General features: G+C 44.1%; 51 protein-coding genes, 2 tRNA genes, 5 pseudogenes and 1 other annotated feature. Of the genes and pseudogenes, 29 read left to right on the top strand and 29 right to left on the bottom strand.

The features are described 5' to 3' along the window. Positions 1 to 44 precede the first annotated feature (44 nt). From DXB91_RS14790 to DXB91_RS13210, 13 genes and pseudogenes are all read right to left on the bottom strand, one after another. Positions 45 to 338: pseudogene (locus tag DXB91_RS14790) on the bottom strand (RNA polymerase sigma factor); the annotation flags it as partial. Between the two features lie 150 nt (positions 339 to 488). Then, positions 489 to 773 (bottom strand): topoisomerase C-terminal repeat-containing protein, encoded by a 285-nt coding sequence (locus tag DXB91_RS13275; protein ID WP_118018414.1) that lies wholly within the window; start codon positions 771 to 773, stop codon positions 489 to 491. Between the two features lie 145 nt (positions 774 to 918). Next, on the bottom strand, positions 919 to 1,656 hold the full coding sequence (gene erm(B), locus DXB91_RS13265) for a 23S rRNA (adenine(2058)-N(6))-methyltransferase Erm(B) (RefSeq protein ID WP_117479738.1): 738 nt from the start codon (positions 1,654 to 1,656) through the stop codon (positions 919 to 921). Positions 1,657 to 1,780: 124 nt separating this feature from the next. Next, entirely contained in the window at positions 1,781 to 1,864 is an 84-nt protein-coding gene (locus tag DXB91_RS13260; protein WP_001814874.1) for a 23S rRNA methyltransferase attenuation leader peptide, read from the bottom strand. A gap of 20 nt (positions 1,865 to 1,884) precedes the next feature. Next, the gene (locus tag DXB91_RS13255; protein ID WP_003060411.1) at positions 1,885 to 2,727 is read right to left on the bottom strand and encodes an FtsX-like permease family protein; all 843 of its coding nucleotides are present in this window, start codon (positions 2,725 to 2,727) and stop codon (positions 1,885 to 1,887) included. Next, positions 2,717 to 3,028, bottom strand: a pseudogene (locus DXB91_RS13250) (ABC transporter ATP-binding protein); the annotation flags it as partial. The pseudogene DXB91_RS13250 and the gene DXB91_RS13255, both read right to left, overlap by 11 nt. A 1-nt stretch (position 3,029) precedes the next feature. Beyond that, positions 3,030 to 3,392: pseudogene (locus DXB91_RS13245) on the bottom strand (CD3337/EF1877 family mobilome membrane protein); the annotation flags it as partial. A gap of 48 nt (positions 3,393 to 3,440) precedes the next feature. Next, positions 3,441 to 3,617: pseudogene (locus DXB91_RS13240) on the bottom strand (MobT family relaxase); the annotation flags it as partial. Further along, positions 3,613 to 4,407, bottom strand: a pseudogene (locus tag DXB91_RS13235) (ATP-binding protein); the annotation flags it as partial. The pseudogenes DXB91_RS13240 and DXB91_RS13235, both read right to left, overlap by 5 nt. A gap of 208 nt (positions 4,408 to 4,615) precedes the next feature. Then, positions 4,616 to 5,203: a helix-turn-helix domain-containing protein gene (locus DXB91_RS13230; protein WP_003061262.1), complete on the bottom strand. Its 588-nt coding sequence runs from the start codon at positions 5,201 to 5,203 to the stop codon at positions 4,616 to 4,618. A 168-nt stretch (positions 5,204 to 5,371) separates the two neighbouring features. After that, on the bottom strand, positions 5,372 to 5,755 hold the full coding sequence (locus DXB91_RS13225; RefSeq protein WP_003062614.1) for a YdcP family protein: 384 nt from the start codon (positions 5,753 to 5,755) through the stop codon (positions 5,372 to 5,374). A gap of 15 nt (positions 5,756 to 5,770) precedes the next feature. Beyond that, positions 5,771 to 6,097: a YdcP family protein gene (locus DXB91_RS13220; RefSeq protein ID WP_003059926.1), complete on the bottom strand. Its 327-nt coding sequence runs from the start codon at positions 6,095 to 6,097 to the stop codon at positions 5,771 to 5,773. 235 nt (positions 6,098 to 6,332) lie between these two features. Then, positions 6,333 to 9,383, bottom strand: a complete 3,051-nt coding sequence (locus tag DXB91_RS13210) for an SrtB-anchored collagen-binding adhesin (RefSeq protein ID WP_003060618.1) — start codon at positions 9,381 to 9,383, stop codon at positions 6,333 to 6,335. A gap of 681 nt (positions 9,384 to 10,064) precedes the next feature. Between DXB91_RS13210 and DXB91_RS13205 the strand changes: the two genes are divergently transcribed. From DXB91_RS13205 to sstT, 4 genes are all read left to right on the top strand, one after another. Beyond that, entirely contained in the window at positions 10,065 to 12,257 is a 2,193-nt protein-coding gene (locus tag DXB91_RS13205) for an ABC transporter ATP-binding protein (protein ID WP_118018412.1), read from the top strand. A gap of 3 nt (positions 12,258 to 12,260) precedes the next feature. After that, positions 12,261 to 14,105, top strand: a complete 1,845-nt coding sequence (locus DXB91_RS13200) for an ABC transporter ATP-binding protein (protein ID WP_118018410.1) — start codon at positions 12,261 to 12,263, stop codon at positions 14,103 to 14,105. Between the two features lie 131 nt (positions 14,106 to 14,236). Next, entirely contained in the window at positions 14,237 to 15,352 is a 1,116-nt protein-coding gene (locus tag DXB91_RS13195) for a 5-methyltetrahydropteroyltriglutamate--homocysteine S-methyltransferase (RefSeq protein WP_117875360.1), read from the top strand. Between the two features lie 246 nt (positions 15,353 to 15,598). After that, positions 15,599 to 16,849 (top strand): serine/threonine transporter SstT, encoded by a 1,251-nt coding sequence (sstT, locus tag DXB91_RS13190; protein ID WP_015533446.1) that lies wholly within the window; start codon positions 15,599 to 15,601, stop codon positions 16,847 to 16,849. A 64-nt stretch (positions 16,850 to 16,913) separates the two neighbouring features. Here sstT and DXB91_RS13185 read toward each other — a convergent pair whose 3' ends face one another. Then, the gene (locus DXB91_RS13185; RefSeq protein ID WP_117875359.1) at positions 16,914 to 17,144 is read right to left on the bottom strand and encodes a hypothetical protein; all 231 of its coding nucleotides are present in this window, start codon (positions 17,142 to 17,144) and stop codon (positions 16,914 to 16,916) included. Positions 17,145 to 17,374: 230 nt separating this feature from the next. Here DXB91_RS13185 and DXB91_RS13180 point away from each other — a divergent pair, with 230 nt between their 5' ends. The 3 genes from DXB91_RS13180 (at position 17,375) to DXB91_RS13170 (ending at position 19,729) form a co-directional block, all read left to right on the top strand. After that, complete coding sequence (locus tag DXB91_RS13180; protein WP_243002951.1) at positions 17,375 to 18,322, top strand: hypothetical protein; 948 nt, start codon at positions 17,375 to 17,377, stop codon at positions 18,320 to 18,322. A 139-nt stretch (positions 18,323 to 18,461) separates the two neighbouring features. After that, positions 18,462 to 19,229, top strand: coding sequence for a hypothetical protein (locus DXB91_RS13175; protein ID WP_055147939.1), 768 nt, complete (start codon positions 18,462 to 18,464; stop codon positions 19,227 to 19,229). Between the two features lie 71 nt (positions 19,230 to 19,300). Next, positions 19,301 to 19,729, top strand: a complete 429-nt coding sequence (locus DXB91_RS13170; protein WP_004853714.1) for a hypothetical protein — start codon at positions 19,301 to 19,303, stop codon at positions 19,727 to 19,729. A gap of 124 nt (positions 19,730 to 19,853) precedes the next feature. Here DXB91_RS13170 and DXB91_RS13165 read toward each other — a convergent pair. Together DXB91_RS13165 and DXB91_RS13160 are read right to left on the bottom strand one after the other, a co-directional pair. Further along, positions 19,854 to 19,927 (bottom strand) — tRNA-Arg (locus tag DXB91_RS13165). 124 nt (positions 19,928 to 20,051) lie between these two features. Further along, positions 20,052 to 20,771: a GTP pyrophosphokinase gene (locus DXB91_RS13160; RefSeq protein ID WP_015533441.1), complete on the bottom strand. Its 720-nt coding sequence runs from the start codon at positions 20,769 to 20,771 to the stop codon at positions 20,052 to 20,054. A gap of 181 nt (positions 20,772 to 20,952) precedes the next feature. Between DXB91_RS13160 and DXB91_RS13155 the strand changes: the two genes are divergently transcribed. The 7 genes from DXB91_RS13155 (at position 20,953) to DXB91_RS13125 (ending at position 28,886) form a co-directional block, all read left to right on the top strand. Next, the gene (locus DXB91_RS13155; RefSeq protein ID WP_117875358.1) at positions 20,953 to 21,894 is read left to right on the top strand and encodes a hypothetical protein; all 942 of its coding nucleotides are present in this window, start codon (positions 20,953 to 20,955) and stop codon (positions 21,892 to 21,894) included. 89 nt (positions 21,895 to 21,983) lie between these two features. Beyond that, complete coding sequence (locus tag DXB91_RS13150) at positions 21,984 to 22,502, top strand: RNA polymerase sigma factor (RefSeq protein WP_015533439.1); 519 nt, start codon at positions 21,984 to 21,986, stop codon at positions 22,500 to 22,502. Beyond that, positions 22,499 to 23,209, top strand: a complete 711-nt coding sequence (locus DXB91_RS13145) for a hypothetical protein (RefSeq protein ID WP_117875357.1) — start codon at positions 22,499 to 22,501, stop codon at positions 23,207 to 23,209. The genes DXB91_RS13150 and DXB91_RS13145 overlap by 4 nt, the downstream gene beginning before the upstream one ends. A gap of 118 nt (positions 23,210 to 23,327) precedes the next feature. Next, positions 23,328 to 25,166, top strand: coding sequence for a vWA domain-containing protein (locus tag DXB91_RS13140; RefSeq protein ID WP_117875356.1), 1,839 nt, complete (start codon positions 23,328 to 23,330; stop codon positions 25,164 to 25,166). Positions 25,167 to 25,341: 175 nt separating this feature from the next. After that, on the top strand, positions 25,342 to 27,084 hold the full coding sequence (iorA, locus tag DXB91_RS13135) for an indolepyruvate ferredoxin oxidoreductase subunit alpha (RefSeq protein WP_117875355.1): 1,743 nt from the start codon (positions 25,342 to 25,344) through the stop codon (positions 27,082 to 27,084). Between the two features lie 2 nt (positions 27,085 to 27,086). Next, entirely contained in the window at positions 27,087 to 27,659 is a 573-nt protein-coding gene (locus tag DXB91_RS13130) for an indolepyruvate oxidoreductase subunit beta (protein ID WP_055274042.1), read from the top strand. A 129-nt stretch (positions 27,660 to 27,788) separates the two neighbouring features. Next, complete coding sequence (locus DXB91_RS13125) at positions 27,789 to 28,886, top strand: GGDEF domain-containing protein (RefSeq protein WP_117875354.1); 1,098 nt, start codon at positions 27,789 to 27,791, stop codon at positions 28,884 to 28,886. A gap of 74 nt (positions 28,887 to 28,960) precedes the next feature. Here the strand turns inward: DXB91_RS13125 and DXB91_RS13120 are convergent, their stop codons facing one another. Then, on the bottom strand, positions 28,961 to 29,701 hold the full coding sequence (locus tag DXB91_RS13120; protein ID WP_117875353.1) for an N-acetylmuramoyl-L-alanine amidase family protein: 741 nt from the start codon (positions 29,699 to 29,701) through the stop codon (positions 28,961 to 28,963). 143 nt (positions 29,702 to 29,844) lie between these two features. On the opposite strand from DXB91_RS13120, the gene DXB91_RS13115 reads away from it, so the two are divergent. Next, a complete protein-coding gene (locus DXB91_RS13115; RefSeq protein ID WP_015533432.1) occupies positions 29,845 to 30,696 on the top strand; it encodes an amidohydrolase family protein in 852 nt (283 codons plus the stop codon). Positions 30,697 to 30,915: 219 nt separating this feature from the next. On the opposite strand, the gene DXB91_RS13110 is transcribed toward DXB91_RS13115, so the two are convergent. Next, positions 30,916 to 30,988: transfer RNA gene (locus DXB91_RS13110), tRNA-Gln, on the bottom strand. Positions 30,989 to 31,133: 145 nt separating this feature from the next. On the opposite strand from DXB91_RS13110, the gene DXB91_RS13105 reads away from it, so the two are divergent. The 4 genes from DXB91_RS13105 to DXB91_RS13090 are packed head-to-tail and all read left to right on the top strand — an operon-like array spanning position 31,134 to position 34,316. Further along, positions 31,134 to 31,853: an acyl-[acyl-carrier-protein] thioesterase gene (locus tag DXB91_RS13105; RefSeq protein WP_055280077.1), complete on the top strand. Its 720-nt coding sequence runs from the start codon at positions 31,134 to 31,136 to the stop codon at positions 31,851 to 31,853. 35 nt (positions 31,854 to 31,888) lie between these two features. Continuing rightward, positions 31,889 to 32,938 carry a CvfB family protein gene (locus tag DXB91_RS13100; RefSeq protein WP_308936789.1) on the top strand — a complete coding sequence of 350 codons (1,050 nt, stop codon included), beginning with the start codon at positions 31,889 to 31,891 and terminating at the stop codon, positions 32,936 to 32,938. 42 nt (positions 32,939 to 32,980) lie between these two features. Next, positions 32,981 to 33,361, top strand: a complete 381-nt coding sequence (locus DXB91_RS13095) for a RidA family protein (RefSeq protein ID WP_015533429.1) — start codon at positions 32,981 to 32,983, stop codon at positions 33,359 to 33,361. A gap of 4 nt (positions 33,362 to 33,365) precedes the next feature. Continuing rightward, positions 33,366 to 34,316 carry a CPBP family intramembrane glutamic endopeptidase gene (locus tag DXB91_RS13090; RefSeq protein ID WP_015533428.1) on the top strand — a complete coding sequence of 317 codons (951 nt, stop codon included), beginning with the start codon at positions 33,366 to 33,368 and terminating at the stop codon, positions 34,314 to 34,316. A gap of 55 nt (positions 34,317 to 34,371) precedes the next feature. Here DXB91_RS13090 and DXB91_RS13085 read toward each other — a convergent pair whose 3' ends face one another. After that, positions 34,372 to 34,569, bottom strand: a complete 198-nt coding sequence (locus tag DXB91_RS13085) for a DUF378 domain-containing protein (protein ID WP_015533427.1) — start codon at positions 34,567 to 34,569, stop codon at positions 34,372 to 34,374. A 191-nt stretch (positions 34,570 to 34,760) separates the two neighbouring features. Between DXB91_RS13085 and DXB91_RS13080 the strand changes: the two genes are divergently transcribed. Together DXB91_RS13080 and DXB91_RS13075 are read left to right on the top strand one after the other, a co-directional pair. Beyond that, complete coding sequence (locus DXB91_RS13080; RefSeq protein ID WP_022216728.1) at positions 34,761 to 35,081, top strand: ArsR/SmtB family transcription factor; 321 nt, start codon at positions 34,761 to 34,763, stop codon at positions 35,079 to 35,081. Between the two features lie 19 nt (positions 35,082 to 35,100). Next, positions 35,101 to 35,727, top strand: a complete 627-nt coding sequence (locus DXB91_RS13075) for an HAD family hydrolase (protein WP_055147963.1) — start codon at positions 35,101 to 35,103, stop codon at positions 35,725 to 35,727. A gap of 92 nt (positions 35,728 to 35,819) precedes the next feature. On the opposite strand, the gene DXB91_RS13070 is transcribed toward DXB91_RS13075, so the two are convergent. After that, positions 35,820 to 37,436 (bottom strand): CTP synthase, encoded by a 1,617-nt coding sequence (locus DXB91_RS13070; RefSeq protein ID WP_015533424.1) that lies wholly within the window; start codon positions 37,434 to 37,436, stop codon positions 35,820 to 35,822. Between the two features lie 353 nt (positions 37,437 to 37,789). Here DXB91_RS13070 and DXB91_RS13065 point away from each other — a divergent pair, with 353 nt between their 5' ends. Beyond that, positions 37,790 to 39,628, top strand: a complete 1,839-nt coding sequence (locus tag DXB91_RS13065) for a metallophosphoesterase family protein (protein WP_117875352.1) — start codon at positions 37,790 to 37,792, stop codon at positions 39,626 to 39,628. Here DXB91_RS13065 and DXB91_RS13060 read toward each other — a convergent pair. The 5 genes from DXB91_RS13060 to DXB91_RS13040 form a co-directional block, all read right to left on the bottom strand. Then, a complete protein-coding gene (locus tag DXB91_RS13060) occupies positions 39,623 to 40,570 on the bottom strand; it encodes a DMT family transporter (RefSeq protein WP_055224250.1) in 948 nt (315 codons plus the stop codon). The two genes, DXB91_RS13065 and DXB91_RS13060, sit on opposite strands and share 6 nt — an antisense overlap. A gap of 58 nt (positions 40,571 to 40,628) precedes the next feature. Continuing rightward, complete coding sequence (locus DXB91_RS13055) at positions 40,629 to 41,252, bottom strand: manganese catalase family protein (protein ID WP_015533421.1); 624 nt, start codon at positions 41,250 to 41,252, stop codon at positions 40,629 to 40,631. Continuing rightward, complete coding sequence (locus tag DXB91_RS13050; RefSeq protein ID WP_022216733.1) at positions 41,252 to 41,515, bottom strand: spore coat protein CotJB; 264 nt, start codon at positions 41,513 to 41,515, stop codon at positions 41,252 to 41,254. Before DXB91_RS13050 ends, DXB91_RS13055 begins: the two co-directional genes overlap by 1 nt. 2 nt (positions 41,516 to 41,517) lie before the next feature. Further along, a complete protein-coding gene (locus DXB91_RS13045) occupies positions 41,518 to 41,787 on the bottom strand; it encodes a spore coat associated protein CotJA (RefSeq protein WP_022216734.1) in 270 nt (89 codons plus the stop codon). A 79-nt stretch (positions 41,788 to 41,866) separates the two neighbouring features. Beyond that, the gene (locus tag DXB91_RS13040) at positions 41,867 to 44,011 is read right to left on the bottom strand and encodes a Tex family protein (protein WP_117875350.1); all 2,145 of its coding nucleotides are present in this window, start codon (positions 44,009 to 44,011) and stop codon (positions 41,867 to 41,869) included. Positions 44,012 to 44,178: 167 nt separating this feature from the next. On the opposite strand from DXB91_RS13040, the gene DXB91_RS13035 reads away from it, so the two are divergent. Then, positions 44,179 to 44,802, top strand: coding sequence for an HD domain-containing protein (locus DXB91_RS13035; protein WP_243002950.1), 624 nt, complete (start codon positions 44,179 to 44,181; stop codon positions 44,800 to 44,802). Between the two features lie 54 nt (positions 44,803 to 44,856). On the opposite strand, the gene DXB91_RS13030 is transcribed toward DXB91_RS13035, so the two are convergent. Both DXB91_RS13030 and DXB91_RS13025 read right to left on the bottom strand, forming a co-directional pair. Then, the gene (locus DXB91_RS13030; RefSeq protein WP_022216737.1) at positions 44,857 to 45,465 is read right to left on the bottom strand and encodes a histidine phosphatase family protein; all 609 of its coding nucleotides are present in this window, start codon (positions 45,463 to 45,465) and stop codon (positions 44,857 to 44,859) included. 18 nt (positions 45,466 to 45,483) lie between these two features. Then, complete coding sequence (locus tag DXB91_RS13025; RefSeq protein WP_015533416.1) at positions 45,484 to 46,158, bottom strand: uracil-DNA glycosylase; 675 nt, start codon at positions 46,156 to 46,158, stop codon at positions 45,484 to 45,486. A gap of 175 nt (positions 46,159 to 46,333) precedes the next feature. Between DXB91_RS13025 and DXB91_RS14285 the strand changes: the two genes are divergently transcribed. After that, positions 46,334 to 46,483: a hypothetical protein gene (locus DXB91_RS14285; protein WP_015533415.1), complete on the top strand. Its 150-nt coding sequence runs from the start codon at positions 46,334 to 46,336 to the stop codon at positions 46,481 to 46,483. A gap of 73 nt (positions 46,484 to 46,556) precedes the next feature. Then, positions 46,557 to 46,827, top strand: a binding site (T-box leader). 49 nt (positions 46,828 to 46,876) lie between these two features. Continuing rightward, positions 46,877 to 48,541, top strand: a complete 1,665-nt coding sequence (locus DXB91_RS13020; protein WP_117875349.1) for a 2-isopropylmalate synthase — start codon at positions 46,877 to 46,879, stop codon at positions 48,539 to 48,541. A gap of 84 nt (positions 48,542 to 48,625) precedes the next feature. On the opposite strand, the gene DXB91_RS13015 is transcribed toward DXB91_RS13020, so the two are convergent. Further along, positions 48,626 to 49,039: a CBS domain-containing protein gene (locus DXB91_RS13015; protein WP_117875348.1), complete on the bottom strand. Its 414-nt coding sequence runs from the start codon at positions 49,037 to 49,039 to the stop codon at positions 48,626 to 48,628. A 295-nt stretch (positions 49,040 to 49,334) separates the two neighbouring features. On the opposite strand from DXB91_RS13015, the gene DXB91_RS13010 reads away from it, so the two are divergent. Beyond that, complete coding sequence (locus DXB91_RS13010) at positions 49,335 to 50,447, top strand: hypothetical protein (protein ID WP_117551326.1); 1,113 nt, start codon at positions 49,335 to 49,337, stop codon at positions 50,445 to 50,447. Here DXB91_RS13010 and yyaC read toward each other — a convergent pair whose 3' ends face one another. Then, positions 50,448 to 50,999, bottom strand: a complete 552-nt coding sequence (gene yyaC / locus DXB91_RS13005) for a spore protease YyaC (protein ID WP_118018408.1) — start codon at positions 50,997 to 50,999, stop codon at positions 50,448 to 50,450. A 249-nt stretch (positions 51,000 to 51,248) separates the two neighbouring features. Here yyaC and DXB91_RS13000 point away from each other — a divergent pair, with 249 nt between their 5' ends. From DXB91_RS13000 to DXB91_RS12990, 3 genes are read left to right on the top strand one after another with little or no spacing between them, the layout of a single operon-like run. Next, positions 51,249 to 52,547 (top strand): LysM peptidoglycan-binding domain-containing protein, encoded by a 1,299-nt coding sequence (locus DXB91_RS13000; protein WP_118018406.1) that lies wholly within the window; start codon positions 51,249 to 51,251, stop codon positions 52,545 to 52,547. A 57-nt stretch (positions 52,548 to 52,604) separates the two neighbouring features. Then, the gene (locus DXB91_RS12995) at positions 52,605 to 53,894 is read left to right on the top strand and encodes a DUF5711 family protein (protein WP_117551332.1); all 1,290 of its coding nucleotides are present in this window, start codon (positions 52,605 to 52,607) and stop codon (positions 53,892 to 53,894) included. 18 nt (positions 53,895 to 53,912) lie between these two features. Further along, positions 53,913 to 54,608, top strand: coding sequence for a CvpA family protein (locus DXB91_RS12990; protein ID WP_015533408.1), 696 nt, complete (start codon positions 53,913 to 53,915; stop codon positions 54,606 to 54,608). Positions 54,609 to 54,873 lie beyond the last annotated feature (265 nt).

Below are 54,873 nucleotides of genomic sequence, written 5' to 3'. Positions count from 1 at the left end.
TCTCGGTTCCTTTGTTGGTCGTCCTTTTTTACTTTCTACCAATCCATTATATCTGGCAATTCGCTGAAAGATATTTCTTTATTCTTACGACGGTTTAATTCCTTGTAATAATCTTTCACGACACTACGGACAACTTTCTTTAAACAACTTTCAAAACGACATTGAACTGTTTTCTGGAAGTCAGACGGTTTCATCAATCTCACCTCCTTTCCTTTATGATTTGAAAAGTGTTTATCCCTCTTTCCGCACCATATAAGGACAGCTAGGTGTGATTTAATGACCTCTTTTGAAAAATTTTTTAAATTTTTTCGGGTATGAAAAAAGCCCGCACAAAACATATAGTCTGTACGAGCCTTTAAAGCTAAAACATAGTAATATTGTATCATTAAGAATCACAAATCACAAGTGATTTGTGATTAATCACTTGTGATTTGTGATAAGTGATTTGTGATTAATATATAAAAGCCCTCTTTAAAGGGCTTTTATGTTTATTTTGAAAAAGAGATAAAATCAATATATCCCTTTTCCCCAATTTTTACAACGGCATTGTAGGGCTTTTTCTCTTTGTTTTTGATTCCTTTTACCAGGGTTTCTTTTCCCTCCAGTAATTCTTTTACATTCGTTTTGGTTAGTTTTTTCTTTCTAAAATGTTCAGCTAAAGTAAACTTACATTCAGGATAATTTGAACAACCATAAAACGATTTTTTTAATACAATATTGTTGCCACACTTAGGACATTTTCCTGCAAGGGGTCCCGAGCGCTTAGTGGGAATTTGTACCCCTTATCGATACAAATTCCCCGTAGGCGCTAGGGACCTCTTTAGCTTCTTGGAAGCTGTCAGTAGTATATCTAATAATTTATCTCCATTCCCTTTAGTAACGTGTAACTTTCCAAATTTAAAAAAGCGACTCATAGAATTATTTCCTCCCGTTAAATAATAGATAACTATTAAAAATAGACAATACTTGCTCATAAGTAATGGTACTTAAATTGTTTACTTTGGCGTGTTTCATTGCTTGATGAAACTGATTTTCAGTAAACAGTTGACGATATTCTCGATTGACCCATTTTGAAACAAAGTACGTATATAGCTTCCAATATTTATCTGGAACATCTGTGGTATGGCGGGTAAGTTTTATTAAGACACTGTTTACTTTTGGTTTAGGATGAAAGCATTCCGCTGGCAGCTTAAGCAATTGCTGAATCGAGACTTGAGTGTGCAAGAGCAACCCTAGTGTTCGGTGAATATCCAAGGTACGCTTGTAGAATCCTTCTTCAACAATCAGATAGATGTCAGACGCACGGCTTTCAAAAACCACTTTTTTAATAATTTGTGTGCTTAAATGGTAAGGAATATTCCCAACAATTTTATACCTCTGTTTGTTAGGGAATTGAAACTGTAGAATATCTTGGTGAATTAAAGTGACACGAGTATTCAGTTTTAATTTTTCTGACGATAAGTTGAATAGATGACTGTCTAATTCAATAGACGTTACCTGTTTACTTATTTTAGCCAGTTTCGTCGTTAAATGCCCTTTACCTGTTCCAATTTCGTAAACGGTATCGGTTTCTTTTAAATTCAATTGTTTTATTATTTGGTTGAGTACTTTTTCACTCGTTAAAAAGTTTTGAGAATATTTTATATTTTTGTTCATGTAATCACTCCTGAAGTGATTACATCTGTAAATAAATACAGAAGTTAAACGATTTGTTTGTAATTTTAGTTATCTGTTTAAAAAGTCATAAGATTAGTCACTGGTAGGAATTAATCTAACGTATTTATTTATCTGCGTAATCACTGTTTTTAGTCTGTTTCAAAACAGTAGATGTTTTATCTACATTACGCATTTGGAATACCAACATGACGAATCCCTCCTTCTTAATTACAAATTTTTAGCATCTAATTTAACTTCAATTCCTATTATACAAAATTTTAAGATAACAGTCAAGAACATATCTGCACAAGTTGTAGATATACCATAAATGCTGATAATCAACATGATTACGCTTACCATCAAATAAGTAAGTGTTTCTTGCTTATTAAAATTATCCATAGTACAACGTGAATTCCAGAGAAAAAGAGAAATCGCACCAAGAATAATACTTAAAACAAAAATGACATTTCTTTTTTTACTGTCACGGAACATTTTCTTTTCATTTTGTTTGTCAAAATAAAGAAAATCACGTATCGTCATTTTACTTATTCTTCTTAATAGATTAAGCAAAACCAAAACATAAATAGTTAAAAAATAAATTATCAATAGTCCAATAGAAACGAAATTCAAAGAAATAAAGAGAGTTTTTGGAATACCCAGTAAGTTTACAATTACTAACGACACAAACTGGCTGAATAAAAAGCCAATAGGAATAGCTAATACAAATGCTAAAATTCCCAACAGTATATTTTCAATTACAACTAAGTGGGCAATTTCTTTTTTCTTAATGCCAAGAAGCATATATGTTCCTAATTCTTTACTTCTTTTTTCAAACATAAATTTCGTTGTATAGTTGATCAAAAAGCATATCACAAAAATAATAAGAATATTTACAGCGAACAATGAATTCTTAAATGCATCCATACTGGAACATAACTTTACAATTTCATCAGAATTTGCCACCAAATTAAAAGCAAATATAAGAGAAAAGGATGCAGTAACGGTTATCAGATAAATCAAATAATCTTTAATATTTCTTTTTGTATTTCTATACGCTAACTTACCTAACATTTCCCACTTCACCTCCGAGCAAGGTTAATATATCCAGTATTTCATTGAAGAAATCTTTTCTGCTTTTTTCCCCTCTGAAAATTTCATTGAATATTTTACCGTCTTTCAAGAACAAAATACGTTCACAGAAAGACGCACTAAACGGGTCATGTGTTACCATTAAAATAGTAGCCTGCATTTTCTTGTTGATTTCAGACATTGTTTCCAGTAATAATCTGGAAGCTTTTGAGTCCAAAGCTCCCGTCGGTTCATCAGCTAAAATCAGTTTCGGTTCATTGATTAAGGCTCTAGCACAAGCACAAGTCCAGCTTATAGGCTTCCTGCACCACATAGCCCGTTGCATTACTCAAATACAAACTGATAGTCCAGACAAAGTTGGTAATGCAGTACAGCCCGTATTGTACCGATTTTCCGATACCGTCGAGCCAGTTCCACGGAAGCCACGACCAGCTATTATCGACGAAAAAATCAAGCTGGTAGTTGGAAAGGGGATATTTTGAATAAAGATTTTCTGCGTTTATGGTATCGTCTACAAGCCCCGTCGCATGAGCCACCGTCCCCAAAAGTGAAAGCAGGATAAGGGAGAGTGCCACCACGAACAGAGCCATTTTGAGAAAGTGGAAAATCTTCTTTTTTGTGAACACACCTTTTATCCTTTCTTTCATCACTCCACCTCATTTCTCTGTACGGGCGGTCTGGTATCAAAGGCGTGTAAGGTCGATACGCTTCATCACGCCACCGTCTATGAGTGCGTCCATGAGAAAGTCATACCAACTTCTTTGTTGTGCCAGCAGGTAACTTTCAAACTGTCGGCAACCACGCCCCTTTAACTCTAAAAGGACACCTTTTTCTTCGTCAGCCGACGTATAGATAAAGATGTCCCCTAAGGTCGCTGTTCTTTGGGTCTAAGATATAAAGGACAGCGTTGGTATGCAGTAAGGCTTCAATGAGCGTCAGCAGAAAATAAGTTTTACCGCCACCAGTCCCACCAGCAATCAAAGCGTGAGGGAGTGCGTCATATTCCCACACAAGATTTTTCATCAGCCTAAGACAGCCGTTTTCTGCCCATACTTCATCAATGGTAATGCGGTTTGCTATCATGTCATAAAGCAGGGTGTATTCAATATAGCCGTCATGTAAGGTCTTGTCGGTCAGCTCGCAATACAAGCCACTTTCCAATTTATCCTCTAACCGTAAAAGCTGGTCTTGATATTTTCCTAACGTGATTTCACAGCGGATATGGAGCAATCCCTTTTCCATTTGATAATAAATCTTTGGAAACCAGACGATTTTTTCCCTTGATCTGCTTTGCAGGTCAGTAAAAAAACCGCTGTCTTGTACGGTATCGGCTTCATACCACTTATTTTCCAGTATCATTCGTGCCAGCTTTTGACGGTGCAATAGCTTCTTGAAACTGTCGTAACAGAAGCGGTAATACAGAAAAGCGACCAATGCACAAACACCAGTCGCTATCAGCACAGTTATGAAGTTGTAAGGGGAAAGCGTCAAGCCGTTTTCTAACAAGCTGAAATGTTCCCAGTCGGTACGCATGAGCTGTTTGATGTTCAGTAGCAGAAGAACCGCCATGAATACAAACAGAAGCGTCCCTATGGAAAAGTGGTAGACAAGGTGCTTGTCGCTGGCTCTGATACGGTGTCCTTTGTTCCAAATCATACGCATAAATCAATCCTTTCTAGGTATGAAAAAAGCAGTCAATCCTAAGACTAACTGCTTAATCAACAATAAAGTGTAAATTTTATTGTTTCTTTTCTTCTTTTTTATCTTTTTTATTTTTTCTATCCCACCAAGTACCTGCTAATGAACAACTTCCGCCCATAACTATAAAGCCAATCATAATAAGCCAAAATTCCATGATTTCTCCTCCCTTTTAATTTGTTAAATGCTGGCAAATAAAAATTACAACAAAACATATAATAAGTGCGATTACACCTGCAATGAATGCAAATATGATTTTTTGATAATTTCTTTTTCCTATTTCTTGTTGTGTTTCATCATGCGTTAATTGCTTTCCGTCAATAAATGCCAAAATTTCTTTATAGGTTTGAATGTCATGGCTCTTTTTGAATTTTTCAATCTTACTTGCCGTATAGAGCGTTATTGCAAACAAGCATAACCAAATAATAATTCCTATATTTCCCTTAATACTAAATAAAGGATAGGCACTTATGGCTACGACTATCAATTCAATTAGGAAAACTACACTTATCACATTAAACTTTTTAATAGTTGCTTTTTCTACAATCTCCCTCATCTCCTTTATATCTTCTTTTATAAAATTATCTAAAGACACATTGAAGATATTAGATAAAGTAATTAAACTTTTAACATCTGGACAACTTTTATTTGTTTCCCAGTTAGAAATTGTTTGTCTTGAAACAAATATTTTAAGAGCCAGTTCTTCTTGAGAAATTTTTTGTTGTTCCCTAAATTTTTTGATTTGTAATCCAATATCCATCTTGAATCTTCTCCTTTATTGTATATGAATATAGCTATTTTGTCTGTCAAAAGCCTTTGACATTGCCATTTTCCCTTGTCAAAATAGTTTTACATGGCTTAAAACAGAACTTTTCAACTAATTATATCGGTTCTATATATAAGTTACAAGAAAAATATGGGCTCACATTTATTTTTTCATCTGTCCTTGCGGTACATGGTTCTGTGGATTGCCTGCGTTCTGATTGCCTTTATTCTTCAACACAATATCCTCTGCCTTTACATACCAGTCCACATCTGCACCCGTATAGGTTTTTCGTGATACCGTATCGGCTACTGGATTGACAAGCTCCACAACTGCATTGTACGGAAATTCCCTTACTGGTACTTCTGGCGGTACAGACACGGGGATAATTCCACCATGCAGACTGCACTTCAAATCATAGATACGCTTTTTAAGCTGGGTACTCGGTGTCCCGTCCTCATTCTGCAAGAATACATCACGCACTGCTGTAAATTTTAATTCTCCAAATGTTTTCTCTTTGTCAATAACAAAACCGTTTGATAATCTCATAATATTTTCACTCCTTTACTTTTCTTCAACTGCTACAATATCATCAGCAAGTAACACATAATCGGTATGTCCCATATCCCCAATTGCGTAACCTCTGCCGTATAATTTCGGATTGACAAGTTTTACTTTCTGTTCATACTTGAAATGCTTTTCGCCAGCCTGCACGGGAATTTCCACGACAACATTTTCGCCTTTCTGCACATCAGAATAAAGGTTGTAGCTTCGTCTGGCTAAGACCCTGCGGTTATTTTTATCTCTTTCAAAGATAGGCTCGCTTTCGCCTGCAAATTCAAGTGTTCCAAAAGACTGTGCCATATCTGGCACGACATATTTCATTTCCATATTGTTTTACCTCGTTTCTTTCTATATTTGATAAGTTTTTGATAGTGATTTCTTATTCTGGCGGTTAGGGAAGTACCAGCAAGTCCCCAGATAGTAAAGGGTAAAATAAATGCTTACGCACCCTTGACTATCCGTGTTCTTGCAGGTAAGTAGCAGACAAGCCAGAATAAGCGGAAGTCTGCCGACACGGTATCGGCGGAGAACGTGATTTTTCTTTTCTCATATCGTTACCGCCTTATGATTTCTTCATTTTACGGCGTTTGCAGAAGAAGATACCTGCCAGTCCAGCACCAGAAGTTAGTAATAATGCAAGCAGTCCGTAAAGGTTCGTGTTATCGCCCGTTTTTGGACTGTCTGTTTTATGCGGTGTATCTGGTGTCTGTGGTGTTTTGGGTTTCTCTGGTTCTTCTGGGACTTCGGGTTTTTCCTTAAAGGTAATCGTCTGTCCCTCGTTGTCAATGTCTTTATGCTCGGTAACTTTCTTCGGCTCGTCTGGATTGCTTAAATCGTACAATTCTTCAAAAGTTACAAGCTGTTTGCCGTCAAGAGAAGTAGCGTCAAAGGTAAAGGCAACTTCCGCTTTCATAGTTTCGCTGTCTGCGGTAAAGGTGTAATCACTTTCCACACGTTTTCCATTGATAAGAAGCTCTGCATTTTCTTCTTTCAACATCTGCCAGCCTACAAGTTTGTACTGTGTGCCGACTTCTAAGCCCTCTAAGGTTATGGTATCAATGATTGTTACCTCTTTTCCAGCTTCAAGCTCTTTGTTGCCGTCCTTATCGGTAGCAGTCGTATGAATTTTGATGATACGCTCTGTGATAAGTACCGTCTGTCCGTCGTCCTCAATGTCTTTATGTTCCGCAACTTTTACGGGTTCTTCTGGATTGCTCAAATCGTATAATTCCTCGAATGTTACCAGATTTTTACCGCCAAGCTCGGACGCATTGAATGTATAAGTAATTTCCACTTTCATAGCTTCATCATCAGCGATAAAGGTATAGTCATTTTCTACACGCTTTCCATTGATAAGAAGCTCGGTGTTTTCTTCCTTTAACATCTGCCAGCCTTTGAGCTGATATTTTGTGCCTTTTGTAAGTCCGTCTAATTTGACGGTATCAACGATTGTTACCTCTTTTCCTGCAAGGATTGTCTTTTCGCCGTCCTTACTGGTCGCTGTGGTATGGATAGAGATTTCTTTTTCGTATTCATCAGTCAAAGTACCTAAATCAATCACAAGGTTATTTCTTGATACCACGATTTCAAAAGGTGGGATAAGCTCAAAGCCTTTGTTACTATCGCAACGCATTTCTTCAATGATGTAGGTATCATAAGGCAACGCCCCTTTGCTGTCGTCTGGTTTAGAAGTTCCAAACCATACACCGTCCTCGCTGGTCTTTCCTGCGTTGGTATTATGCTTATGAGAAGCCCAGTCAGAAGAAGTGGAGAATTGCCCGTTATCATCAGTTACCACAACATGACTTTCGCCCGTTGTCTTGCTTGTGATCCTAAAGGGAACATCAGCAAGACGCTTGTGTGTGCCTGCTCCGATTTTTACGCCCTCAATATCTCCACGCTTAATCTGATTGTAGATAGAATGGGCTTCGTCGGTTAAATCAACGATTTTTCCATTCTCTGTGATTGCAAAATCAATCGGTTTTGCACCGTCTGTCAAATATCCGTTTGGAGCTTCACTCTCAACGATACGGAATTTTCCATAAGGTAAAAGGTCAGCAGACGTAGAAGCGACACCCTCAATGTCTGTATGGATTGTCTTTACCACTTCATTTTTCTTGTATAGCTTGCCCTCAACCAGTACCGCATTATCATTTAAGGAAATGATGTCAAAGGCAGTATCTTTCAAAGTGGCACTTCCTTGTGGTTTTGTATCGCCCGTTTCTAAATCTCGTTTCTGAATTTTCACACCGCCACGGATAACCTTGTCTGATACAGAAAACTGGTTACTTCCAGTCAATACGGCAAGGTCGCCGTCCTCGGTAATCTGTGTTACATATAAGCCCTTAATCTGTTCGGACTTATCGCCAGCCTGCATATATGCACCGTCCAGCAAGTAACCGTTTGGAGCTTTTGTTTCTTCTACGGTTAGTGTTCCAAGTGGAAGAACGGCTTTGCCGTCCTGCATATAGAAACTGTCGCCAGATACCTTGTATGCGTCCGCTAATTTTGTAACATAGTGGATTGTACCGTCGCTGTCTGTTTCGGCGATTGTCTTTGTAACCCATGTTCTTGTAGCTTCGGCAGGGAGATTGTCTTTATTGTAGAAGCCAGTATAATACTTCCATGTAAATTCCGCACCTGCTAAAGAAGCGTTCCCCTGCGGATTGTCTTTCTGTGTTTCCATATCAATCTTGAAGAGTTCAATCAAAGTGTCTGTTACCTTTGGTGTATCTGATACGTTCAAGGTCGCTGTCTTTCCAGCTTCAACCTTTAAGGAATATATATTTGTATCAACCTTATATCCTGCTGGTGCGGATAATTCCTTGATATAGACTGTGTCAGCCGTTACCTCTACGACATCTGTATTTCCGTTTTCATCAGTCGTAAGGGTGGCAAGCTGTTTCGTGCAGTCCTTATCAGCAAAGACACCGTATGTCGCACCAGCGATAGAGTAATTCCCGTTACCGTCTGTAATGCTGGTATTACTGGAAGTCTTTTGAAGTTTCGCATTTCCAACATTGAGTTTCGCCCAGAATTGTCCCAATTCCTGCCCCTCGCCAGAGTAGATATAACCGCCACATTCATAGCGTCCTTTATTCTCTTTGACAAAGGCTTTTGCACCAGCGAAAACTTCGTCCTGCGTTGCCTTTGGAATTTCATCATAAGAAGCTCGCACGTTATCGCATTGCCAGCCAAGATGTACGCTTAATCTCTGCCAGACAACAAGCTGTCTTAAAAGGTAGGCGTGGTTTTTGCTTATTCCGTTGTGGCTGTCTGTGTACTGTTTTACATATTCGATAGATAAGGCAACGTCGCTTATCTGGTCGGCACTCATACGGGTGCTTGCGTCAGCTCTGGTCTTGTAGCCATTCTTAAAGTCTGTGTTAATGTCGATACAGTAAGCGTCCTCGCCCTCAACGGTCAAATGTCCCTCATTAAAGGTAGAACCAATCGAACCGTCATTCATTACTTTTTCAACGATACCGACACGCTCTTTTGACTCCGTCCAGTATTGCTTACTTTCTGCATGAACGGGTGTAGTCGGCAAAGCAGTAACGACAGTTGCAAGAGCTAAGAAGCCCGTACACAATCGTTTTAACATCTTTTTCATAAATCTAATGCTCCTTTCATTTTTGGTAATAAAATAACCGTCCATAATGAACGGCTGAAAATAGAAAAGGAACGTCATTTTAGGCGTTCCATAGTCTATGAGTTATTCAATTTTTCTTGTTTCAATACTGATGTGCTGTACCATATCTTTGCATATCTAGGAAAACTTGCGTATCAAGGCTCATTCAATGGTAGTAAATAAGTAGTAAATTGATGTGTTTGTTTCCTTGAAAATGCTGATAGATACTGTGTTTTAGCGGATAATCAGATTTTTATTGTGTTTTTGTCATAAAAATTATTAAATCTTTATAGATATTTAATTGACTGAGAATATATGCAATGATAAACTTTCAAAGATATTTAATTAAAGAAAGAATACGCTTGAAAATGTAAAGGGGAAAACAACGTCAGCTAAAGCATGGCATTTTCTCCGTCAGAAGAAAGCGTAGATATCAGATGAATGTATCCCTGCATAATGTATATTAACGTGTACAACATAACAGCACCTGTACAGGACATTTGAGGCCACCGGTCCTTAGGTGGCATGTAAGTGGCACCTTAGTACCGCTGTAGGCCGAAATGAGCGGGAGCGATCCGGTACAGGTGATGTTATGTTGTGCACATAGAAAGACTAGAGGGGGATACATTCATCTGATTAATAATTGTTCAAGGAGGAAATGACATGCAGATATTCAGAAATCTGAAGCCATATTGGAAGTCGGTCATTATCATAGCCCTTCTTCTTGTTCTGCAGGCATACTGTGATCTGTCACTTCCGGACTACACCTCAAAGCTCATAGATACCGGTATACAGAACTACGGTATAGAGAACTGCAGTCCGAAACAGATCCCAGAGAAAGCCTACAACGTGATAGGCGGATTTATGGATGACGATGAGAAAGCCGTATGGGAGAAATATTATAAAGATGGTTCGGATGGTTATTATTACCTGACAGAAGATGGCGAGGAACACATAGACGAAGTGGATAGTGCCTGTATGAAGGGGCTTATGATGTATTACTATCCATATCAGATGGTGAACTCTGACGAGGACAACGAGATCAAGGCAGGACTCGACAAGATGGGAATCACCCTTGACGAGATGCCGGAGGAGATGTGGGCGCAGATCGGTGAACAGATGAAGCCTGTGGTTGATGGCATGCTCGACAGCATGGGTGAGGATTATATGGAATCCACAGCCATAGCATGTACAAGAATATGCTACGACAGCTTTGGCTACGATTATAAGGCAGGACAGATGTCATATCTGAAGTGGGCAGCGGTGAAGATGCTTGGAATGTCACTTCTCATGGCAGCAGCTGCGGTTCTCATAGGACTTGTGGCGTCAAGGGTTGCGGCAAGCGTTGCCTGCGGACTCAGAGAGAAGGTGTTCAACAAGGTTATCGCATTTTCGGATGCTGAGATCAACAAGTTCTCAACTGCATCTCTTATAACGAGATCTACAAATGATGTCCAGCAGATACAGATGGTTACAGTTATGATGCTCAGAATGGTTCTATATGCACCGATACTTTCTATTGGAGGAATCGTCAAGGTTGTTGAGAACGGAGCCGGAATGGGCTGGGTAATATTCATCGGTATAGCAGCAGTTGTGATCCTCATGGGAACGCTTATGGTCATTGCCATGCCAAAGTTTAAAGTTATGCAGACACTGGTGGACAGAGTAAACCTTGTGTCAAGAGAGATACTTACAGGTATCCCGGTTATCAGGGCATTTGGCAGAGAGGAACGGGAGGAAGAGAGATTCGATGAGGCAAATAAAGACCTGACGAAGAACACCTTGTTCGTCAACAGAGTCATGACATTTGCAATGCCTATACTCATGTTCATCATGTATGCAATAAGCATACTTATAGAGTGGGTGGCAGCCCACAAGATTGATGCGGGTGTCCTTCAGGTAGGATCAATGACTGCATTTATTACATACACAATGCTTATTATCATGTCGTTCCTTATGCTCAGCATGATGTCAGTCATGCTCCCTCGTGCCAGCGTGGCAGCAGACAGAATACAGGAGATCATAAACACTGAAGTGACAGTTCAGGACGCAGCCGGGGCAAAGAAGCTTGAAGCACCAAGGGGTGTCGTAAAGTATGACAATGTCGCATTTGCATATCCGGGCGCAGATGAGAATGTACTTGAGAATATCTCATTTGAGGCCAAGCCTGGACAGACTACGGCGATCATAGGAAGTACCGGTTGTGGTAAGAGTACACTGGTTCAGCTCCTCCCGAGATTCTATGATGTTACGGAGGGTTCGATAACGATAGACGGACAGGATATAAGAGACCTCACTATGGAGAGCGTGAGACAGAATATCGGTTTTGTTCCGCAGAAGGGAATTCTGTTCTCGGGAACGATTGCGTCCAATATAAGATTCGGTGCACCGGATGCATCTGATGAAGATGTCAAGCTTGCAGCTGAGATTTCCCAGGCATCCGACTTCATAGAGGAGAAGGAGCATGGTTACGACAGTGCGGTTGCTCAGGGCGGTGGAAATGTGTCCGGTGGTCAGAAACAGCGTCTTGCTATAGCCAGAGCCATAGCAAGAAAGCCGAAGATCCTGATATTTGACGACAGCTTTTCGGCGCTTGATTTCAAGACGGATGTGGCAGTCAGAAAGGCACTTGGCGAGCACATAAATGACAGCACGGTATTTATCGTTGCACAGCGTGTAAGCACTATACTCTCAGCAGATCAGATACTTGTGCTTGACGAGGGTACGATAGTCGGCAAGGGAACTCACAAGGAACTCATGCAGACCTGTGAGGAGTACAGGCAGATAGCCGAGTCACAGCTTTCTCCATCGGAGATAGCGGCCAGTCTTGGAACTGACTCAGAAAGGCAGGTGTAGGACATGTCAGAACAGAATCAGACAAATAATCAGAGAAGTTTCAGAGGTCCTAGAAGAGGCCACGGTCCTATGATGGGCGGCGATAAAGCCAAGGACTTTAAGGGAACGATAGGAAAGTTATTCAGATATATAGGCAAGTACAAGGCCGCGGTTGTTGTCGTTGCTATATTTGCAATTGGAAGTACGGTATTCAACGTAGTATGTCCGAAGGTACTCGGCAAGGCGACAACAGTCCTGTCCGAGGGAATCATGAACAAGATAACAGGCAACGGCGGAATTGATTTCACGTATATCGGTAAGATATTGCTGTTCTGTCTTGGCCTGTATGTGCTGAGTGTGGCATTTAGCTTTGTACAGGGCTTCATCATGACCGGTATCACACAGAAGGTGTGCTACAGGATGAGACGTGAGGTGTCCGAGAAGATCAACAGGATGCCGATGAGTTACTTTGAGAGCAGAACCTATGGCGAGGTACTTTCAAGGATTACAAATGATATAGATACCATGGGAAATGGTCTGAACCAGAGTATCACACAGCTCATCACATCGGTTAGTACGGTCATCGGTGTAATTGTGATGATGCTCACGATCAGCCCGCTTATGACACTTATATCAGTGCTGATACTTCCGATAAGTATCATGCTCATGATGTTTGTCATCAAGAAATCCCAGAGATTCTTCAAGCAGCAGCAGGAATACGTGGGACACATAAACGGGCAGGTTGAAGAGGTGTATGGCGGACACAATGTCATAAAAGCGTTCAATAAGGAGAACGACGTTAGAAGAGAGTTCCATGAGACAAATGAGACTCTGTACAAGTCAGCATGGAAGTCACAGTTCTTCTCAGGATTGATGCAGCCTATTATGATGTTTGTCGGTAATCTGGGCTATGTGGCAGTTGCCATATCAGGTGCGGCTCTTGCGATCAGAGGAACTATCCAGATAGGTGATATCCAGGCATTTATACAGTACGTGAAGAACCTCACACAGCCAGTTCAGCAGGTTGCCCAGGTCACAAATATGATGCAGCAGATGGCAGCAGCCGCTGAGCGAGTATTTGAACTTCTTGAAGAGAAAGAAGAGGAGCAGATAGTAGAGAATCCTGTATCCACAGAGGGAATCAAGGGTGAGGTAACATTTGAGCATGTAAAGTTCGGATACAACCCGGATCAGATCATCATCAAGGATTTCTCAGCCCATGTAAAACCGGGACAGCAGGTAGCTATAGTCGGACCTACCGGAGCGGGTAAGACCACCATGGTCAAGCTGCTCATGAGATTCTACGACGTGAATGGCGGTGCTATACTACTGGACGGACACAATATTAAGAACTTCAACAGACGTGAGCTCAGGGATGTATTTGGCATGGTGCTTCAGGATACATGGCTGTTCAAGGGCACTATCATGGAGAATATCAGATACGGAAGACTGGATGCCACGGATGAGGAAGTCATCGCAGCGGCAAAGGCAGCTCATGCACATAGATTTATCTCGGCACTTCCGGGTGGATACAACATGGAGCTCAATGAGGAGATAACAAATATCTCCCAGGGACAGAAACAGCTCTTAACTATCGCAAGGGCAATTCTTGCTGACAATCCGGTCCTGATCCTCGATGAGGCTACATCGTCAGTCGATACGAGAACAGAACACAGGATTCAGAGAGCCATGGACAATCTGATGAAGGGCAGGACAAGCTTTGTCATAGCCCACAGACTGTCAACCATCAAGAATGCAGACATAATCCTTGTTATGAAGGACGGTGACATCATAGAGCAAGGTAACCATGACGAGCTCATGGCGCAGAATGGATTCTATGCGGATCTGTATAACTCGCAGTGGAGTTAAAGGATTTATAGATACCCATAGCTTAAAACTATGACGAGTCTCAAAATAATAGTATTTTCCATGGACAGCCTATCCTGCTAGAATATCCTCAAGTTAAGAAAACGAGAAAACACTACGGAGGATAAAGACATATGAGCAAATTACAGACACCTTTCAGATACGATTTTGTAGGAAGCTTTCTGAGACCACAGGCACTCAAGGATGCGAAGGCAGCATACAGGGACGGAAAGATCACCAAGGAGGAGTTCGACAAAGTTGTTAATGAGGAGATTACCAAGGTCGTTGCAAAGCAGAAGGAACTTGGATTCCATGCGATCACAGATGGCGAGTTCAGAAGAACATTCTGGCATCTTGACTTTATGTGGGGACTTGATGGAGTTGCCCATGAGAACACTGGAAATGGTGTGAAATTCGATGCAGAGCTTGCGGTTCTTGATGATACGTATCTTGTAGGTAAGATAAAGGCAAAGGCTCATCCATTTGTTGAATATTTCAAGTTCTTAAAGCAGTTCGAGGATGAGAATACAGTTGCAAAGTATACGATACCGGCTCCTGCACAGACATTCCAGCAGATGATAGTACCTGACAATATTGCAAACACAAGGAAGTTCTATCCTACAAATGAGGAGCTTATCCAGGATATCGGAAAGGCTTATCAGGATGTTATTAAGCAGTTCTATGATGCTGGATGCCGAAACCTGCAGCTTGACGATTGTACATGGGGAGCCATAGTGGGGGATGCAGCAAAGCAGAGATATAGGTCGCTTGGAATATCACTTGAGGATGTCAAGAAGGAGCTGCTTGCAGTGAACAATCTTGCCCTTGAAGGAAAGCCGGAGGATATGGTCATCACTTCACATATCTGCAGAGGAAATTACCACTCAACATTCTTCACAAGCGGTCCTTATGACACAGTTGCAGATTATGTATTTGCAAATGAGAATGTAGATGCGCTGTTCCTTGAGTATGACGATGAGAGATCGGGCGGATTTGCACCTCTTGCAAAGGTTTCAGAGAACAAGAAGGTCGTGCTCGGACTTATCACAACGAAATCTCCGGTTCTTGAGGATAAGGAGAAGGTCATTGCAAGGATCCATGAGGCTGCAAAGTATGTACCACTTGACAGATTATGCCTGAGCCCTCAGTGTGGATTTGCATCTTGTGAGATCGGAAACAAGCTGACAGAGGAAGAGCAGTGGGCAAAGCTCAAGCTCGTTAAGGAGATAGCAGAGGAAGTATGGTCATAAAATAGAGTATTATAAAAGTGAAGTGGCGGCGAACAGAAGCAAGAATCTGTTCGCCGCTTTTTGTGTTATGAAATCTGTTATATACAAGCCTGATCGATATATGATACTATTAAGAAACGCGGAATCCTTGCGGGAGTTATATTCCCAGTGCTTTTGCTCGTGAGGATACTTCTTCTGAGAAAGAAGAATGCTAAAGAAAATGTATGTTAAAAAGCAGAAATATAGATATAGTTAGGAGTTAGATTCATGAAAAAGATTGTAGAGATGTGGAATAGGGTGTCGCTGATCGCGAAGATATTGGTTGGAATAGTGATCGGTGCGGTGCTGGGACTTCTGGTGCCGGGGGCAACGGGAATAGGCCTGATCGGAACCATGTTCGTCAGGGCGCTCAAGGCAATTGCGCCGATACTGGTGTTTGCCCTTGTCATCAGCTCAATTGCAAATGCAGGAAAGGGAAATGGCCAGCAGTTCCGTATGGTGACGATCATGTATATGCTCAGCACGCTGTGCGCAGCGATAGTGGCGGTGAGCGCAAGTTTTATTTTTCCTGTAACCATGACACTGGACCTTGAATCATATCAGGCGGATGTCGTCCCATCGGGAATCATGGAGGTCCTCCAGAATCTTTTGCTCAACATCACCGATAATCCCGTAAATGCGATACTCAACGCAAATTATCTCTGCATACTTGCATGGGCACTTTTGTTTGGACTTGCCATGCGACGGACAAGCAAGTCTATAAAATCTGCACTTGTATCCATATCGGATGCGGTATCAACCGTCGTGAGGTGGATCATCGGGTGCGCACCATTTGGAATCATGGGACTTGTGTTCACGACAGTATCGGAGAGTGGATTGTCGATATTCAAGGAATATGGCAGATTGTTGCTTGTGCTTGTGGGCGCCATGCTTATGGTTGCATTGATCGTAGATCCGCTCCTTGCGACTATCGTCTTAAGGAGAAATGCATATCCACTTGCGTGGAGATGCCTCAGAGAGTCAGGTGTGACGGCGTTCTTCACCAGAAGTTCTGCGGCAAATATCCCAGTGAACATGTCACTTTGCAAAAGACTTGGACTTGACCCGGATGTGTATTCGGTATCCATACCGCTTGGCGCGACCATCAATATGGATGGTGCCGCCATCACTATAACTATAATGGCGCTTTCCGTTGCAAATACCATGGGAGTGTCGGTTGACGTTCCGACAGCACTCATGCTCAGTCTTATGGCAACCCTTGGCGCGTGCGGTGCCTCAGGTGTTGCGGGAGGTTCGCTGTTGCTTATTCCTATGGCGTGCTCGCTGTTTGGAATCCCACAGGATATATCCATGCAGGCTGTTGCTGTCGGAATGATCATCGGAGTGGTCCAGGATTCACTTGAGACGGCAATCAACTCATCGGGAGATGTACTCTTTGCCGCTACAGCGGAGTACAGACAGTGGCAAAAGGACGGCAGAGAGTTTAAGATAGGCGCCATCGTGAATCCAGATGAGTAGGATATTCCCATATAAAAAATAACCGGGCATGTTCAGGAAGAAACATACCCGGTTGTTTTTGTCTTTATATTCCCCGTATCCCTGATTCCACAATTCCATTTGAATCTTTAGAGATTCCCTCAAGAACATGCGGAATTACCAACATATCCGTTCCGCATTTAGGACATGCCGCAATTCCCAGCAGTTCGCTGGTGCTTTCCAGACGATATTCAGACTGATATTCTATACCATCTTTCTGCCACATAAAAATGTGTCCGCATTTGAAACACTTAACTTCCCTGAATGTATTCCCCATAATAAATAATAACCTCCGTTGCAGTTTGTTTGTATTGCCTACAGAAACTTATCCAGCTCCGCATCGACATTCTTCCTCTTTTTGATCTTTGGGTGGTCGATGACTCTTTCAAATATACAATATCCTAAACATGGTTTGCAACAGATGAAGAACTTTTATATAATTGTAGACAGTATGCGGAAATTAAGATAACATATGAGAACTGAAAGAAAAACAGGAAAATGAACACTATGGGGAATGAGCCATTGTCTGGCAGATCAAAGCCAGAGACAGGTAATAACAAAACAGAATACAAGGCACATTACCATCTGCCCGGACTTTTTGAATTCTACGAGCTGTACAAGGTATTCCTGCCACTATACCGTGAGCACAGGGAATATTTTTACGACTGGTGTGATATCGGCTCGGTGTATGGCGCACCGGGTGACTGCCTCTGGGGCGGTGGCAGAGTGGGATATGGTGACAGCGGTGCCAGAGATGTGCTGGAGCTTATGAGTGAGTATGGAATATCGGCGAGGCTGACCTTCAGCAACTCATTGTTAAGACCGGAAAATCTTGCGGATAAACGGTGTAATGATTTGTGCAGAGCGTTTGAGAAGGGGGATATTCAAAACGGTGTCATAGTCCATTCGGATCTGTTGCTCGACTATCTTCGGGAGAATTATCCGGGGCTGTATATGGTTTCATCTACAACAAAGGTCATTACGGACTTTGACCAGTTTTCGGCAGAGCTTGACCGGGATGAATTCCGATATGTTGTGCCGGATTTCCGGCTGAACAAATCATTTGACAGGCTGGGGGCGCTTACGCAAAAGCAGAAAGACAAGGTGGAATTCCTGTGCAACGAATGCTGTTGGTTCTCCTGTCAGGACAGGAAAGCCTGCTATGAGGATGTGAGCCGTATGGCTCTCGGTGAGAAATCAATTCACCGCTGTACATCGCCGAACGCAGCAGGTGGCTATCGTTTCTCAAAAGCGATGGAGAATCCGGGATTTATAGGTATAGATGATATAAGGAACATTTGCCTGCCGATGGGATTTTCCAATTTCAAGATAGAGGGAAGAGGTCTTGGAAGTGCCATAGTGCTGGAATTTCTGCTATACTATATGACAAAGCCAGAGTACCAGCTGAGGGTAAGAGAAGAGATATATCTTGACAATACGCTGGATCTGTTCTAGGCGCGCGCGGGCAGTAGTCAGGGGCTGCGGATAGCATGGGAGGATAATATAGGCAGTCGATATGTATTTGAAATCTGCAGAGTATGTTTCGTAGCTCGTGGAGATAACAGAAAATTCCTGATCGAAGGGGGAAATGTATATGGAGAGAATAAAGAATTTATCCAGGACGCAAAAGGTTCTGATGAGCATTATAGTGGCAATGATCATAGCATTTTCCATAATTTATCCGATTATAATGTCCATAAAGGGAATAGAATTCAGGGGTGACTTTCTGACCCGAAAAGAAGAACAGGGAAATGTGACATATACAGATGGACATACAAGTATCATAGTATATGATGACCAGAGCATAGAATTTAAGTGTTATCATCGATTTACAGGAGATGGGTATAGAGACGTAACATATGGACCATATAGCTGGATGGAGGATTATTCTGCCATACCGGCAGGGACGGAGAACGGCATGTTATCATCTGATGATTATATCGGAGTAAAGATCATGGCGGGTGATAAGGTGTTTTTTAGAGGCGCTGTCTCAAAAGATGGATACATGGTATACAATGCGGACGGCACGATGACCAACGAGTTTGATGTGGTTTTAGGAGATTATTATGCAAATCCGCCGGATATTTATGAAATAGTGAAGTTTATTACTGGTCCGCAGACTACAAACAGAGGAAATATAGTATTATATATATTCGGAATCATTATATGCATCATTGCGGTCGTAAGTATGCTGTTTCCAGATGAACTTTTCAGATTGGCCATGTGGCCCAGGGTGAGAAACCTGTATGATGTTGAGCCGTCTGACTGGGAACTTACAGTCCGTGTTATCGAGTGGTATGTGCTTACGATTGGTGCATTTGTGGTATTTGTGATCGGACTTACGATGGGCAGTGTGACGTGACGACTCCGGACGAGTGATAGACAAAAGCGCTTAGCATATAGACAAATAGATGAAAGGATAACTTGAACAATATGGCATACACACCGAATGATATATATGATTATATAATTGAGAATGACAGGGAATCAGAATTCCTGCAGGCGATAACACTCCATAAACAGAACTTTTCCATAGGAGAGATTACAGACAGGCGTTTTCTCGTAAAAGAAGACAAGACGGTAAAGTTTATATCAAAGATGTATAAGATAAATATACAGATCACGGATGACGACATCATAACAGCGGTCATGAATGGCCTCTATGTGAGTGCATTTATCTCAAGACAGGGCGATGCCTACAATGTGCATTTTCTCGTACATGCGTATCCGGAAAATATGAAGTCGCAGTTTGACGAAGAGATATTAAAGGAAGTCCTGCGATACATGATCATGATGACTATTGTACGGCTGAGACTGGATACGCCGGAGAAGGTGGAAGAATATCTGGGGAGCAGGGAGTAGCACTTTATGTAAATAAAGCTTATAGCCGCACCCCTGGCTTTTTTTATGAATAATATTTGGCTGTTATAAAGTAGTTTTGATGAAACAAAAAAGCTGTCTGAAATAATTCAGACAGCTTCTGTCACGTGCGCAAGAGGATTCGAACCCCCGACACCTTGGTCCGTAGCCAAGTGCTCTATCCAGCTGAGCTATGCACACATGTTGATTAACAACATCAGTTATATTACAACAGGTTTGAGCAAATGTCAAATAAAAAGTTGCAAATATTTCAATTTTTTCATTCAACCTGAGGTTGAAAAATATCAGTAATAAATAACTGTAGTTATTCTTCAGGTGATTCTCTCTTAAGTTCAGGAATATACCTCTGACCATATATGCTGTTCTTGATGGACTGCATCTCAAGGTCTGTTGCGGATATCACATCTGCGCATTTCTTAAGTCTTGCGGATATCATGTCTACGTTCGGGATATCCTTCTTATATCTGAGCTGGTGATCTAGGCTCGCCCAGAAGTCCATCGCGATTGTTCTGATCTGTACCTCCACACGCATATTCCTTGTGTGGTCTGCGAAGAACACAGGAATCTCGACTATGACATGCAGACTGCGGTAGCCATTTGGCTTTGGATGCGATATGTAGTCTTTTGCCTCGATCAGGGTGATGTCGTCCTGACTTATGAGCTTTTCTGCCACCATGTATATGTCATCGATGAATGGGCAGATGACTCTTATTCCGGCGACGTCATCCAGATTGTTCAGTATACTTGCACATGTAACCGGACAGCCCTTGCTTGCAAGCTTTTTGGCAATGCTGACAGGCTTTTTGATCCTTGACTGTATGAATTCTATAGGATTTCTCTTATATCTTACGCTGAAATCATCGTTCAGCACTTCAAATTTTGTCTTCACCTCTCTGATGGCACATGAATACATCATCATGATCTCCTCAAAACTCTGCATCTCCTGCATGAAAGGATTTTCCTCCGGGCGCAGGAGTGAATTGATGTATTTGCTGTTCAGAGCGTTTGTCTGTATTGATTCCATAACTCCTCCAAAATGTAAAAAAACTGGAATGGTGTGTCCTGTTGCACAACTATGTGTATTATACTACATTCCACTTGTGCTTAAAAATAAAATTTTATAAAATACCTGTGAATGATCAATAAATACTGACAGGCATAATCCTTTTGCTTTGTTTGTCAGTTCACAGAGTCAGGAGAAGACAATGAGCTATTTTGATGAGATGATCGCCATGGAGCGTATACCGGATTCCTATGTGGGATGGGAACAGTACAGACGTGAGGTGACGGAATATATAGAAAATAACTGCCGGGTAAAAAAAGAATCCGGGCAGGATGCAGATGCAGCGAATTCAAAGCCTGTGCTTGCACTGTGGGGAATAGGGCCGGCCGGCGATATAGATATAGGAAGATTGGCAGATAATTACAGGCTGGTGCTCATAGACAGAGACAGGGAAGCTGTGCTTTCGGCAGTCAGGGAATATGGGCTGAAGGAACAGGATTATATAATAGCGGATATTCCATTCTGGCATGTAGACGATGACCAGTACCGCTTGTATGAGGCGATGCTTGAGGACTGTGAGGACACCGAGCATATACTTGAGTTCCTGACAGGCATAGCGACTGCCAATTCCGGTAAATATATTGGCAGAACGGAACCTGGGGATATAGTAAATGACACCGACAGGTATCTTGATATATTTGATTACAGTGTGGCGGTCGGGCTTCACAGCCAGCTCAATTCCAGATTTGCGGCATTGCTTTACCACTACAGGGACAATTATCATGACGAGGATCTTAGACTCATAAGCAGTGCCATCTCGGGGCTGAACGAGGCGGCGGTGGAGAGACTCAATGACTACATGTACCATATGACAAAGGATGTCCTCATATATGGATATGAGGTCGCTGCATGTGAGGATCAGACATGCGCAGAGAAGCTTGCAAATGCATTTGACAGGCGGGATGTGGAGACGATGAAGTCGGTGGAGCACATAGAAGGTGTGGCACAGCTCATGAAGGATATGTCGCTTCATATGAACTACGACGTGGAGCTGGTTGACAGCCGCCATATGGTATGGCCATTTGACACGGCCGGTGGCAGGAAAAATTACGTGATGGGATTTGCCGCCATGCGGAAGATATGATGTTGTAAATAGGCGGAAAAGATTAAAAAGTTAAATGACATTCCATAAAAATCAGTTGATATAACGTATATTATCATGAGGAGGGAGCTATGACAGACAGAGAATTTGAACAGTGCATGTCTGCGATGGCGGCGGGCGACAGGGATAGCCTGCGGCACATATATGATGCGTATCTGAAGCTCATATATGCTGTGGTGTACGACACCATAGGACAGCGCGAGGAGGCTGAGGATGTGACATCGGAATTCTTCATCAAGCTGTATAGCATTGCGGGAAGCTATAAGCCGGGAAATGGACATAAGAAATGGTTGGTCACGATCGCCCGGAATATGGCGGTGGACAGGATCAGGAAGATAGACCGTGAGGCTCTGGTGGATGAGATACCGGAGACTGGGCAGAGTGGCAGCATGGAGGAACAGGTTGTGAACAGCGTGTCACTGAAGGTGGCCATGGAGTCGCTTAAGCCTGATGAGCGGGAGATAGTTGATATGAAGGTGGCTGGAGGATTTACCTTCAGAGAGATATCAGAGATAGTTGGCAAGCCGATGGGAACAGTCACGTGGCTTTACAACAGTGCGATTAAGAGACTTAGGAGGTGCAGACTATGAACAGACATGAAGATGAACTGGAAAAGGAAATAGCTGACAAATATATAGAGAATATGGATGCACCTGATCTCTGGGGAAAAATAGAGGCAGGACTTGATGCGGTGGATGCGCATCGGGTGCAGGATAAGAAATCTGGAGATAAGAAGTTTGGAGTCAAGAAAGACCGTAAAGACAGGAACAGAAGAACCATCCAGATCGTTTCCGGTCTTGTGGCAGCGGCAGTGGTGTGTGTGCTGATCGTAGCCGGACCGTTAAGGAACAGCCGTAAGAGGGCAAGCGATAAGACAGCGCAGGACAACAGTGTGAAGGTGACTTCGAATGAAAGTTATTATGCACAAGAAAGTGACGCGGCTGCGGCAGACGATATTCAAAGCGATGCTGCTGAAATGGCAGAAAACGCCACGGCGAGTTATGATGTACAGAGAAATACTGATGCTCAGAATTCTGTGAATAGTGCTGACTATATCCCCATGATCATGTTGGATGGTGTGCTCTACAGGGACACATACGACATGGTCGATGCTGACAGCGTGGATGAGAGCAAAGCGGCCTACGCTGAGAGCTACACCGATGGCGTGCCGGCAAATGACGGCGAGGTCAACTTTGACATGAACCCATCCAGAAACTCAGCCTACATTGTGTGTGATGATGGCAGCCTTGTAGTGAAGGTTGAGGGCAACTGGTACAGATTTGAGAGGGCAGAATAGCACAAACAAATCAAAAATTAAAAAATACAGAAATTACCATAAAAAATAATAATCCCTTCGTATATAGAATATAAAGCTTGACCGGTAGCTTGAAATTCATATTACGGAGGGATTTTTTATGATGAAATATAATTCAAAAATATTTGCAAGATCCATATGCGCAGTTATGGTAGGGGTTATGATGGTAGGAGGTCTTACGGGCTGTGGTAACGATGATGCAGTAGATGGCAGGGGAATGCGCCTTGAAAAACAAAATGGGGATAAGACAGAGATAACAGGGATCGCAGAAAAGTACAGGGAAAAAGAAAGTAAGCAAAAAAAGAAGTCGTTGCAGGACAATGGCTTGAGTGGAATATTCAACAGTACGTCGAATGATGTTATGTATGCGGAGGAAGCTTGTGATGTGGCAACAGTCGATGGAGATACAGCGATGGTGACAGATACTTCAAATTCTATGTATACAGAGATCGCCTACGATACGAGAGAGTATGACAGCGTGGCGGAGAATGGATTTGTATCCACATCGGACAGACCTCTCTCCACATTTGCGGCGGACAGGGATACGGCATCATACAGCAACGTCAGGTCGTATATAGAGTCAGGCTGTCTCCCACCGGACGGAGCGGTGAGAATAGAAGAGATGCTGAACTATTTTACCTATGACTACAGAAGGAAGCCTGAGGATGGAGAGAAGTTCTCCATATACACAGAATATTCGGACTGCCCGTGGAATAAGGCCACAAAGCTCATGATGGTTGGAATCAACACGGATGAAATAGATTTTGGAGACAAGAAGCCTTCAAATCTGGTGTTCCTGATCGACACCTCGGGATCCATGTATGAAGATAACAAACTCCCACTCGTGCAGCAGTCATTTGCCATGCTGGCGGAGAATCTGGATGAGAACGACAAGGTGAGCATAGTCACATATGCGGGTGAGGATACGGTGGTGCTCTCGGGCACATCCGGCTCAGAGCAGTACACGATAAATGAGGCGCTTTCAAGTATGACAGCCGAGGGCTGTACCAACGGCGGAGATGCCATCATCACAGCTTACGAGCTGGCGGAGAAGAACTTTATAGAGGGAGGCAACAACCGTGTCATACTTGCAACGGACGGGGATCTGAACGTGGGGCTTACCAGTGAGAGCGACCTTGTGGATCTGATAACCGAGGAGAAGAAGGAAAACAACATTTTTCTCAGCGTGCTTGGGTTTGGAACGGACAATTTGAAGGACAACAAGCTTGAGGCTCTTGCTGATAATGGTGATGGAAGCTATGCGTTTATAGATTCTGCGTATGAGGCAAAGAAGGTGCTGGTGGACGAGATGGGCGGAACTCTGAACACCGTTGCCAAGGATGTGAAGTTTCAGATAGAGGTCAATCCGGCAAATGTCAAGGGTTACAGGCAGATAGGTTATGAGAACTGCGCCCTTGCGGATGCGGACTTTGCAAATGACGCTGTGGACGGCGGCGAGATAGGCGCAGGACATATGGTGACGGTGCTCTATGAGATAGTGCCTGCGGGATCAGACTTCGATGTGCCTGCAGCCGAGCACAAATACGGACAGGATTCCAATCAGGCAAATACATCGGAGACTGCATCACAAGACGTTAAGGATAAGTCTGATAGCGCAGAGGACTATACCGGTGAGCTTGCGACAGTGAACGTAAGATACAAGGAGCCGGATGGGGATAAGAGCAGTCTTGTGAGCCGTGTGGTGAAGACTGACAGCTACAGCAGCGAAATGTCCGTTGACATGAGTGCGGCAAGTGCCGTGGCGGCCTATGGTATGATCCTCAAAAACAGTGAGTATGTGGGTTCTGCAGATTTTGATATGGTTATGGCTCTTGTTGGCGGTAAGGTGGACAGTTCAGCCGGCAGTGGCGATATTATCGATATGCAGTGGCAGGGCTTTGCAGACATGGTACGTCAGACGCAGAATATAACTGACTAGGAAAAATGTCGATAAGAGGAGCTGTTCGATATGGCTTTGTAATCACACTTTGTAATCACATTGTATAAAACTCTTTTATTTTATTGATAATTCTTGTATAATAACAAATTAGAGTGTCAATTAAGACGAAAAAATAAAAACAAGAATATCAATATAGACAGGAAGGGTAAGATTCATGGGCGAAAAAAAGATTATGCTTGGTAACGCAGCCATCGCCAGAGGCTGTTATGAAGCGGGTGTCAAGGTATCAGCGGCATATCCTGGAACACCAAGTACAGAGATCAGTGAGAACATGGTGCAGTACAAAGGAGATATCTACTCAGAGTGGTCACCAAATGAGAAGGTAGCCACAGAGGTAGCGATCGGTGCATCATTTGCGGGAGTGAGATCAATAGTGTCGATGAAACATGTAGGTGTGAACGTGGCATCAGATCCGCTGTTCACCGCAGCATACACAGGTGTGAACGGAGGTATGGTACTTGTTGCAGCAGATGATCCTGGAATGTACTCATCACAGAATGAGCAGGATTCAAGACTTGTAGCAAGAACAGCCATGATCCCAGTTGTTGAGCCATCAGACAGCCAGGAGGCAAAGGATTTCACAAAGTATGCATTTGAGCTGAGTGAGAAGTATGATACTCCTGTAATGCTCCGTACAACCACAAGACTCTCACACTCACAGGGCGTTGTAGAGCTCTGTGACAGACAGGAGATTCCTGACAAGCCATATGAGAGAAATATAAAGAAATATGTCATGATGCCTGGTAACGCTATACCACGTCATGTATTTGTAGAGCAGAGACTCAAGGACATGGCAGCAGACGGAGCTGACATGCCGATCAACAGAGTTGAGATGAGAGACAAGAGTGTGGGTGTCATCACCAGCGGTATCCCTTACCAGTATGTCAGAGAGGCTATGCCAAACGCATCAGTCTTAAAGCTTGGCATGGTAAATCCACTCCCAAGAAAGATGATCGAGGACTTCTGTGCACAGGTAGACAAGGTGTATGTCATCGAGGAGCTTGAGCCACATATCGAGACTCAGGTCAGATCATGGGGAATAGATGCAGTCGGCAAGGAGCTGCTTACAGTTCAGGGTGAGTACAGCGCAAATATGCTCAGAGAGAAGCTTCTCGGCGAGAAGGTAGAGACAGTCGAGGCTGCTCAGGTTCCAGCTAGACCACCTATCCTCTGTCCAGGATGTCCACACAGAAGCGTATTCTCAGTCCTCTCAGAGCTGAAGATCCACGCTGCAGGAGATATCGGATGTTACACACTCGGAGCTGTCGCACCGCTCAGTGTTATTGACACAACAGTCTGCATGGGTTCATCCATCTCTACCCTTCATGGAATGGAGAAGGCAAAGGGCAAGGATTATATCAAGAACTGGGTAGCGGTCATAGGTGATTCAACATTCCTTCACACAGGTGTGAACTCACTCATGAACATGGTATACAACCAGAGCACAGGAACAGTCATCATACTTGACAACTCGACAACAGGTATGACAGGACATCAGGATCACGCCGCAACAGGTAAGACACTGATGGGAGATCCTACATATGCCATTGATATTTACAATCTCTGCAAGGCACTGGGAATCCAGAACGTCCATGAGATAAATGCATTTGATATAGAAGGTCTTAAGAAGCTCATCAAGGAGGAGACAGCAAAGGATGAGGTATCAGTCATCATCACAAAGTCACCTTGTGTACTCTTGAAGACGACTAAGATAACAGGAAGATGCAAGGCAATACCTGAGAAGTGCAAGAAGTGCGGTATGTGCTTAAAGCCTGGATGCCCTGCAGTTATCAGGCAGGAGGATGGAACCATCCGTATAGATGACACACTCTGTACAGGCTGTGGACTGTGCATGAAGCGTTGTAAGTTCGATGCTATAGAAAGGGAGGAGTTCTAATCATGGAGACAAAGAATATTATGATCGTCGGCGTAGGCGGACAGGGAACACTTCTCACAAGCCGTATACTCGGTGGAATCACCACGGCAGCAGGTTATGATGTAAAGCTCTCAGAGGTTCACGGAATGAGCCAGAGAGGTGGAAGTGTTGTTACATATGTAAGATATGGTGAGAAGGTAAATGAGCCTATCGTGGAAGAGGGATGTGCAGATGTCCTCATAGCATTTGAGAGACTTGAGGCACTCAGATATGCACACTTCCTGAAGAAGGATGGAGTTATCATCGTAAATGACCAGAGAATAGATCCTATCACTGTAGTTACAGGCGTAGCACAGTATCCTGATGGAATCATCGAGGAGCTCAGCGGCAAGTACAAGGTTATCTCAGTTGATGCCATGGACGAGGCAAAGAAGCTTGGCAACAACAAGGTATTCAACACAGTCATCATAGGAATCGCAGCACAGCACATGGATTTCTCACATGATGCATGGGTTGAGGTTATCAAGAACACAGTTCCACCTAAGACAGTGGAGAAGAATCTTGAGGCATTTGAGGTTGGCTACAACCTTAAGTAATTTGACGATTTTTAGTACAAAAGACGGATTTTGGCATAAAAAAAGTCCGTCTTTTGTTGATTAATGGTGGAAAAAAGGACCCTCATATGGTAAAATCAACACATATGATGGTTTGCGGGGTGCGTACACATGAATGATATTAACAAGGATGAGATTGACGCAAGATGGCATATGCTGGTATGGCGTATGATGATAGTTATATGCAGTATTTCTTTTGTTATTTCATGGATATTATTTGGAGTATACAGAGTAGATAAGAGCATAGGAGCAGGCGCATATATAGTAAAGTATATCGTGCTGCCGATGATAGTACAGGCTATAGCGATCACAATTTGCTATTTTTATATGAAGCACGATGAGGCGGACATAAAGCACAAGAATTATGTCGTGACAGGTATGATATATGTATGTGTCGGTGTTATAGCATTTACATATTGCACCATATACCCGCTTATACTTATTCCGTGTGTCACCATAATTGCCACGGCGTTATTTGCAGATCAGGAGCTGACGGTATGGTCGGGAGTTGCGGTGCTTGCACTCATGGTCATCAATGTTGTGAGATTACATTTGAATGTCGGTGAGCTTGCCACACAGATGAACTGGGTTGGAGCACTGCTCATATACATACTGGTAGTATCTGTTATGTGTGCGATGGTTATGGTCGTCAACAAGCACACGAAGGCACTTATGGAATCGATTGCCGGAAGCTACAACAGACAGGTAACACTGATGAGTGAGCTTATGGTTGATCCGATGACAGGTCTGTACAACAGAAGATCATTTGAGGAGAGCCTTGATAAGGAGATCGAGAATGTGGAGCAGACTGGGGCGAAGTCCTATGTCACCATATTTGATATAGATCATTTCAAGGAAGTCAACGATACATATGGCCACAGCAATGGAGATATAGTTATCAAGGCGCTGTGTAAGATGATGAAGGAGAAGTCGAAGGATATGGGACTTGCCTTCAGATACGGCGGTGAGGAGTTCGTGATACTGTTCCATGATGTGGAACTGTCCAAGGTCATGAATGTTGTTGAGGACATAAGAACAGAGTTCAGATGCTACTATTTCCACTTTATGAACAAGGATGGAATAACCTGTAGCTGTGGTGTCGCTGAGTACACCAAGGGAGAGAGTTCCAAGGCATGGTTCAACAGAGCGGATTCAGCACTCTATAAGGCGAAGGAATCAGGAAGAAACAGAACAGTTATAAGTGAATAAAAAATAACACATTGGGCTGTGCTCAATGTGTTATTTTTTTATGGAATTATTCAAATGTTATGATATGTCCGGCGTTACTGGACATAATCGTTCAGCCACTGAACCACACCGTTGGATATTGCCTTGGCGTAGTTCTCAAGATTTTCATTGAAATAGTCCAGATCGTCCTGGTTGGTCATGAAGCCCATCTCAACGATCATGCTTGTCATATCGGTGTCTCTGATGACCGCATAGTCATCATCGCTGTCTCCCTGGGTTCCGATTCGCACCCCTCGGTTGGCGGTTATACCAACTTCCTCGAGATTGCTCAGAATGTCATCTGCGGCCGCATAACTGCGCTCAGATCCTGAGCTGTGTATCCATATCTCAATGCCCTTTGTGGTGTTTGGGTTGGCTGTTGAATTGCGGTGTAGCGAAACGAAGATATCAGCCTTGGCCTTGTTTGCTATCTTTGAACGGGAGCCGAGCTGTGTGTCGCTGTCGTCGGATCTGGTCATTATGACGTTGACGCCGCTCTTTTTCAGGGCTTTGGCAACCTCCTGCGCAAGACGGAGATTGTCGTCCTTCTCGTAGCTTCCGTCAAGTCCCACAGCGCCTACATCGCTTCCTCCATGACCAGCATCCACACACACCGTGTATGTGTCGTTGGCCTTCTGGAGCATGACAGTCTGTCCTTTCCCCTTGGTGATCTGTGCCTTTGCCAGAAAAAATCCCATGACAAGTATGCACAATAATAGTATGATGTTTATGGCGACCAAAAAGACGACGAGGGAACGCATCTGTTTCAGCGTCATTTTCTTTTTTCGTTTGCTCATGTTTTCTCCTTCGTGGAAATATCTTTGATAAAGATACCTCAAAATCCGATGTTTTTCAACTGTGGATATGGAGAACGTGAACAGCATGGCCGCAGCAGAGGTGTTCTGCGCTTACGCAGTATAAATGTACAGGAGGAATATTTATGATAATAGATTTTCACACACACACGTATCCCGACAGGATAGCAGCCAAGACGGTAGGGCTTCTGGAGAGCAGATCCGGTACAAGGGCACATTCGGATGGCACACTTGACGGACTGGAGAATGACATGAGGAGCAGACATGTGGATGTGTCTGTGGTACTTCCGGTGGCAACGTCTCCGAAACAATATAAGCATATAAATGAATTCGCAGTTGAGGAGAATGAGCGCTTTTCAGAGACACATGTGTGGTCGTTTGGAGGGATACATCCCGACAATGACAATTACAAAGAGATACTCAGGGATATATGCGACAAAGGTCTGAAGGGGATAAAGATCCATCCTGACTACCAGGGGGCTTTTTTCAACGATATAAGATATAAAAGGATAATCAGCTATGCCACAGAGCTTGGGCTTATCGTGGTGACACATGCGGGAACAGACATAGGACTTCCTGATGTGACTCACTGCACTCCTGCAATGGCGGAGGAGGTGCTGGATGAGGTTGGGCCTGACAAGCTTGTGCTTGCCCATATGGGTGGATGGCAGATGTGGGATGACGTGCTGAACAGACTTTGCGGAAGAGATGTGTATTTTGACACGGCATTTTCCTATGGACAGATAGACTGGCGGGAGGGGGCATCGCACAGATGGCAGCTTCTTGATGGTGACATGTTTAAGAAGATAGTGGCAGCTCACGGGTCTGACAAGATCCTGTTCGGAACGGACAGCCCATGGTCTGATCAGGAACAGTCATGTGCGGACATAGAGGCCCTTGATCTGGAAGATGTGGACAAAAACAATATATTTGAGAATAATGCGCGAAAATTGCTTGGATTGAAATTGAATTTTTAGAAAAAATACGCGAAAACCTATTGATAATGTTTTAAAAATGTGTTACATTTTTGTTACGCCAATGAAATTTTTCACAGATAGTAATACACGAAAGACATGTCGGAGCCTAACGACATGTCTTTTTTATGTGCTGTGAAGCGGACTGCCCACTGTAAGTATCATTATATGAAGCGGTTTATGAAATAAAAAAGACTTGAGATAAATCTCAAGTCTTAATAGCTGGGCTACAAGGATTCGAACCTTGAAAATGCTGGAGTCAGAGTCCAGTGCCTTACCATTTGGCGATAGCCCATTGCCTCAACAAATGGTAGTATATACTAAAGCTCAGAATAATGCAAGCACTTTTTTAAAAAAATTTCAAAAAATTTTTCAGCTTGCGATAGCCCTCTAAATAGGGTATAAAATTATAGTAAAATGAGCATCATGGAGGTGGCGTAATGTATTCATATGAAGCGATAGTCAGGTATAGTGAGACTGGTGGAAATAAGATATCCAACATGGCGACCATAGCGAACTATTTCCAGGACTGTGCTATACTGCAGTCGGAGGAGGTCGGCATAGGGCTGGATTATCTGGCAGGACACCACAGAGCATGGTTCCTGGTTTCCTGGCAGATAGAGGTGGTCAGATATCCTGCGATGGGAGAGAAGATCAAGGTCAGGACGTGGGCATATGATTTCAAGGCATCTCTGGGATTCAGAAATATAGATATACTGGACGAGAATGGAGAACGCATAGTTAAGGCGGCATCCATTTGGAGCTATATGGACACCGAGAGGCTGAGACCTGTCAAGATAGACAAAGAGGTGTCAGACGCATATCCGATGGAGCCTGCCATAGACATGGAGTATGCGCCGCGCAAGGTAAAACTGCTGGGCGATGCGGAGACTATAGATACCAGAAAGGTCATGTCTTATCAGATAGACTCCAACAATCATATGAATAATGAAGCGTATATTGCTCTTGCCCAGGAATACGTGGATGATGTTGCGGATATTATTGCAGTCAGAGCGGAATATAAGATGCAATATGTGAAAGATGATGTTATAGTAGTAAAGAGGTTTATTGACGACAGATATGTTCAGATAATCCTGGCAGATGAAGAGGACAGGACAAGGTGTGTTGTCCAGTTTGAACGGAGCAGTAAGGATATATGATATACTGTGTCGACAGAAAAAATTAAGAGGACGGTATGACGATGATAAAGATAGGCGAATGGAATGATCTTATAGTAAAGAGAGAAAAGGAATTTGGTGTGTATCTTGGATGTGCGGATTCTGACAGTGAGGTGCTTCTTCCGAGAAAGCAGGTTCCGAATGGCATAAAGACAGGCGAGCACATCAACGTGTTCATATACAGGGATTCTGACGACAGACTCATTGCAACTGTGAATGTTCCATATATAACTATGGGTAAGATGGCTGTTCTCAGGTGTGTGGGAACTACCAAGATCGGTGCATTCATGGACTGGGGACTTGAAAAGGATATTCTGCTTCCGTTTAAGGAGCAGGTTGGCCCGGTGAGAGAGAACCATGAATATCTGGTCAGAATGTACACTGACAAATCGGACAGACTGTGTGTGTCCATGAAGGTTTATGAGTATCTGAGCAGCAATTCCCCATATAAGCAGGGAGATGCTATATCGGGAATAGTTATAGAGTACAGCTCCGAGTATGGTGCATTTGTCGCTGTGGACAACAAATATTCAGCACTTATCCCGAAGAAGGAGATACACAGTGCCATATATGCCGGCGACCACGTTGAGGGCAGGGTTGCGTCAGTCAGGGAAGACGGCAAGCTGAACCTCACCATGCAGAAGCCGATAAAGATGCAGATCAGGGAGAATGCAGAGATGATATTGAATATCATCGATTCATATAATGGAGTGCTCCCGTTCAATGACAAGGCAGATTCAAAGGTGATAGAGAAGGAATTTGGAATAAGCAAGAGAGCATTTAAGACGGCGGTTGGCAAGCTCCTCAAGGACGGTAAGATAAGGATCACAGAGAAGAACATTGAGATACTGTCCGAGGAAGAGCGGGCAGAGCTTGCGAAAAAAGGAACAACCAAAGCCGATGTTGTGAAGCGTGCAAAGCCTGAGACGAAGAAGCCGGTATCCAGACGGTCACCGGAGCCCGTGCCAGACAGAAAAGGCACTGTGAAATTCACCAGAAGCAATGGCGGAAGGCGCAACAACAGAAAGGCTCTCATGGCGGAGCTGAGCGAGATGGATGAGGAGTAATAGTTCATCATATATAATAGTAAAAAACAGGAGGAACAAAACATGAAGACAATAATAAGTACACCAAAGGCACCAGCGGCAATAGGACCATATTCACAGGCGGTTCTCGTGAATGGAATGCTTTTTACATCAGGAGTTATACCTATCGATCCTGAGACAAATACACTGGTTGAGGGAGATGTCACTGTACAGGCAAGACAGGCGATCGGCAATCTCAAGAATCTCATAGAGGCATCAGGCTCATCTATGGATAAGGTAGTGAAGACAACAGTATTTATCAAGGATATGAATGATTTTGGCAAGATAAATGATATTTACAAGGACTTCTTCACAAGCGATTTCCCTGCACGTTCATGCGTGGAGGTTGCAAGACTCCCTAAGGATGTGCTTATAGAGATAGAAGCCATCGCTACAGTAGAGTAAGCGTATGAGACAGGACAATGTTCAGAGAAAGGTACACGGAGCGTCATGGTTTTTCCTGTCGCTGATATGTGTGTATCTGTGTGTTGTTATGATACTGTGGAAGACGAATATCGGCTCACATATAACCATGGTTCAGAATCTGATCCTGAGCCAGAGCATGATATTCGTGCCGACGATCATATATATTCTTATAAGCAAATGTGATCTGCGCGAAACGCTCAGACTGAAAAAGACGCACTGGCTGGCGATAATCATCGTTCCGGCATTCGTCGTGGCTCTTGAGCCTCTTATGACACTCATAAATGCCATAAGTCTTCTGTGGGTGGAGAGTGCCACTACCGAGCTTGCAACAGGTCTTGTGTCGAATCATAAGCTGTGGGTGTCAACACTTCTCATGGCGGTCACTCCGGGAATCGTGGAGGAGCTTGCCTACAGAGGCGTCATAATGGGAAGCTACAGATATGGCAGCAGACTGGCGGCTATAATCATAGGAGGAATAATGTTCGGAGCCATGCACATGAATTTCAATCAGATGGCATATGCGATGGTTCTGGGAATGATGCTGGGATTTCTTGCCGAGGCGACAGGAAGTATATTTACGACCATGTATGCCCATTTCTGCTTTAATGAGATATCCGTCATCATCAGCTATATAGCATCACATGTCAGCGTGCTCAAGCAGATGGTGGAGAAACAGGCTTCTGAGGGAATAGCAGCAGATCAGCTCAAGCAGACGATATTGATATATATTCCATTTGCATTTATGGGATTGTGTGCGGCTGCGGCGATGATAGTGTTGTTGGCGTACCTGAATGGAAGGCATATGGATATGCTGGCGATGTTCAGAAGAAACAGGAACGCTGAGGTCAAGAGACCGAGGATCATATCTGTGCCGCTTGTTCTGGCACTGTGCGTATGCATAGGATTTATGATAATAACAGAATTTGTTTTATGATATGTAATACAATGCCTGCACTTTTATAGGTGCGGGCATTTGCATATTAATGCCGTTAATCCCTGTTGAGTAACCAGTAGAAGGAGATGGCATACAGTCCGGCAACGCCCACCAGAGTATAGATTATTCTGGAAAATGCAGTTCCGGCACCGAAGATGCCGTCCACTATGTTGTAGCTGAACAGTCCTATAATGCCCCATACGATAGCACCGATTATGGTCAGTGTGAGACATATGCAATTTAATGTTTTCATTTTTGACCTCCAATATGATCGCGCCAAATGCGGCGTTTCAGTATGATGTAATTGTGTGCAGTTATCATTTGAAATATTCATGAGATTCAGGTGACTTGACACAAAAAAGTAAGTGTAGTAAATTTACATATGAATACTTGTTCAAATGGAACACGTGAGTTGCTTGTTTGGGAGCAGAAAGGACCATAGATATGGCAGAAGATAAAAATATTTTTTTTGACAGTTATGAACTGGAACAGTCGGATCTCGCAGATCTGGCAGACCTGTTCAAGGTGTTTGGCGATGCGACACGTATATCCATCATGTTCGCCCTGCTTAAGCAGGAACTGAGTGTCGGAGACATCGCAGAGCGTCTGGAGATGAATGCATCGGCTATTTCACACCAGCTCAGGGTGCTGAAGCAGGCCAAATTGATAAAAAGCAGAAGAGAGGGCAAGAATATAATATATTCCCTGGCCGATGAGCACGTTGTGACCATCATCAAACAGGGTGTTGACCATATACTTGAATAGAATATACGAGAGGTAGAATATGAAGGTAGAATCACTTATATTTGACATGGATGGAACTCTGTGGGACAGCGCGGCAAATGTGGCTGCGTCCTGGAGTGAAGTCCTCGAAAGACAGGCTGATGTGGACATGAAGGTGACAGAGGCCGATATCAAATCTGTTATGGGTATGCCTATGGATGCCATTGCCGACAAGCTGTTCGGAGCGTATTCGGAGGACAGAATGACTCAGCTTATAGATGCCTGCGGAGACTATGAGAACGAGTATCTCCGTGAACATGGTGGCGTTCTGTACGATGGTGTAGAGGATACCATTGCGAAGCTTTCGGGATCACACAGGCTGTTTATAGTCAGCAACTGCCAGAGTGGATATATAGAGGCATTTCTTGATTATTACGGGTTTGGAAAGTATTTTAAGGATATACTCTGCTGGGGAGATACAAAGGTATCAAAGGGCGAGAGTATAAAGATACTCATGGAGAAGAATGGAATAGAGGATGCTGCATATGTCGGCGACATCCAGGGCGACTGCGACAGTGCCAGATTTGCCGGGATAAAGTTCATTCACGCGGCATACGGGTTTGGCAGTGTGAAGGATAAGGATGCGGAGATCCATACATTTGCGGAACTTCTTGACGTGGTGGAGTGATCCGGAAGGTCATTTACAGACCTGCTATAAAACATAATAAACAGAAAAACAGGGAGTATATCAGCAGTTGATATACTCCCTGTCTCTATATATTATTTATCCATATGCTCAAGTGCAGCTGCTACAAATCCTTTGAAAAGAGGATGTGGCTTGTTTGGTCTTGATTTGAATTCCGGATGTGCCTGTGTTCCGATGAACCAAGGATGCTCAGGAATCTCGATCATCTCGACGATATGTCCGTCAGGTGACAGTCCGACAAGCTCCATTCCGTTGTCAGTCAGAGCCTGACGATAGTCATTGTTGACCTCGTATCTGTGTCTGTGACGCTCGTGGATATATTCTGTACCGTATAACTGGTATGACTTTGAATCCTTTGCAAGCACACAAGGATATGAACCAAGTCTGAGGGTACCGCCAAGATCGGTTACATCGTGCTGGTTTGGCATGATGTGGATTACCTGGTGGAATGAGTTTGGATTGAACTCAGAGCTGTGGGCGTCTGAATATCCAAGTACATTTCTTGCAAATTCAACTATCGTGAGCTGCATTCCGAGACACAGTCCAAGGTAAGGAACCTTGTGTGTTCTGGCGTAATTGATAGAAGTGATCATTCCCTCTATACCTCTGTCGCCAAAGCCGCCCGGAACAAGGATTCCGTCTATATCGCCGAGGATCTCAGCGACATTCTCCTCTGTTACAAGCTCGGAGTCGACCCACTTGATCTCAACCTCTGCCTTGTTGGCAACGCCGGCATGCTTCAATGCCTCAACTACTGAGATATAGGCATCGTGAAGTGATACGTACTTTCCGACCAGAGCAACTCTTACATTCTTCTCAGGATGCTTCCATGCATCTATCATGCTTGTCCACTCGAGCCATGCCTGTTCTGCAGGTGGAGGACATTCCATATCCAGGCACTCACATACTACATCGGCAAGGTGCTCCTTCTCCATGGCAAGTGGAACCTCATACAGAACATCCACGTCAAGATTCTGTATAACGTTTCTGCTCGGCACGTTACAGAACAGTGCGATCTTATCCTTGATGCCCTGATCAAGAGGAAGATCGGAACGACATACGAGGATATCGGGCTGAATACCCATTCCCTGAAGATTCTTAACGCTCGCCTGGGTAGGCTTGGTCTTGATCTCACCTGAAGCCTTCAGATAAGGGATAAGAGTTACATGGATCATGATGCAGTTCTTAGGACCGACCTCATGCTGGAACTGTCTGATAGCCTCAAGGAATGGCTGGCTTTCGATATCTCCAACGGTTCCGCCGATCTCGATTATCGCTACCTCAGTATCCTTTGCATCGGGATTTCTGTAGAATCTGTCTTTTATCTCATTGGTGATATGTGGCACTACCTGTACTGTGTGTCCTCCGAAATCACCATGGCGCTCCTTCTGAAGGATGCTCCAGTATACCTTTCCGGTTGTTACATTAGAATTCTTGTTGAGACTTTCGTCTATAAAACGCTCATAGTGACCGAGATCCAGATCTGTTTCGGCGCCGTCGTCAGTGACAAAAACTTCGCCGTGCTGGATAGGGTTCATTGTTCCCGGATCAATATTGATATAAGGGTCGAACTTCTGGCTTGTGACTTTATATCCTCTCATCTTGAGAAGACGTCCAAGAGAAGCAGCAGTAATACCCTTACCGAGTCCAGATACAACACCACCAGTGACAAACACATACTTGACTGCCATAATTATATCCTCCATTAATACTTCAAAAAACTACATTAACATATTATAAGCAAGCCATATCTAAAAGTCAATTGAGAAAAACAAGCTAAAAACAAATTAAACTTGGCAAAATAATGCTCTGGCTGTTGAAATGAACGTTTTAGGGTCAGATGACATGAAATAATGAAGCACACTGATGCGTGAAGGCTGTCGCACCTGTGCACGACATACATTATGTCGTTGCACTTGCGTGTATCGACATATACTAATATAATTATAAAAGAGTATGTAAATGTGGGGCGTGCGTCATGCTCACACATAACAAATACGGATTATAATGCATTTTCATGCTTGGGATTGGAATATACAGATTGATGAAAAAGATAACGTTTATACATATATCCGATGTGCTGCTCGGCGCGCTGCCTGACAGGGAGTGTGTATGGAGCGGCGAGAGGAAAAACGAAATATACATGACATTTGAGGCTGTGGTGGCACGTGCCGGGGAGCTTGACGTGGATTTTCTTCTGGTTGCAGGCAATCTGTTTGACCATCAGCCATCTGAGGAAGAGCTTGTATGGCTTGATGAGATATTTGGAAGCTTAAAGCATACAGTGGTCATATATGCTGCTGGATTTCAGGATAATCTGGGAAGTGATGCGCCGCTTCTTGACTATGGTTTCAAATCCCGTGTGTGTGTGATCGGAAGCCCTGGAATAAGACAGATTGGAGACAAACAGACTGGAGATATGGGGTACACAGCGGTCAGGGATGAGCAGGCGACCATGGCACTGGATCATATTCATTTTCCGGACAAGGACGTTGATATATACGGCGTGAGCTATTTTGACAGGAAGATGGATGCCAGGGTGGTGGATGATGCAGAACCGCAGGATGAAGCGGTATGTAATGTGCTGATCGCATGTGGGGGTGACCGGAGACGGATGCCGGTTGACTGGAACAGGCTGCGTGCCAGTGGATTTAATTACATTGCGTTTGGCGGCCGCCAGAAGTATCAGATGAAGATTCCGGGCAAGGCTTATTATTCTGGAAGTCCGGAGGCTGTGTCGAGAGAGTCAACAGGCGCACATGGATATATCTATGGGGAAATGTCTGACGGAGTGGTTTCGACTAAGTTTGTGCCTGCTGCGGTCAGAGAATATAAAAGAATTGATTATCCGGTGGATAACGATACAAGGGACGGTGCTCTGACGGAGGCCATTCTGGGTATCCTGGAGCTTGAGGGACGTGACAATATATATTCCATATGCCTGAACCGTATGGCGGGCTGTGAGAAGAACTTCGATATATCATCCATGCTGAAGGATTACAGAATCCTGGCGGTGGAAGGTGAGAGATTTGAACGATCCGACTACAGTGAATACGCCAGAGCCAACAAAAATACAGAATTTGGCCGATTGCTCGATAAACTGAATGTTGCCGATCTTGAAAGCAGAGACGGAATAAAACTTGCGGTCGACATGATGATAGAGGTGTCGGGGCTGTATGCAAGATCGGGCAGAAAAATGGGCAGGGAGCTTTATCACGATACACTGAGACAGGTCAGACAGATACTCAGGATGAAATGTCAGACATACGAGGCGGACGCTGCGGTCAGGGAATATATGAGCCTGCAAAATGACTACGAGGTCAGCTCTGATGTTCTGGGTGAGCTTAACTCGGTATGGGCACAGGAGCGGAAAAGCGAACTTGAGATTACGACGCTCAGACGTCATCTGGAGGAGCTTCCTAAGGAGTACAGACGAAGCTGGATAAGGACTGGAGTAAGAACAGCACTTGTACCGCTCATGGTACTTGGAATATTGTCGATAGTTATAATGTATGCATTGGTCGCACGGGGTGATAATATTCTCCCGGACGGACGACTTGTGTATGCGATGCTCTTTGCTGTCGGAGCTGCGGGACTTGCATACTATATTGGATATGCGTTGTCAAAATACTGGGGACTCAGGAAGAAGAGTGGAAGAAAGAGATTGACAGCGGAGCTTGAGGAAAGCAGGGCGGAACTTGATAAGCTCTGTGCACAGCGGGATGAGATACACAGCCGCAGAACCGGGCTGCAAAGCCTTGACGGACGAAGAAGAGATATATACGAAAAACTCACACACCGGGAGAAGCTTCTTGATGAAAAGCTTCAGGAGATCCGGGTTATGAGATGTGCGATAGATGAACTGGATGGACTTTCATCATGACAGATGGGTCTGTTCAGCTTTTACTATGTGTTTTTCATTGTGAAATGTCATTATGGCAACAACCTGTATGGATCCAAGAATCAGGAGAAAACCGATCAGATCCATACGGGTGAACTGGGTTCCCAGAAAGATCCACGTCAGCAGGGCACTTGACACGGGCTCGACTGTGACAAAAAGACTCGCCTTCACGCTTCCGAGGATGCTGATGCCGAGACCGTATATTGTAAATGGGATGAGGGAGCCCACAATGGCTACCGCAAGTGAGGCTGCAATTATCCTTCCATCCATGTGAGGCAGTGAGAATGTTTTCGTGACCAGCGCAAGGAAAATGGAGGCTATGAGTGATGACCAGCCTATGATATTTACCAGACCATATTCATTGTAGAGCTTCTGAGGATAAAGGCAGTATATAGTGAAACATACCGCTGAGGTGAGTCCCCATATGAGCGCCGGCCTGGATATGGCAAGGGAATTCAGGCTGCCGTGTGTGGCGATCAGAAAGATACCTGCAAATGCACATACGACTGAGGCGGCTTCATATATATGAGGTCTCTTGTGCATGAATATTGTTGTGTACAACAGCAGCATGATTATGTATGTGAACTGGATCACTGTGCCGGTTGCGGCGTTGGAATGTTCGATGGAAGCGAAGTATGTGAACTGCACGCCCATGACACCTGAGAGTGCAAAGAACAGCATAGATATGACACTTTTAGGCTTTGACCATATGGTCAAAGCCCTTTTATCTCCCTTTACGGCGGCGATGACAAGCAGTACGACACCGGATATAAACTGTCTGATTATGGAAAGCTGTGTGGCATTTACATCTGACGACTGGAACACGTATTGTCCAAGGACTCCGCTTATGCCCCACATGATTCCGCATGACAGAACCAGTATGATTCCGAATCTCTGTGAGTGGTTGATCTGTTTTTCTGACATAACACCGCCTCTTCTCTTGTTAAAAGTGACATCATTTTACCACCGATATTTCTAATTTTCAATTATTCTTTAAACAAGGTGCCTTGGTGTCAAATGAAGGGTTGAATGCATAGAAATTCTTGTGATCGAGGGTATCTTTTACAGCCTCAAGGCATTCGCCAAATCTCTGGAAGTGCACGACCTCCCTCTCGCGCAGGAATTTGATAGGCTCATATACGTCCGGGTGATCCTTGCACAGTCTGAGAATGTTGTCGTAGGTCGACCTGGCTTTCTGCTCAGCGGCCATATCCTCAAAAAGATCTGTTATCGCGTCGCCCTTGCACTGGAATTCGCAGGCGTTAAATGGAATTCCTCCTGCCGCCTGGGGCCAGATGCCGATGGTGTGGTCGATATAATATTTGTCAAAGCCCGATGCCTTGATCTCCTCGATGCTCAGATCCCTTGTGAGCTGGTAAATGATGGTCGCAACCATCTCGAGATGGGCAAGTTCCTCGGTTCCGATGTCGGTCAGAGCCGCCTTGACCTTCTTGTCAGGCATGGAATATCTCTGCGACAGGTATCTCATCGAGGCACTCATTTCACCGTCCGGACCGCCGTATTGACTGATTATGTCCTGAGCCAGCTTTGCGTTGGTTTCCTTTATATTTATAGGAAATTGTAATCTTTTCTCATAAACCCACATTAGCAGTTACACTCTCCTTCCCATGGCCAAGGGTCATTGACCCAGTTGAAATAGTTGTTGTCAGTGACCTGATATTTGTTCAGCGGCCCATACATGTTCACGTAATCATTTATAGCCTGGGTGCGCATGCTCTGATAGTTGTCATAGCTCGAAAGTGCCTTGGTGCAGTCGGGATGAAGGTCGAGATAGAGCGCAATATCGTCAAGTGCAAAAGAGACCTCTGTGATAAAGCGCAGAAGCTGTTTTTTGTTCATTTTATTCATGGCTATTTCCCCCTTACCCCGCAGAATATCAGATTGAGATCCTTGAACATGGTGCCCTCCATCAGTCCGCATTTTGCATCGTACAGATTTTCAAAGAGCTGTTCAGGGATATAAGCCATTCCGAGCGGCCTGTCGGTTCTCACTGAAGTGGCAGTGCCGGAGTCGCAGGAGCGTGGCTTGGAGCCGGATGAGGCGGTGTATTTAACAGAGGTTCCCTGGTTATAGTAGCATCGATTCTGGCCGTTACGGCAGCAGTTTCTGTTTTGTTCCACTATAAAAGCCTCCATACATAAGTTTTCTCTGTATAAACTATGCTGGAGGCTTAAATATGTTACTGTATTTTGTCGTGTGTTAAATACCCTTCATGGAGAGCTGTATGCGTTTCTTGGCGAGGTCTATGCCGATGACCTTTACCTGGACAATGTCGCCGACGCTCACCACGTCAAGAGGGTGCTTTATGAATTTGTCGGACATCTCTGAGATGTGGACAAGTCCGTCCTGATGAACACCTATATCCACAAATGCACCGAAGTCGATCACGTTTCTGACGGTTCCCTTGAGTATCATTCCCTCTGTCAGATCCTTCATCTCAAGGACATCTCCTCTGAGGATCGGCTTTGGCATCTCGTCACGGGGATCACGGGCAGGCTTTTCAAGCTCCTTTATGATGTCGTTGAGAGTTATCGTTCCTGTTCCCAGCTCCTCAGCTAGCTTTTTGATGTTGCCGGCGGCTTTTGAAAGATCCTTGAGCCTGCCGGATGCAATGTCATCGGTTGTGTAGCCGATGTGGCTCAGCAGGGCAGTGGCTATATCGTAACTCTCAGGATGTACAGATGTGGCATCCAGAGGATTTGAGCCGCCGCTTATCCTCATGAAACCTGCGCACTGTTCAAATGCCTTAGGTCCGAGCTTGGCAACCTTGAGGAGTTCCTTTCTGGTTTTGAAGCGTCCATTTGCCTCTCTGTAATCCACGATATTCTTGGCCAGCGTCTTGTTTATTCCGGAAATGTGCTCCATGAGTGGGGCAGAAGCGGTATTGAGGTCGACGCCGACTTTATTTACAGAATCCTCAACAACTGCGTCCAAGGCTTCTGTCAGCTTCTTCTGGTTCATATCGTGCTGATACTGACCGACTCCGATAGCTTTTGGATCGATCTTGACCAGCTCTGCCAGAGGATCCTGTACTCTTCTGGCGATGGAAGCCGCACTTCTCTGACCAACATCAAAATGAGGGAATTCCTCGGTTGCAAGCTTGCTGGCGGAGTAGACAGAAGCTCCTGCCTCGTTGGTTATCACGTACTGTACAGGTGTGTCAAGTTCACTGATGAGCTCGGCGATCACCATCTCTGACTCTCTGGATGCCGTACCATTTCCCACGGATATGAGAGTTATGCCGTACTTCTTTATAAGAGCATTCACAGTATTTTTAGCCTCTGCAACCTTCTTCTGAGGTGCCGTTGGGAATATGACAACGGTGTCGAGAACCTTTCCGGTCGGATCCACAACTGCGAGCTTACAGCCGGTTCTGAACGCCGGATCCCAGCCGAGCACGGTCTGTCCTGCGATAGGAGGCTGCATGAGGAGCTGCTGCAGATTCGATGCAAATACCTTGATGGCACCGTCCTCAGCGGTCTCTGTGAGGGCGTTTCTGATCTCCCTCTCGATGGCAGGGGCTATGAGCCTGTCGTAGCTGTCTGCGATCGCGTCTGAAAGTATCTGTTCGGTCTCAGGATTGTCTCTGACGATGATCTGTTTTTTCAGATATGATATTATGTCGTTGACCGGTGCCTCGATCTTTACTGTGATGAACTTTTCCTTTTCACCGCGGTTAACGGCGAGGGTTCTGTATCCGGTCATCTTGGATACAGGGGTGGAGAAGTCGTAGTACATCTCGTATACGGATTCAGCCTCCGGGTCCTTTGCTGTTGTTCTCAGCACACCGTGTCTGGTGGTGAGGTCTCTTATGTGAGTCCTGTAATCGGCGGTGTCAGATATATTTTCAGCGATTATGTCCATTGCGCCTGCGATGGCTTCGCTGGTGTCTGCAACGCCCTTCTCCTCAGACACATAAGCTTCAGCTTCCTTGACTATCGGAGTTCTTGTCATCTGCAGCATGATGATGTTTGCAAGCCCCTCCAGCCCTTTGTCCTTGGCGATGGTTGCCCTTGTCTTTCGCTTAGGCCTGTATGGTCTGTAGAGATCGTCGACCAGAACCATGGTCTCGGCCTTCTCAATGTCCGCCCTGAGCTGATCTGTAAGTTTTCCCTGCTCCTCTATACTTGCGATGACCTGAGCCTTTTTGTCCTCGAGATTTCTAAGGTATACAAGTCTTTCGTGAAGAAGACGAAGCTGTTCGTCGTTGAGGGAGCCGGTGGCTTCCTTTCTATATCTGGCGATGAATGGAATTGTGTTGCCCTCGTCGATGAGTTTTACCGCTGCTTCAACCTGGCTGTCACGACAGCCTATCTCCTGAGCAATTTTCTTGATTATGTCCATGTATATACTCCTTTTGTAAAGTGTGATGTGCAAAGTAAAAAATATTTCATTGTAAATGTAAAATTTAATAGAAGCACATTTGTTAAGTATATAAAAAATGGATAGATTATTCAAGGCTGCTATGTTATACTTTGTGTAGTTTGGGATGTACTGAAAGGGATAAGAAGATGGCTGACATGACACTGGGAAAAGGCGTTGATGATATGGTTGGACCGGATGTACAGGTTTCAGAACGCATACAGCAGGCTATGGATATGGCAAAAGCATTTCATGAAGGGCAGATGCGCCGGGGAAATGGCGGTATGAAGCCTTATTATGATGAGCATATACTTGGCGTATACAATATCCTGAGAGAAGAGTGCGGGATAACCGACGAGGATATCCTCATAACTGCACTCCTTCACGACACGGTTGAAGATACAGAATGTACACTTGACGATATAGAGAGTGCATTTGGTACGGACATACGCGAACAGGTGAGACTTCTGACTAGGATACAGGGGGAACCGTTTTCCGTATATGCCAGGAGGTTATTTTCCCAGGGTTCGTACCAGACGGTGATCGTGAAGCTGGCGGACAGGCTTCACAATCTCAGAACGATAGTTTATATGCCTGATGTGAGGTGGATACAGAAGAAGATAAAGCAGTCGTATACAGACATTCTCAATCCCCTTCCCGAGGCTATGCGGAGAATAGACGGAAGATATAATGAACAGATATATATGCTCGCAGATAAGATAGAAGAGCAGATACTGGAAGTGCAGAGAGCACTGAACCTGAAACATTCATGATAGGTTGTATCATGGATGAAGCCGGGACAGCGCTCTTTGTTTTTATTATACTGTCTAATAGAAAATTTTTGTCTCGTCGATGATCGTATATACGTTGTCTGAGTAGTCAAGCATTATCACGTTGCAGTTCTGCTGCAGCCCGCCTGACCAGAACTCCTCGAGCGGATGCTTTTTCACATGCATCATCATTGCTTTGTTTATCGCACCGTGGGCAACGATCATGATCCTTGAATATTTTGAGGAGAGTGGCTCCACATACTCAGTCATGAATCTGGCCGCCCGCTGGCAGAGTTCCTCAAATGATTCACCGTTTCCAACCGGGTGATAGAGCTCAGGATGCTTGAAGAAATACTGAAAATCCTGACCTCCGTCTGCCAGAAGTTCTGACATATTCTGCCCTTCCCAGTCACCAAAGCACATTTCCTTTATGAGGTCATTCTTCACAATTGGAATGTCCCTGCCGCCGACAATGAGGCTGGCTGTCTCGTAAGCCCTCTTAAGCGGACTGGAAAACACCATATCAAAGTGTGTGTCTCTCAGATTTTCTCCTGTGATCCTGGCGAGCTCTCGTCCTTTGTCGCTGAGCTCAATGTCAGTCCGGCCCTGAAGCAACTTCTTTTTATTCCATACGGTCTCACCGTGTCTTACAATATAAATCTCCATGTGTATAGTCCTCCAAAATCAAATGTCCTCGATCTGCCAGTCGATAGGCTCGACTCCGTTTGCAACCAGGAAATCGTTGGTCTTGCTGAACGGCTTGCTTCCCCAGAAGCCCCTGTATACAGACAGTGGACTTGGGTGTGCGGACTTCAGGATCAGGTGGTGTGGGTTGTTCAGGAATGCGGCCTTCTTCTGGGCGTATGCACCCCACAGGATGAACACGATAGGTCTGTCTTGCTCGTTCAGGATCCTGATCGCTGCATCGGTAAAATGTTCCCAGCCCTTTCCCTGATGGGAACCGGCTCTGTGAGCCTGAACGGTCAGCACGGCATTGAGCATGAGGACTCCCTGGTCGGCCCACTTCTCAAGATATCCGTTATTGGGGATCTTACATCCCAGATCATCGTGAAGCTCCTGATATATGTTGACGAGCGATGGTGGTATGGTGACACCTGGTTTCACACTGAAACTCAGACCGTGTGCCTGCCCCGGCTCATGATATGGATCCTGACCGATTATCACACATTTTACATGGGATAACGGCGTTGTGTGAAATGCGTTGAATATATCATCGGCTGGTGGGTAGACAGTTTCCGTTGCGTATGCCTGCCCCACAAAATCAAACAGCTTTTTATAGTAAGGTTTCTTATATTCAGGCTTAAGATATTCAGCCCAGTCATTTGTTATTGCTGGCATATTGATACTCCTTTTTGTATACAAATATAATGATCCGAAACACAGTTATTTTATCACGGGCGGGGTGCAAAGTAAAATAAACTAATTCAAGTTTTAAGTTGTAAGAAGCAATATCACATGATATACTTACCATATCTGAGAATTGATAAAGGCTTATAGAAAGGAGCATATGAGTATGGAGAAAGCATATAAGACTATGAAGCAGGTTGGAGCACTCAACATAGCACTTGGGGTTATAACGATAGTTACTGGTCTTGTAGTGGGTATACTGATGCTTACAGCAGGCGGAAGATCTCTCAAGAACAAGAGATTTATTGTCTGGTAGAACTGTTAATATATATAGGATTATAGCGAAAAGGGGTTGACATCTGACACTTGTATGTGTTAGAGTCAGCCTAGATAATGCGATGAAGAGGAGCAGTAGAATTCTGGAGATGTTCAGAGAACCGCCGGTTGGTGTGAGGCGGTGATCGATAGGGTTTGAACTCGCCTTGGAGCAGCCCGCTGAATGGCACGTCAGATGATCGTGTGAAGTAGGAAGGGACGGAGCCTGACCGTTACAGCAGGAGGGTATAAGACGGCGGTAAGTATATCGTTCATCTGTATCTGCGATGAGAGCATACATTATTGTATGAAATAGAGTGGTACCGCGTAACTTACGTCTCTATAGTGATTAGGAGATGTGAGTTTTTTTTTGCTTAAGTAGGAGGTTATATCAATGAAGAATTATCAGAATTACAAGCGTGGCTATTACATGCCGCCGGTACAGTGCACAGACTGGGTAAACAAGGAGTATATTGACAAAGCACCTATCTGGTGCAGCGTGGATCTGAGAGACGGTAATCAGGCCCTGATCGTACCTATGAGCCTTGATGAGAAGCTGGAATTTTTCAAGGAGCTTGTCAGGATCGGTTTCAAGGAGATAGAGATCGGATTTCCTGCAGCGTCCGAGACTGAGTACGAGTTCTGCCGAACACTTATAGAGCAGGATCTCATACCTGATGATGTCACGATACAGGTACTTACACAGGCAAGACCACATATTATAGAGAAGACATTTAAGGCTATAGAGGGTGCAAAGAACGTGATCGTACATCTGTACAATTCAACATCATTTGCCCAGAGACAGCAGGTGTTCAGAAAGTCAAAGGAAGAGATACTTAAGATAGCAGTGGATGGAGCAGAGCTGCTCAACAAGATGGCTGATGAGTACGGCGTTCCATATCGTTTTGAGTATTCACCGGAGAGCTTCACCGGAACAGAGGTTGACTATGCACTTGAGGTCTGCAACGCAGTTATCGATGTATGGAAGCCGACACCGGACAGAAAGGTTATAATCAACCTCCCTGCAACAGTCGAGATGTCACTTCCACATGTTTACGCAAGCCAGATAGAGTATATGAGCAAGAACCTCCACGACAGGGAGAATATTATCCTGTCACTTCATCCTCACAATGACAGAGGCTGTGGAGTGGCAGATGCAGAGCTTGGTATCCTTGCCGGCGCAGACAGAATAGAGGGAACATTATTTGGAAATGGTGAGAGAACAGGAAATGTGGACGTGATCACACTCTGCATGAACATGTTCACCCATGGAGTTGACCCTGAGATAGATCTCAGCGATATACCATCACTCACAGAGATGTATGAGAGAGTTACAGGAATGAAGGTTTACGAGCGTTCACCATATACAGGAAAGCTTGTATTTGCCGCATTCTCAGGCTCACATCAGGATGCCATTGCCAAGGGAATGAAGTTCAGAAAAGAGCAAGGTGACGGAATGTGGACCTGTCCATATCTGCCGCTTAACCCTGAGGATATCGGAAGAAAGTATGATGGCGATGTTATTAGAATAAACAGCCAGTCAGGAAAGGGTGGAATTGGATTCATCCTCCAGACAAAGTACGGCTTTGACCTTCCTGCAAAGTTCAGAGAGGATCTGGGCTACACAGTAAAGGATGTGTCAGATAAGGAGCACAAGGAGCTCAGTCCAAAGGAAGTATTGGATATATTCCAGAATACATATGTCAATATAGATGGCCCTATCAAGATGCTTGAGAATCACTTCGTACAGGGAGATGGAATATCCACAGAGATAACTATTCTGAAGAACGGTGTGAAGAAGGTTTACCACGGCAAGGGAAATGGACGTTTGGATGCCGTGAGCAACGCTATAAAGAAGCACTTTAACATACAGTTCAAGGTCGTATGCTACGAGGAGCATTCACTCCAGACTGGCTCAAACTCACAGGCAGTTGCCTATGTCGGAGTCGAGACTGTCGATGGTAAGGTTACATGGGGTGCAGGAATAAAGAACGATATCATAGACGCATCTGTACATGCACTCGTGAGCGCCGTCAACAGAACGGGAGATCTCAATTAGATATTAAATTAGGGATTAAGATATATTGAATTACATTAAAATACCCGGATGTGCAGGCGAAATGCTTACATATCCGGGTGTTTTTTATGATTCGCTGGTCTTAAGTTTCTTATAGCAGTAACCGATGATATCCTTTCGTGTAACTATGCCGATGAACTTGTTCTGATCGTCAACCACCGGAACAAAATTCTGGACCATGGCTCTGGCTATGAGATCCTCCATGTTGGAACTGATGGATACGGAGGCGTACTCGAATTTCTTTGGAATATCATTGAGGAAGATGCTCTCTGAGGTTTTGAGCGCGTTCATCGAATTGCGCTTGCAGTACCAGAGAATGTCGCCCTCCGTTATGGTGCCGACATATTCACCGGTGTTGGATAGTATCGGTATTGCAGAATATCTGTGTATCTCCATCTTCTCAAGTATCTGTCTGAGTGAAAAACTGTCCTCAATATATGCTACATCGCTCTTAGGTGTAAGAAAAAATAAAATGTTCATGCCGCTTCTCCTTGTCATATATAATTTGTAATTTTACAGCCCCATTCTGTAAATGATAAATACCATGAATATTGCTTATCGCCCATATGTAATAATTATAAAATATAATCAGTATGAGTTCAATTAAATTACTGTGAAATAATAGTGACCGGGTGCATGATAAGAAAGTATTTTCAGAATATAATCCGAAATGTGTCAGATATGTCAGAAATTGCAAAATTATGTTGTTAATTAGTAGGCGATTTGATATTATAAACTTGATATGCACTATTATAAGAGACATAAGGAGGACTGTATGGGATCGGAGAATGTTTTCCAGGAGAATCAGGAATATCTTATAAAGGCAAGGGAGCTGGTGGTGGCTATCGATGATGTGCAGGACAACCTTGAACAGGCGAGAACGGCACAGAGAAAGACCAGCAGGAGTATCTCACAGGAGGAAAAGGGCCTTTCTGATGAGATCAGTTCAACCTTGAAAAACAGAAAGAATGAGATAGAGGATGGATACGACCAGCAGCTTTCGGCGAACGGAGCCAAGATAAGGCAGCTTCAGTCGAAAAAGGATAAGAAGAAGACGGAGCGTATGGGCAACCGAATAGAGAGCGAGACGGCCTCTCTGAACGAGAGCAACAGACAGCTCAGACTCAAGGCAAAGGAGCTGTTTAAGCAGAACAATGTATCGGGCTTCTGCAATACGGGCTTCTTCTACTGTATGTTCGCTCCGTGCGGAGCAGGCGACGTGTTTAAGCTTATACTGCTTATACTCCTGTTCTGCGGATGTATACCGGCGATTGTATGCGTGGCGCTTTCATACACCATATACCAGACCGGAGTTCACACTTTGACGTATGTGGTGATCAGTCAGGCGATCGTCATAGCAGAATTTATCATATATTTCATAGTGTTCAATCTTGCCAAGGTAAAGAATCTTGAGATCGTCAATGAGGGCAGGCGGATAAGAAACAAGGTCCGCGCCAACAACAAGCAGATAAGGATCATCAGAAACTCGATAACAAGAGACAAGGATGAGAGTGTATATAATCTTGGCAAATATGATGAAAAGCTCAGCGAGCTTGAGGCGGAGCGCGAGGATATAAGCAATCGCAAGCTTGAGGCGATAAAAGTATTTGAAAATGATACAAAACAGGTTATAACTGATGAGATAACAGGAAGACGGCAGCCGAAGATCGATGCACTTAAGGCGGATCTGAAGCAGATCGAGGAAAAGATCAATGCCATGGAGTCACAGCTTGCTGATATGCAGAGCCATCTGACTGACAGCTATGTCACATTCCTTGGCAAAGATCTGCTCACAGAAGAGAAACTCTCTGATCTTATATCGATCATGGAGGAGGGCACGGCAAGCACAGTGTCAGGCGCCATAGAGGTTTATAAGGGAGAGAGCTAGTCAGTGTGTCGATGATGACAGTATGGCGTCAGAGATGAAGCGTGCCATATTGCTGACGGTATACAGCCTGGTGCTCTGAAGAAGACTCATACCTGGCTTTCCAGACAGATTTACAATCCCGGTGATGGAGATATCTCCTATCGCCGGGAGTTTTTTATTTACACCGATTCCGGGGTACAGGGGGGCGTTAGAGAGCGTGATCATACCTACATCTGAAGGACGTCCAAGGGATGCGTCGACGGCGATGATGGCGGGGGAGACAAAAAGGTCGTATATATGGTGTATGGTATCGCGCAGATTGAGGGCGTGGACCGGAGCTTTTAACGTTCCGTACACTTTGAAAGGACAGTTGTGCTCTGTCAGAAAGCTGCCTGTCAGAGGGCCGAGAGCATCACCGGTAGCGCGGTCGGTTCCTATGCATAAAACCACGGTGCTGTCAGAAGGCTGCCCGCTGTCTGCCAGAAAATCCGATATTCTGGTTGAAAGCGCACGGCAGGCAAGAATGTCATTTGGATTAAAATATTCTGTTTGTCGCTGCTTCTTTTTTATCATATCAATACCCTGCCTGTGTTTTATAGTATAGAGTATTTCCAAGATTATCAAAGTTTACACAATAGATTCATAAAGCGCTCATTTACGTGATCCTGTAGATATAGGTCGTAATAGGCTGGAATATAGGGCGCAGTTACACACATCAAATGACATGATTTCCTAAAAAAGCGTCTTGTCAACATGGTATTATTCATGCATCGTTGGCGGAGCTGTAAGGGCTGATGCTTAAGAGTATAGGAGGTCGGGTGAATGATAGAGATAGTATATGATGAAGCAAATGAGATGATGAGGTCAAGCGACAGGGTGAAATATGAGCTGCCCAAGAATATACGACAGGTGGGAAATGCCCCGGGAAATTACAAGATATATGTAGAAGACTATGTCATGACATATCTGAGGAGAATTGCATCGCCGGGCAATATGAACTGCCGTGGAGCCATACTTCTCGGAAAAGTATATGATGAAAATGGCACAAAGGTGATATTTGTCAGCGGCGCAGTGGATGCACAGAATCTTGAATTTGACATATCCATGATAAAATTTGGTGACAGCGAGTGGAGCGGGATATATGCGGAGATAAACAAATACTTCGATGACCTGTCGATCGTGGGATGGTTCCTGTCCAGAATGGGTTTCTCTGCAGAGATAAACGATCAGATGAAAAGGCTGCACCGCGATAATTTCCCGGGTGAGGGAAAGATCCTGTTCCTTATGGATGCACTGGAGTGTGAGGAGGCATTTTATTATTACGATCACGGGACCCTTATGAGGGAAAAGGGATACTATATATATTATGTGAGAAATGAGAAAATGCAGAACTACATAATCAGCAGAAAGCGTGAGACTGCGGAATCTGCGACAGACAGTGTGGTAATAAAGGATAAGACGGTCGTTGAAAACTTCAGAGAGAGGGGGAAACAGACGGAGAACCGGAAGAAGAGGAGCTGGGGTACAACCGCGGCGTGCTTTGTTGCGGTATGTGCGGTGTCATTTGGCGCATTGTGGTACATATCCCCGGATACAGTGGGGCAGATAACGGACAGGCTGACAAAGGCAAAACATTCCGGTGAGGTTCAGGTGTTCATGAACAGTGCAGACACCATGGCCGGTGCTGAGAAAACAGTGGGAGGAGCTGCATCCGGAGATGCCTATACACAAAAAAATACGCCGGGATCACAGAACACGGAGGCAACTCAGAATGCGGCAGGGGTGCAGGATACAGAGATGGCACAGAAAGCAAATGGATCGCAGGATATATCAGCGGCGCAAGGCACGGAGAATACAAGTGCTTCGGTGGAGGCAACTTCGTATGGCTCGGAATACACTTCGGACAGTGTTTCAGATGAAGCTGTAACATCAGAGATACCTTCTGTGCCGGAGGATACGGAGAGCATCTATGTGGTTGAACCGGGGGACACTCTTGTGAGTATATCGATAAAGATGTACGGAACGCAGGATGGCGCAGAGAGTATAGCGGCGGTAAATGGCCTGAAGATAGATGAACCTATATATGAGGGCCAGAAATTGGTTATTCCCTATACAGATTAAAAATGCTATAATTACCATGTTTTTTTATAGTGAATAAAGAACAGAAGGAATACGGATATGAAATTTTTAACAAAAAATAAAAAAACTGCGGATAAGGAAATTGCTGCGGGCAGAGACGATGAAAAACAGGAAGTTCAGAATCAGACAGAAGATGATATGGACGAGGAAAGCCTTGCAAATGGCAGGGATAATGTCATTGAAGTAAAACGTACCATGGGCAAAAAAGGCAAAATGCTCCTCGCTATCGCAGCAATTGTGGTTGTGCTAGGACTTGTCACTGCACTTTTGAGATATAATGCGATAAAGACATACACTCAGTATGATGTGGTGTCAGCGACGAAAACATCAGGTGACAATATAGCAGATTACACGGTGTTTGCGGGAAATGTGCTGAAGGTGACCAAGGACGGTGCATCTTACATAGATGAAAAAGGCGTGACAAAGTGGGATGTGAGCTATGCGATGAAGATGCCACACGCAGAGGTGTGCGGAAACTACGCGATAGTTGCGGATATGAACGGTAAAGATGTGTATGTGTTTAATGTTGACGGCGAAGTCAGCCGTCAGACTCTCGCTTACGACATCTCAAATGTTGATATTGCAGAGCAGGGAGTGTACACCCTTGTACTTGTGGGAGAAGACTGCAATTATATCAATGGATACGATAAGGACAGCAACACGATCTATGAGCTCAAGACCACGATAGATAAAAGTGGATACCCTATGGATATAGACATATCGAACGATGGACAGAAGCTGGTCACAAGTTATATGAAGATACAGGGCACAAAGGTACAGTCTGTGATAGCCATGTACAATTTTAGCTCGGTTGGACAGAATGAGAATGCTGATCGTATGATGGGAAGCTATACAGTGGATGATGCACTGTATCCTATCGTGAAATTTACAGATAATGACAATATTGCATGCTTTGGTAATAAAGATATAAGAACATACACTATGACGGAGAAACCGGAGGAGAGAGCTGTTATAGATCTCAGATCCAGGGAGATGCAGGGCGTATTCTATAATTCTTCCTGCGTGGGTTATATTGCTGTCTCGGATTCTGCCTCAAAGGCGAAATACAAAATATATATATATGACAACAAGGGTGCGCTGAAGGCTGAAGTGGACTACGACAATGCATTTGACAAAATATATGCAACTGAAGAGGAGATAATAGTCACGGGAGATATGGACTGCAGTATAATCAGGTTTAATGGAAGTATGAAATTTAATTATTCATTCACCAAGAATCTTGTAAATGTTGTGCCGGACTCAAACGAGGAGGAGTATGTGGTCATATTTGAAAATGAGACGCAGACTATTGCCCTCAAGGGCATGTAAGAGAAAGGAGAAGCGCATATGAATCTGATGTTGCTTGCGTCTGTGGCGGTTATTCTTCTGTGCGCCCTTATCGGATACAGGAGAGGTCTCATCAAAAGTGCGGTAAGTGCAGTGGGCATAGTAGGAGCGGTGATCCTGACAAATGTGCTGAATCCGTATGTAAACCAGTTCCTCTGTCAGCATACACCACTCAGAGACACCGTGAGGCAGAAGGTAGAGCAGAGCATAGGAGTGGAAGATATCAGTGAAAGTGTATCTGTCTATGAGAAAGAAGATTATCTAGAACATACAGAACTGCCGGAGATCGTGAAGAACTACATACGCAGTAACGGCGGAGACAAGATAAATGGAAAGGCAATCGGAGACTATGTGGCATATGTTGTGGATTATCTCACAGATATGGTCATGAACGGACTGTCATATCTGTTAACCATATTTGTGGTGCTGCTGCTCGTGCTGATAGCTCTTGCGTTATCGCATGTTCTGTCGGGTATCCCCGTGGTCGGTGGACTGGACAAAGCAGGCGGACTTGTTTTTGGCGTTGCACAGGCTGTGTTGTGTATATGGATCGCAATGGTTCTCATAACGTTTTTGTCAGCATTCTCAGTGGCTTCGCAGATGCTGGAAATGGTACACGACAGCAAGGCTCTCACATATCTGTACGATAAAAACATTTTTTTGAAAATAGTTATTGACATATTGGGAGATATTTAGTATAGTTTCACTTGCTGGTTGTGACCGGCATAAGTTAACATCGATTTTCTTCTTCTGTCACTGGAATATGATGACAAAGAAAATGAAAAAAGTTGTTGACATACACACTTCGGTGTGGTAATCTTTAGAAGTTGTCGCCGAAGAGGTCAGACATCAGCAGCCGAAAAGGTCTTGAAAAAAGATAAAAAAGTTGTTGACAAAGAACTTCGGACGTGATAACATATAGAAGTTGTCGCTGAGAGGCGAGAACACAAAGAACCTTGAA

This window comes from Coprococcus sp. OM06-34AC (genome assembly GCF_003462545.1).
GTDB lineage: Bacteria > Bacillota > Clostridia > Lachnospirales > Lachnospiraceae > Coprococcus > Coprococcus aceti.
This window is presented reverse-complemented; position numbering and strand designations above follow the sequence as displayed.

Bases quoted from the DNA above. Each gene is read 5' to 3' on its own strand.
- DXB91_RS13260 (WP_001814874.1), bottom strand. From the start codon at position 1,864: ATGTTGGTATTCCAAATGCGTAATGTAGATAAAACATCTACTGTTTTG.
- DXB91_RS13255 (WP_003060411.1), bottom strand. From the start codon at position 2,727: ATGTTAGGTAAGTTAGCGTATAGAAATACAAAAAGAAATATTAAAGAT.
- DXB91_RS13230 (WP_003061262.1), bottom strand. From the start codon at position 5,203: ATGGATATTGGATTACAAATCAAAAAATTTAGGGAACAACAAAAAATT.
- DXB91_RS13225 (WP_003062614.1), bottom strand. From the start codon at position 5,755: ATGAGATTATCAAACGGTTTTGTTATTGACAAAGAGAAAACATTTGGA.
- DXB91_RS13220 (WP_003059926.1), bottom strand. From the start codon at position 6,097: ATGGAAATGAAATATGTCGTGCCAGATATGGCACAGTCTTTTGGAACA.
- DXB91_RS13210 (WP_003060618.1), bottom strand. From the start codon at position 9,383: ATGAAAAAGATGTTAAAACGATTGTGTACGGGCTTCTTAGCTCTTGCA.
- DXB91_RS13205 (WP_118018412.1), top strand. From the start codon at position 10,065: ATGCAGATATTCAGAAATCTGAAGCCATATTGGAAGTCGGTCATTATC.
- DXB91_RS13200 (WP_118018410.1), top strand. From the start codon at position 12,261: ATGTCAGAACAGAATCAGACAAATAATCAGAGAAGTTTCAGAGGTCCT.
- DXB91_RS13195 (WP_117875360.1), top strand. From the start codon at position 14,237: ATGAGCAAATTACAGACACCTTTCAGATACGATTTTGTAGGAAGCTTT.
- sstT (WP_015533446.1), top strand. From the start codon at position 15,599: ATGAAAAAGATTGTAGAGATGTGGAATAGGGTGTCGCTGATCGCGAAG.
- DXB91_RS13185 (WP_117875359.1), bottom strand. From the start codon at position 17,144: ATGGGGAATACATTCAGGGAAGTTAAGTGTTTCAAATGCGGACACATT.
- DXB91_RS13180 (WP_243002951.1), top strand. From the start codon at position 17,375: ATGGGGAATGAGCCATTGTCTGGCAGATCAAAGCCAGAGACAGGTAAT.
- DXB91_RS13175 (WP_055147939.1), top strand. From the start codon at position 18,462: ATGGAGAGAATAAAGAATTTATCCAGGACGCAAAAGGTTCTGATGAGC.
- DXB91_RS13170 (WP_004853714.1), top strand. From the start codon at position 19,301: ATGGCATACACACCGAATGATATATATGATTATATAATTGAGAATGAC.
- DXB91_RS13160 (WP_015533441.1), bottom strand. From the start codon at position 20,771: ATGGAATCAATACAGACAAACGCTCTGAACAGCAAATACATCAATTCA.
- DXB91_RS13155 (WP_117875358.1), top strand. From the start codon at position 20,953: ATGAGCTATTTTGATGAGATGATCGCCATGGAGCGTATACCGGATTCC.
- DXB91_RS13150 (WP_015533439.1), top strand. From the start codon at position 21,984: ATGACAGACAGAGAATTTGAACAGTGCATGTCTGCGATGGCGGCGGGC.
- DXB91_RS13145 (WP_117875357.1), top strand. From the start codon at position 22,499: ATGAACAGACATGAAGATGAACTGGAAAAGGAAATAGCTGACAAATAT.
- DXB91_RS13140 (WP_117875356.1), top strand. From the start codon at position 23,328: ATGATGAAATATAATTCAAAAATATTTGCAAGATCCATATGCGCAGTT.
- iorA (WP_117875355.1), top strand. From the start codon at position 25,342: ATGGGCGAAAAAAAGATTATGCTTGGTAACGCAGCCATCGCCAGAGGC.
- DXB91_RS13130 (WP_055274042.1), top strand. From the start codon at position 27,087: ATGGAGACAAAGAATATTATGATCGTCGGCGTAGGCGGACAGGGAACA.
- DXB91_RS13125 (WP_117875354.1), top strand. From the start codon at position 27,789: ATGAATGATATTAACAAGGATGAGATTGACGCAAGATGGCATATGCTG.
- DXB91_RS13120 (WP_117875353.1), bottom strand. From the start codon at position 29,701: ATGAGCAAACGAAAAAAGAAAATGACGCTGAAACAGATGCGTTCCCTC.
- DXB91_RS13115 (WP_015533432.1), top strand. From the start codon at position 29,845: ATGATAATAGATTTTCACACACACACGTATCCCGACAGGATAGCAGCC.
- DXB91_RS13105 (WP_055280077.1), top strand. From the start codon at position 31,134: ATGTATTCATATGAAGCGATAGTCAGGTATAGTGAGACTGGTGGAAAT.
- DXB91_RS13100 (WP_308936789.1), top strand. From the start codon at position 31,889: ATGACGATGATAAAGATAGGCGAATGGAATGATCTTATAGTAAAGAGA.
- DXB91_RS13095 (WP_015533429.1), top strand. From the start codon at position 32,981: ATGAAGACAATAATAAGTACACCAAAGGCACCAGCGGCAATAGGACCA.
- DXB91_RS13090 (WP_015533428.1), top strand. From the start codon at position 33,366: ATGAGACAGGACAATGTTCAGAGAAAGGTACACGGAGCGTCATGGTTT.
- DXB91_RS13085 (WP_015533427.1), bottom strand. From the start codon at position 34,569: ATGAAAACATTAAATTGCATATGTCTCACACTGACCATAATCGGTGCT.
- DXB91_RS13080 (WP_022216728.1), top strand. From the start codon at position 34,761: ATGGCAGAAGATAAAAATATTTTTTTTGACAGTTATGAACTGGAACAG.
- DXB91_RS13075 (WP_055147963.1), top strand. From the start codon at position 35,101: ATGAAGGTAGAATCACTTATATTTGACATGGATGGAACTCTGTGGGAC.
- DXB91_RS13070 (WP_015533424.1), bottom strand. From the start codon at position 37,436: ATGGCAGTCAAGTATGTGTTTGTCACTGGTGGTGTTGTATCTGGACTC.
- DXB91_RS13065 (WP_117875352.1), top strand. From the start codon at position 37,790: ATGAAAAAGATAACGTTTATACATATATCCGATGTGCTGCTCGGCGCG.
- DXB91_RS13060 (WP_055224250.1), bottom strand. From the start codon at position 40,570: ATGTCAGAAAAACAGATCAACCACTCACAGAGATTCGGAATCATACTG.
- DXB91_RS13055 (WP_015533421.1), bottom strand. From the start codon at position 41,252: ATGTGGGTTTATGAGAAAAGATTACAATTTCCTATAAATATAAAGGAA.
- DXB91_RS13050 (WP_022216733.1), bottom strand. From the start codon at position 41,515: ATGAATAAAATGAACAAAAAACAGCTTCTGCGCTTTATCACAGAGGTC.
- DXB91_RS13040 (WP_117875350.1), bottom strand. From the start codon at position 44,011: ATGGACATAATCAAGAAAATTGCTCAGGAGATAGGCTGTCGTGACAGC.
- DXB91_RS13035 (WP_243002950.1), top strand. From the start codon at position 44,179: ATGGCTGACATGACACTGGGAAAAGGCGTTGATGATATGGTTGGACCG.
- DXB91_RS13030 (WP_022216737.1), bottom strand. From the start codon at position 45,465: ATGGAGATTTATATTGTAAGACACGGTGAGACCGTATGGAATAAAAAG.
- DXB91_RS13025 (WP_015533416.1), bottom strand. From the start codon at position 46,158: ATGCCAGCAATAACAAATGACTGGGCTGAATATCTTAAGCCTGAATAT.
- DXB91_RS14285 (WP_015533415.1), top strand. From the start codon at position 46,334: ATGGAGAAAGCATATAAGACTATGAAGCAGGTTGGAGCACTCAACATA.
- DXB91_RS13020 (WP_117875349.1), top strand. From the start codon at position 46,877: ATGAAGAATTATCAGAATTACAAGCGTGGCTATTACATGCCGCCGGTA.
- DXB91_RS13015 (WP_117875348.1), bottom strand. From the start codon at position 49,039: ATGAACATTTTATTTTTTCTTACACCTAAGAGCGATGTAGCATATATT.
- DXB91_RS13010 (WP_117551326.1), top strand. From the start codon at position 49,335: ATGGGATCGGAGAATGTTTTCCAGGAGAATCAGGAATATCTTATAAAG.
- yyaC (WP_118018408.1), bottom strand. From the start codon at position 50,999: ATGATAAAAAAGAAGCAGCGACAAACAGAATATTTTAATCCAAATGAC.
- DXB91_RS13000 (WP_118018406.1), top strand. From the start codon at position 51,249: ATGATAGAGATAGTATATGATGAAGCAAATGAGATGATGAGGTCAAGC.
- DXB91_RS12995 (WP_117551332.1), top strand. From the start codon at position 52,605: ATGAAATTTTTAACAAAAAATAAAAAAACTGCGGATAAGGAAATTGCT.
- DXB91_RS12990 (WP_015533408.1), top strand. From the start codon at position 53,913: ATGAATCTGATGTTGCTTGCGTCTGTGGCGGTTATTCTTCTGTGCGCC.